The organism is Streptomyces sp. NPDC030245 (assembly GCF_055572995.1).
In genome coordinates, this window is sequence record NZ_JBVICF010000019.1 from 57,672 (window position 1) to 114,879 (window position 57,208).

Annotated in this window: 49 protein-coding genes and 1 pseudogene (2 of these 50 only partly in view); 38 read left to right on the plus strand and 12 right to left on the minus strand. The window is 71.6% G+C overall.

From position 1 onward, the window contains the following. The 6 genes from ACZ4Z4_RS37040 to ACZ4Z4_RS37065 form a co-directional block, all read left to right on the plus strand. Positions 1-1,338, plus strand: the 3' portion of a protein-coding gene (locus tag ACZ4Z4_RS37040; RefSeq protein ID WP_468337842.1) for an ABC transporter substrate-binding protein. Its footprint begins 417 nt before the window's first position; the window shows 1,338 of its 1,755 coding nt (coding positions 418-1,755); its start codon lies off the left edge, out of view; it ends in the stop codon at positions 1,336-1,338. A 132-nt stretch (positions 1,339-1,470) separates the two neighbouring features. Beyond that, positions 1,471-2,472 carry an ABC transporter permease gene (locus ACZ4Z4_RS37045; protein WP_468337845.1) on the plus strand — a complete coding sequence of 334 codons (1,002 nt, stop codon included), beginning with the start codon at positions 1,471-1,473 and terminating at the stop codon, positions 2,470-2,472. After that, positions 2,469-3,566, plus strand: a complete 1,098-nt coding sequence (locus ACZ4Z4_RS37050; protein ID WP_468337848.1) for an ABC transporter ATP-binding protein — start codon at positions 2,469-2,471, stop codon at positions 3,564-3,566. The genes ACZ4Z4_RS37045 and ACZ4Z4_RS37050 overlap by 4 nt, the downstream gene beginning before the upstream one ends. 23 nt (positions 3,567-3,589) lie before the next feature. Next, the gene (locus ACZ4Z4_RS37055; RefSeq protein ID WP_468337851.1) at positions 3,590-4,792 is read left to right on the plus strand and encodes an ABC transporter ATP-binding protein; all 1,203 of its coding nucleotides are present in this window, start codon (positions 3,590-3,592) and stop codon (positions 4,790-4,792) included. Between the two features lie 106 nt (positions 4,793-4,898). After that, positions 4,899-5,573, plus strand: a complete 675-nt coding sequence (locus ACZ4Z4_RS37060) for a trimeric intracellular cation channel family protein (RefSeq protein WP_468337854.1) — start codon at positions 4,899-4,901, stop codon at positions 5,571-5,573. 85 nt (positions 5,574-5,658) lie between these two features. Beyond that, positions 5,659-6,528: a thioesterase family protein gene (locus ACZ4Z4_RS37065; RefSeq protein WP_468337857.1), complete on the plus strand. Its 870-nt coding sequence runs from the start codon at positions 5,659-5,661 to the stop codon at positions 6,526-6,528. On the opposite strand, the gene ACZ4Z4_RS37070 is transcribed toward ACZ4Z4_RS37065, so the two are convergent. Together ACZ4Z4_RS37070 and ACZ4Z4_RS37075 are read right to left on the minus strand one after the other, a co-directional pair. Continuing rightward, positions 6,525-7,373 (minus strand): alpha/beta fold hydrolase, encoded by an 849-nt coding sequence (locus tag ACZ4Z4_RS37070; protein ID WP_468337859.1) that lies wholly within the window; start codon positions 7,371-7,373, stop codon positions 6,525-6,527. The two genes, ACZ4Z4_RS37065 and ACZ4Z4_RS37070, sit on opposite strands and share 4 nt — an antisense overlap. Before the next feature lie 21 nt (positions 7,374-7,394). Further along, positions 7,395-8,036: a TetR family transcriptional regulator gene (locus ACZ4Z4_RS37075; protein WP_468337862.1), complete on the minus strand. Its 642-nt coding sequence runs from the start codon at positions 8,034-8,036 to the stop codon at positions 7,395-7,397. Between the two features lie 111 nt (positions 8,037-8,147). Between ACZ4Z4_RS37075 and ACZ4Z4_RS37080 the strand changes: the two genes are divergently transcribed. The 3 genes from ACZ4Z4_RS37080 to ACZ4Z4_RS37090 all read left to right on the plus strand — a co-directional run bounded on the left by ACZ4Z4_RS37080 (position 8,148) and on the right by ACZ4Z4_RS37090 (position 9,901). Next, a complete protein-coding gene (locus tag ACZ4Z4_RS37080; RefSeq protein ID WP_468337865.1) occupies positions 8,148-8,300 on the plus strand; it encodes a hypothetical protein in 153 nt (50 codons plus the stop codon). A 44-nt stretch (positions 8,301-8,344) separates the two neighbouring features. Then, a complete protein-coding gene (locus ACZ4Z4_RS37085) occupies positions 8,345-8,656 on the plus strand; it encodes a hypothetical protein (protein ID WP_468337868.1) in 312 nt (103 codons plus the stop codon). Between the two features lie 75 nt (positions 8,657-8,731). Beyond that, the gene (locus ACZ4Z4_RS37090) at positions 8,732-9,901 is read left to right on the plus strand and encodes a cysteine desulfurase family protein (RefSeq protein ID WP_468337870.1); all 1,170 of its coding nucleotides are present in this window, start codon (positions 8,732-8,734) and stop codon (positions 9,899-9,901) included. A gap of 18 nt (positions 9,902-9,919) precedes the next feature. On the opposite strand, the gene ACZ4Z4_RS37095 is transcribed toward ACZ4Z4_RS37090, so the two are convergent. Beyond that, a complete protein-coding gene (locus ACZ4Z4_RS37095; RefSeq protein WP_468337873.1) occupies positions 9,920-10,609 on the minus strand; it encodes an N-acetylmuramoyl-L-alanine amidase in 690 nt (229 codons plus the stop codon). A 61-nt stretch (positions 10,610-10,670) separates the two neighbouring features. Between ACZ4Z4_RS37095 and mnmA the strand changes: the two genes are divergently transcribed. Continuing rightward, entirely contained in the window at positions 10,671-11,816 is a 1,146-nt protein-coding gene (gene mnmA / locus ACZ4Z4_RS37100; protein WP_468337876.1) for a tRNA 2-thiouridine(34) synthase MnmA, read from the plus strand. A 21-nt stretch (positions 11,817-11,837) separates the two neighbouring features. Here the strand turns inward: mnmA and ACZ4Z4_RS37105 are convergent, their stop codons facing one another. After that, positions 11,838-12,773: an NADP-dependent oxidoreductase gene (locus ACZ4Z4_RS37105; RefSeq protein WP_468338033.1), complete on the minus strand. Its 936-nt coding sequence runs from the start codon at positions 12,771-12,773 to the stop codon at positions 11,838-11,840. Positions 12,774-12,887: 114 nt separating this feature from the next. Here ACZ4Z4_RS37105 and ACZ4Z4_RS37110 point away from each other — a divergent pair, with 114 nt between their 5' ends. Then, positions 12,888-13,874: a GlxA family transcriptional regulator gene (locus tag ACZ4Z4_RS37110; protein WP_468337879.1), complete on the plus strand. Its 987-nt coding sequence runs from the start codon at positions 12,888-12,890 to the stop codon at positions 13,872-13,874. Here ACZ4Z4_RS37110 and ACZ4Z4_RS37115 read toward each other — a convergent pair. Beyond that, positions 13,858-14,190 (minus strand): DUF427 domain-containing protein, encoded by a 333-nt coding sequence (locus ACZ4Z4_RS37115; RefSeq protein ID WP_468337881.1) that lies wholly within the window; start codon positions 14,188-14,190, stop codon positions 13,858-13,860. The two genes, ACZ4Z4_RS37110 and ACZ4Z4_RS37115, sit on opposite strands and share 17 nt — an antisense overlap. A gap of 61 nt (positions 14,191-14,251) precedes the next feature. Here ACZ4Z4_RS37115 and ACZ4Z4_RS37120 point away from each other — a divergent pair, with 61 nt between their 5' ends. From ACZ4Z4_RS37120 to ACZ4Z4_RS37195, 16 genes and pseudogenes are all read left to right on the plus strand, one after another. Continuing rightward, on the plus strand, positions 14,252-14,797 hold the full coding sequence (locus tag ACZ4Z4_RS37120; protein ID WP_468337884.1) for an LOG family protein: 546 nt from the start codon (positions 14,252-14,254) through the stop codon (positions 14,795-14,797). Between the two features lie 16 nt (positions 14,798-14,813). Next, positions 14,814-15,503, plus strand: a complete 690-nt coding sequence (locus tag ACZ4Z4_RS37125) for an SDR family oxidoreductase (protein ID WP_468337887.1) — start codon at positions 14,814-14,816, stop codon at positions 15,501-15,503. Then, positions 15,500-16,513, plus strand: coding sequence for a methionine synthase (locus ACZ4Z4_RS37130; RefSeq protein ID WP_468337890.1), 1,014 nt, complete (start codon positions 15,500-15,502; stop codon positions 16,511-16,513). Before ACZ4Z4_RS37125 ends, ACZ4Z4_RS37130 begins: the two co-directional genes overlap by 4 nt. Before the next feature lie 30 nt (positions 16,514-16,543). Further along, the gene (ligA, locus tag ACZ4Z4_RS37135) at positions 16,544-18,727 is read left to right on the plus strand and encodes an NAD-dependent DNA ligase LigA (RefSeq protein WP_468337893.1); all 2,184 of its coding nucleotides are present in this window, start codon (positions 16,544-16,546) and stop codon (positions 18,725-18,727) included. A gap of 576 nt (positions 18,728-19,303) precedes the next feature. Continuing rightward, positions 19,304-21,358, plus strand: a pseudogene (locus ACZ4Z4_RS37140) (putative bifunctional diguanylate cyclase/phosphodiesterase); the annotation flags it as partial. Between the two features lie 100 nt (positions 21,359-21,458). Then, entirely contained in the window at positions 21,459-21,755 is a 297-nt protein-coding gene (gatC, locus tag ACZ4Z4_RS37145; RefSeq protein ID WP_362999093.1) for an Asp-tRNA(Asn)/Glu-tRNA(Gln) amidotransferase subunit GatC, read from the plus strand. A 5-nt stretch (positions 21,756-21,760) separates the two neighbouring features. Next, entirely contained in the window at positions 21,761-23,254 is a 1,494-nt protein-coding gene (gene gatA, locus ACZ4Z4_RS37150) for an Asp-tRNA(Asn)/Glu-tRNA(Gln) amidotransferase subunit GatA (protein ID WP_468337896.1), read from the plus strand. Continuing rightward, positions 23,251-23,490: a hypothetical protein gene (locus ACZ4Z4_RS37155; protein ID WP_468337899.1), complete on the plus strand. Its 240-nt coding sequence runs from the start codon at positions 23,251-23,253 to the stop codon at positions 23,488-23,490. The genes gatA and ACZ4Z4_RS37155 overlap by 4 nt, the downstream gene beginning before the upstream one ends. Before the next feature lie 16 nt (positions 23,491-23,506). Continuing rightward, positions 23,507-25,021, plus strand: a complete 1,515-nt coding sequence (gene gatB / locus ACZ4Z4_RS37160; RefSeq protein WP_468337902.1) for an Asp-tRNA(Asn)/Glu-tRNA(Gln) amidotransferase subunit GatB — start codon at positions 23,507-23,509, stop codon at positions 25,019-25,021. 207 nt (positions 25,022-25,228) lie between these two features. After that, positions 25,229-27,343 (plus strand): phosphocholine-specific phospholipase C, encoded by a 2,115-nt coding sequence (locus ACZ4Z4_RS37165; protein WP_468337905.1) that lies wholly within the window; start codon positions 25,229-25,231, stop codon positions 27,341-27,343. A gap of 220 nt (positions 27,344-27,563) precedes the next feature. Continuing rightward, positions 27,564-29,843 carry an MMPL family transporter gene (locus ACZ4Z4_RS37170; protein ID WP_468337908.1) on the plus strand — a complete coding sequence of 760 codons (2,280 nt, stop codon included), beginning with the start codon at positions 27,564-27,566 and terminating at the stop codon, positions 29,841-29,843. Next, positions 29,812-30,369 carry a GNAT family N-acetyltransferase gene (locus tag ACZ4Z4_RS37175; RefSeq protein ID WP_468337911.1) on the plus strand — a complete coding sequence of 186 codons (558 nt, stop codon included), beginning with the start codon at positions 29,812-29,814 and terminating at the stop codon, positions 30,367-30,369. Before ACZ4Z4_RS37170 ends, ACZ4Z4_RS37175 begins: the two co-directional genes overlap by 32 nt. Before the next feature lie 35 nt (positions 30,370-30,404). Next, the gene (locus tag ACZ4Z4_RS37180; protein WP_468337914.1) at positions 30,405-31,049 is read left to right on the plus strand and encodes a hypothetical protein; all 645 of its coding nucleotides are present in this window, start codon (positions 30,405-30,407) and stop codon (positions 31,047-31,049) included. A gap of 197 nt (positions 31,050-31,246) precedes the next feature. Further along, the gene (locus ACZ4Z4_RS37185) at positions 31,247-31,447 is read left to right on the plus strand and encodes a hypothetical protein (RefSeq protein WP_468337917.1); all 201 of its coding nucleotides are present in this window, start codon (positions 31,247-31,249) and stop codon (positions 31,445-31,447) included. A 67-nt stretch (positions 31,448-31,514) separates the two neighbouring features. After that, complete coding sequence (locus tag ACZ4Z4_RS37190; protein WP_468337920.1) at positions 31,515-34,679, plus strand: helix-turn-helix transcriptional regulator; 3,165 nt, start codon at positions 31,515-31,517, stop codon at positions 34,677-34,679. Between the two features lie 80 nt (positions 34,680-34,759). Further along, positions 34,760-34,987, plus strand: a complete 228-nt coding sequence (locus ACZ4Z4_RS37195) for a DUF6191 domain-containing protein (RefSeq protein ID WP_468337923.1) — start codon at positions 34,760-34,762, stop codon at positions 34,985-34,987. Position 34,988: 1 nt separating this feature from the next. Here the strand turns inward: ACZ4Z4_RS37195 and ACZ4Z4_RS37200 are convergent, their stop codons facing one another. Beyond that, the gene (locus ACZ4Z4_RS37200) at positions 34,989-36,146 is read right to left on the minus strand and encodes a PQQ-dependent sugar dehydrogenase (RefSeq protein ID WP_468337926.1); all 1,158 of its coding nucleotides are present in this window, start codon (positions 36,144-36,146) and stop codon (positions 34,989-34,991) included. 67 nt (positions 36,147-36,213) lie between these two features. After that, the gene (locus ACZ4Z4_RS37205; RefSeq protein ID WP_468338036.1) at positions 36,214-37,239 is read right to left on the minus strand and encodes an aldo/keto reductase; all 1,026 of its coding nucleotides are present in this window, start codon (positions 37,237-37,239) and stop codon (positions 36,214-36,216) included. A gap of 116 nt (positions 37,240-37,355) precedes the next feature. Here ACZ4Z4_RS37205 and ACZ4Z4_RS37210 point away from each other — a divergent pair, with 116 nt between their 5' ends. The 6 genes from ACZ4Z4_RS37210 to serA all read left to right on the plus strand — a co-directional run bounded on the left by ACZ4Z4_RS37210 (position 37,356) and on the right by serA (position 47,407). Beyond that, positions 37,356-38,309, plus strand: a complete 954-nt coding sequence (locus ACZ4Z4_RS37210; RefSeq protein ID WP_468337929.1) for a 2-hydroxyacid dehydrogenase — start codon at positions 37,356-37,358, stop codon at positions 38,307-38,309. A gap of 386 nt (positions 38,310-38,695) precedes the next feature. Further along, positions 38,696-41,779 carry a putative bifunctional diguanylate cyclase/phosphodiesterase gene (locus tag ACZ4Z4_RS37215; RefSeq protein WP_468338039.1) on the plus strand — a complete coding sequence of 1,028 codons (3,084 nt, stop codon included), beginning with the start codon at positions 38,696-38,698 and terminating at the stop codon, positions 41,777-41,779. Positions 41,780-42,012: 233 nt separating this feature from the next. Then, complete coding sequence (locus ACZ4Z4_RS37220) at positions 42,013-43,860, plus strand: acetolactate synthase large subunit (protein ID WP_468337932.1); 1,848 nt, start codon at positions 42,013-42,015, stop codon at positions 43,858-43,860. Between the two features lie 29 nt (positions 43,861-43,889). Beyond that, positions 43,890-44,417, plus strand: coding sequence for an acetolactate synthase small subunit (gene ilvN, locus ACZ4Z4_RS37225; protein WP_030785263.1), 528 nt, complete (start codon positions 43,890-43,892; stop codon positions 44,415-44,417). Between the two features lie 104 nt (positions 44,418-44,521). Further along, positions 44,522-45,520: a ketol-acid reductoisomerase gene (gene ilvC, locus ACZ4Z4_RS37230; RefSeq protein ID WP_468337935.1), complete on the plus strand. Its 999-nt coding sequence runs from the start codon at positions 44,522-44,524 to the stop codon at positions 45,518-45,520. Between the two features lie 282 nt (positions 45,521-45,802). Continuing rightward, positions 45,803-47,407: a phosphoglycerate dehydrogenase gene (gene serA, locus ACZ4Z4_RS37235; protein ID WP_468337938.1), complete on the plus strand. Its 1,605-nt coding sequence runs from the start codon at positions 45,803-45,805 to the stop codon at positions 47,405-47,407. A gap of 85 nt (positions 47,408-47,492) precedes the next feature. On the opposite strand, the gene ACZ4Z4_RS37240 is transcribed toward serA, so the two are convergent. Both ACZ4Z4_RS37240 and ACZ4Z4_RS37245 read right to left on the minus strand, forming a co-directional pair. Next, a complete protein-coding gene (locus ACZ4Z4_RS37240; protein WP_468337941.1) occupies positions 47,493-47,840 on the minus strand; it encodes a hypothetical protein in 348 nt (115 codons plus the stop codon). 92 nt (positions 47,841-47,932) lie between these two features. Beyond that, the gene (locus ACZ4Z4_RS37245) at positions 47,933-49,102 is read right to left on the minus strand and encodes a PucR family transcriptional regulator (RefSeq protein ID WP_468337944.1); all 1,170 of its coding nucleotides are present in this window, start codon (positions 49,100-49,102) and stop codon (positions 47,933-47,935) included. Between the two features lie 193 nt (positions 49,103-49,295). On the opposite strand from ACZ4Z4_RS37245, the gene ACZ4Z4_RS37250 reads away from it, so the two are divergent. Both ACZ4Z4_RS37250 and pruA read left to right on the plus strand, forming a co-directional pair. After that, on the plus strand, positions 49,296-50,222 hold the full coding sequence (locus ACZ4Z4_RS37250) for a proline dehydrogenase family protein (RefSeq protein WP_468337947.1): 927 nt from the start codon (positions 49,296-49,298) through the stop codon (positions 50,220-50,222). A 56-nt stretch (positions 50,223-50,278) separates the two neighbouring features. Further along, entirely contained in the window at positions 50,279-51,910 is a 1,632-nt protein-coding gene (pruA, locus tag ACZ4Z4_RS37255; RefSeq protein ID WP_468337949.1) for an L-glutamate gamma-semialdehyde dehydrogenase, read from the plus strand. A 91-nt stretch (positions 51,911-52,001) separates the two neighbouring features. Here pruA and bla read toward each other — a convergent pair whose 3' ends face one another. Further along, entirely contained in the window at positions 52,002-52,892 is an 891-nt protein-coding gene (bla, locus tag ACZ4Z4_RS37260; protein WP_468337952.1) for a class A beta-lactamase, read from the minus strand. Between the two features lie 120 nt (positions 52,893-53,012). Between bla and ACZ4Z4_RS37265 the strand changes: the two genes are divergently transcribed. Further along, positions 53,013-54,131 (plus strand): alkene reductase, encoded by a 1,119-nt coding sequence (locus ACZ4Z4_RS37265; RefSeq protein WP_468337955.1) that lies wholly within the window; start codon positions 53,013-53,015, stop codon positions 54,129-54,131. Here ACZ4Z4_RS37265 and ACZ4Z4_RS37270 read toward each other — a convergent pair. Together ACZ4Z4_RS37270 and ACZ4Z4_RS37275 are read right to left on the minus strand one after the other, a co-directional pair. After that, a complete protein-coding gene (locus tag ACZ4Z4_RS37270; RefSeq protein WP_468337958.1) occupies positions 54,110-54,817 on the minus strand; it encodes a nitroreductase family protein in 708 nt (235 codons plus the stop codon). The genes ACZ4Z4_RS37265 and ACZ4Z4_RS37270 overlap by 22 nt on opposite strands. Before the next feature lie 56 nt (positions 54,818-54,873). Beyond that, positions 54,874-55,866, minus strand: a complete 993-nt coding sequence (locus tag ACZ4Z4_RS37275) for an NADP-dependent oxidoreductase (RefSeq protein ID WP_468337961.1) — start codon at positions 55,864-55,866, stop codon at positions 54,874-54,876. Positions 55,867-55,964: 98 nt separating this feature from the next. On the opposite strand from ACZ4Z4_RS37275, the gene ACZ4Z4_RS37280 reads away from it, so the two are divergent. Both ACZ4Z4_RS37280 and ACZ4Z4_RS37285 read left to right on the plus strand, forming a co-directional pair. After that, complete coding sequence (locus ACZ4Z4_RS37280) at positions 55,965-56,897, plus strand: LysR family transcriptional regulator (protein ID WP_468338042.1); 933 nt, start codon at positions 55,965-55,967, stop codon at positions 56,895-56,897. A 205-nt stretch (positions 56,898-57,102) separates the two neighbouring features. Then, a protein-coding gene (locus ACZ4Z4_RS37285) for a hypothetical protein (RefSeq protein ID WP_468337965.1) crosses the window boundary here: on the plus strand, positions 57,103-57,208 show its 5' portion. It continues 23 nt past the right edge of the window; the window shows 106 of its 129 coding nt (coding positions 1-106); its start codon is at positions 57,103-57,105; the stop codon falls past the right edge of the window.

Sequence of the window (57,208 nt, forward strand, 5' to 3'; positions counted from 1 at the left end):
CTGACCTCCAAGGACGTCAAGTACGGCATCGAGCGCTCCTGGGCGACGGACACCATCACCGGTGGCCCGGGATACATCCGGCAGGCGCTCGACCCCGACAAGAAGTACAAGGGCCCCTACAAGGACAAGGGCGGCCTGAAGGCGATCGAGACGCCCGACGACCAGACCATCATCTTCAAACTGCCCAAGCGCAACGGTGACTTCGAGCAGTTCCTCGCCATGCCGAGCGGTTCGCCGGTGAAGGAGTCCAAGGACACCAAGGCGAAGTACACGGCGCGTCCGTTCTCCTCGGGCCCGTACAAGTTCGAGTCGTACAAGTCCGGCAAGAAGATCGTGCTGGTGCGCAACACGGCCTGGAAGAAGTCCTCGGACCCGATCCGCGCCGCGCTGCCCGACAAGATCGACGTGACGATCTCCGCCAACCTGGAGGAGAACGACAAGAAGCTGATGGCGGGCGACTACGACGTCGACCTCAACGGCACGGGCATGACCCAGTCCGGCCGCGTCACCGCCGTCTCGGACCACCGCGACAACGTCGACAACATGCACACGTCCTTCGTGCGCTACGTCGCGCTGATCCACACGGCGAAGCCCTTCGACAACGTCCACTGCCGCAAGGCCGTCTTCTACGGCACGGACTTCGCCAGCCTCCAGCAGACCCGCGGCGGCAAGGTCGCGGCCGGTGACATCGCCAACAGCACCTTCCCCAAGGCGATCCCCGGCCACAGCGACTACGACCCGTACGGCGTCCTGGCGCGCAAGGGCAAGCCGGACGCGGCCAAGGCCAAGGAAGAGCTGAAGAAGTGCGGCAAGCCGAACGGCTTCAAGGCCAAGCTCACCGCCCGCAACAACAACCCGGGTGAGGTCGACGCCGCCGAGGCGCTCCAGGCCCAGCTGAAGAAGGTCGGCATCGACGTCAGCGTCGAGTCCCTGGACGGCGCCGACTCCGCCAGCATCACCGGCTCGCCCTCCGTCGTGAAGAAGCGCGGCTACAGCATGCAGATGAGCGGCTGGGGCCCGGACTTCCCGTCCGGCCAGGGCTACGCGCAGCCGCTGTTCGACAGCCGCTTCCTGATCGAGAACGGCAACTACAACGAGTCGCAGATCAAGGACAAGAAGATCGACGCGCTCTTCGACAAGGCGATCGCGGAGACCGACCCGGCCAAGGCCGGTGAGATCTACAAGCAGCTCGACAAGCGGATCCTCGACCAGGCCGACTGGATGCCCTTCCTCTACGAGAAGAACATCACCTGGCGCGGATCGCGGCTGACCAACGCCTACATGTCCGACGCCTACAACGGCCGGTACGACTACGTCTCGCTCGGCGTCGTCAAGTAACAGGCGCCGCACGAACCGCAGTTGACCGTCCCACCGCCGCCGAATCCCGCCAGTCCGAAGGGCAGGTGATGGCCCCGGGCGGCGGCCGGGACCCCTCACAAGGGGGTCCCGGCCACCGCCGGGCCGCGCACAGTGCTTGCTTATCTCATCCGGCGCCTGATCGCCGTCATCATCATGGTGCTGGTCGTACTGCTCGCGACCTTCACCATCTTCTTCATGCTGCCCAAGTGGGCGGGACAGGACATCGCCGTCCTCTTCGCCGGCAAGGCGTCGGGTGCCGAGCAGCTCGAAGGCATCCGCGTCAAACTGGGCCTCGACGATCCCCTGCTGGTCCAGTTCTGGGACTTCATCAAGGGCATCCCGATGGGCCGCGACTACGTCAACGGCAGTGATGTCACGCACTGCCCGGCCCCCTGCTTCGGCTACTCCTTCCGCACCGAGGCGCCGGTGTGGGAGACCCTCAAGGACGCGCTGCCCGTCACCGGCGCGCTCGCCGCGGGCGCCTGCGTGCTCTGGCTGGCCGGCGGCGTCATCACCGGCGTCATCTCCGCGCTGCGCCGGGGCAGCATCTGGGACCGCGCCGCCATGACCACCGCCCTCGGCGGTGTCTCGCTCCCCGTCTTCTTCACCGGCATGATCGCGATGGGCATCTTCGTCCACGAACTGGGCTGGGTGAAGATCGCGGACAGCCTCAGCACCGACGACTCGATCGACGTCTGGCTCCAGACGATGATCCTGCCGTGGATCGTGCTGGCCTTCCTCAACGCCGCGATGTACGCCCGCCTCACCCGCGCCACCATGCTCGAAGTGCTCGGCGAGGACTACATCCGCACCGCCCGCGCCAAGGGCCTCGGTGAACCCACCGTCATCCGCAAGCACGCGCTGCGCTCCGCGATGACCCCGATCCTCACCGTCTTCGGACTCGACCTCGGCGTCCTGATGGGCGGCGCGGTGCTCACCGAGTCCACGTTCAACCTGCCGGGGCTCGGCCTCGAAGCGGTCAAGGCCATCAGCAGCAAGGACCTGCCCGTCATCCTGGGCGTCACCCTGTGCGCGGCGCTCGCGATCGCCGTGGCCAACCTCGTCGTCGACCTTCTGTACGCCGTCATCGACCCGCGAGTGAGGCTGGGATGACCGAACTGTCCAAGAGCGGAGCCGCGGTGGGCGAACCCGTCACCGGCTCGCCCGCTCCCTCCGCCTTCCTCGAGGTGCGCGACCTCAAGGTGCACTTCCCGACCGACGACGGCCTGGTCAGGTCCGTCGACGGGCTCAGCTTCCAGCTGGAGAAGGGCAAGACCCTCGGCATCGTGGGCGAGTCCGGCTCCGGCAAGTCGGTCACCTCGCTGGGCATCCTCGGCCTGCACACCGCCGGCCAGTACGGTGCCCGCCGGGCGCAGATCTCCGGCGAGATCTGGCTGGACGGCAAGGAGTTGCTCGGCGCCGACCCGGACGAGGTGCGCAAGCTGCGCGGCCGCGAGATGGCGATGATCTTCCAGGACCCGCTCTCCGCGCTGCACCCGTACTACTCCATCGGCAAGCAGATCACCGAGGCGTACCGGGTCCACAACGACGTCGACAAGAAGACCGCCCGCAAGCGGGCGATCGAGATGCTCGACCGGGTCGGCATCCCGCAGCCGGACAAGCGCGTCGACTCCTACCCGCACGAGTTCTCGGGCGGCATGCGCCAGCGCGCGATGATCGCGATGGCGCTGGTCAACAACCCCGAGCTGCTCATCGCCGACGAGCCGACGACCGCCCTCGACGTGACCGTCCAGGCGCAGATCCTCGACCTCATCCGGGACCTCCAGAAGGAGTTCGGCTCCGCCGTCATCATGATCACGCACGACCTGGGCGTGGTCGCCGAGATGGCGGACGAGCTCCTGGTCATGTACGGCGGCCGGTGCGTCGAGCGCGGCACCGCGGAGAAGGTCTTCTACGAACCCCAGCACCCCTACACCTGGGGCCTGCTGGGCTCGATGCCCCGCATCGACCGCGAGCAGACCGACCGGCTCATCCCGGTCAAGGGCTCCCCGCCCAGCCTGATCAACCTGCCGAGCGGCTGCGCCTTCAACCCGCGCTGCCCCTACGCGGACGTCCCCAAGGACCAGATCACCCGCCGCGAGCGCCCCGAACTGCGCGAGGTGGCCGCCGGGCACTACTCCGCCTGCCACATGTCGCAGGACGAGCGCACCAGGATCTGGACCGAAGAGATTGCGCCGAAGCTGTGAAAGACGACGTGAAGGGCCAGGAGATGACGACTTCGACGCAGCCGGAGGGTTCGTCCTCGGCCGAGCCGCTGCTCAAGGTCGACGGCCTGGTGAAGCACTTCCCGATCAAGAAGGGGCTGCTCCAGCGCCAGGTGGCGGCGGTGCAGGCGGTCGACGGGCTGACCTTCGACGTACGCCCCGGTGAAACGCTCGGCGTGGTCGGCGAGTCCGGCTGCGGCAAGTCGACGATGGGCCGGCTGATCACGCGGCTGCTCGAACCGACCGGCGGCCGCGTCGAGTTCGAGGGCACGGACATCACGCACCTGGGCACCGGCCGGATGCGTCCGCTCCGCCGCGACGTGCAGATGATCTTCCAGGATCCGTACTCGTCGCTGAACCCGCGGCACACCATCGGCACGATCGTCGGCGCGCCCTTCAAGCTCCAGGGCGTCAAGCCCGAGGGCGGGGTGAAGAAGACCGTGCAGGAGATGCTGGAGCGCGTGGGGCTCAACCCCGAGCACTACAACCGCTACCCGCACGAGTTCTCCGGCGGTCAGCGCCAGCGCATCGGCATCGCGCGGGCCCTCGCCCTGCGGCCGAAGCTGGTCGTGGCGGACGAGCCGGTCTCGGCCCTGGACGTCTCCATCCAGGCCCAGGTGGTCAACCTCCTGGACGACCTCCAGGAGGAGCTCGGCCTCACGTACGTGATCATCGCGCACGACCTGTCGGTCATCCGGCACGTCTCGGACCGCATCGCGGTGATGTACCTCGGCAAGATCGTGGAGCTGGCCGACCGGGGCGACCTCTACTCCACGCCGATGCACCCGTACACGAAGGCGCTGCTCTCCGCGGTGCCGGTGCCCGACCCCAAGCGGCGCGGCGTCAAGAGCGAGCGGATCCTGCTCCGCGGCGACGTCCCCTCGCCGATCGACCCGCCGAGCGGCTGCCGCTTCCACACGCGGTGCTGGAAGGCGACGGAGATCTGCAAGACGAAGGAGCCGCCGCTGACCGCGCTCGCCACCGGGCACCAGGTGGCGTGCCACCACCCGGAGAACGCGGAGGACCAGGCGCCGCAGGACACCGTGCTCCTCTCGGCGGCCAAGGAGGCGATCGAGGTGGTCTCGGTGGCGACCAAGGCGGACGAGACGGCGGCGGCGGAGAAGACCGACGCGGGCGACGCGGGCACCTCGGGCGACGCGGGCGCCTCGGGTTCCTCAAGCGACTCGGACGCCTCGGCCGACAAGTAGCCGTGAGCAAGGGAGGGCATGCGCGGTGGCGCGTGCCCTCCCCTCGTGCGTGGAGCAATCGCACAGGCGGCGCGGAGCCCCGGCCGGGCACGGGTAAGAATGGCGCGTGCTCCAGGATCTGTTCACGCCCTCCGTCCAGCACGCGCTCGACATCGTGGGGATCTTCGTCTTCGCGATCTCCGGCGCGCTGCTCGCCGTGCGCAAGAACTTCGACGTCTTCGGTATCGCCGTGCTCGCCGAGGTCACCGCGCTGGGCGGCGGCCTCTTCCGCGATCTGGTCATCGGGGCGGTCCCGCCGGCCGCCTTCACCGACCTCGGCTACTTCATCACCCCGCTCTTCGCGGCCGCGCTCGTCTTCTTCCTGCATCCGGAGGTCGAGCGCACCCAGCTCGCGGTGAACGTCTTCGACGCGGCGGGCCTCGGCCTGTTCTGTGTGGCGGGCACGACCAAGGCGTACGACTACGGCCTCGGGCTCACCGCGTCGGCGACCCTCGGCCTGATGACCGCGGTGGGCGGCGGCGTGCTGCGCGACATCGTCGCCAACGAAGTGCCCTCGCTGGTCCGCTGGGACCGCGACCTGTACGCGGTGCCCGCCATCGTGGGCGCCACGATGGTGGCCCTGTGCATCCACTTCGAGCAGCTGACGGCGTTCACCAGCGGCCTCGCCGCCGTGACGGCGTTCACCCTGCGGCTGCTGGCGATCCGGTACCACTGGCGGGCGCCACGCGCCTGGAACCGCCGCTCCACCGCGGTCGAGGCGGAGGTCCAGGAGACGCCGTAGCGGGCCACCGGTAGTGGCCCACCGGACCGGTAGTGGCTCACCAGAAAAGCTACCGCTCAGTAATTAGATGTTGTACGTTGCTGCCATGGCAACGGCAGCATCACTTCCCGCATCGGTGCCCGCGCGCATCGGCGACAGCGAGTTCGACCGCGACACGGCGGTCACCCGCCGGGAGCCCGGCGTCTACGACACGGAGCTCTCCGCGGGCTGGACGATCATCAGCGCCGTCAACGGCGGCTATCTCCTCGCCGTCGTCGGCCGCGCGCTCGCGGACGCCCTGCCGCACGCCGACCCGTTCACCGTCTCGGCGCACTACCTCACCGCCTCCAGCCCCGGCCCCGCCGTGATCCGCACGGACGTGGTGCGCGCCGGCCGGTCGCTCTCCACCGGCCAGGCCTCGCTCTTCCAGTACGACGAGGAGGGGCGCGAGGTCGAGCGGATCCGTGTCCTCGCCTCGTACGGCGACCTGGACGCGCTCCCCGACGACGTCCGCACGACGGCCGAGCCGCCCGCCATCCCGCCGCTCGACCAGTGCTTCGGCGCGCAGGACGCGCCCGACCACCGCCCGGTGCCCGGCAGCTCGGCCATCGCCGACCGCCTCTTCCTCAAGCTCGACCCCGCCACGCTCGGCTGGGCGCTCGGGCAGCCGTCCGGCAAGGGGGAGATGCGGGCCTGGTTCGGGCTCGCGGACGGCCGCGACGCGGACCCGCTCTCGCTGCTGCTCGCCGTCGACGCGCTGCCGCCGACCGCCTTCGAGATGGGCCTCACCGGCTGGGTCCCGACCGTCGAGCTGACGGTCCACGTCCGCCACCGCCCGGCCCCGGGCCCGCTGCGCGTCTCGATCACCACGCGGAACCTCGCGGGCGGCTTCCTGGAGGAGGACGCCGAGGTCTGGGACAGCGAGGACCGCCTGGTGGCACAGTCGCGCCAGCTCGCGCGGGCGCGGCTCGGCTAGCCTCCGGACAGGAACCGCGTCAGCTCGCCGGTGAGCTCGGCGGGCGCGTCCTCCTGGACGAGGTGCCCCGCGCCCTCGATCAGACGCAGCTCGGCGCCGGGGACGAGCCGCGCGAGCTCCTCGCCCTTGGCGGCGGGGATCCAGGTGTCCCGGGCGCCCCAGCAGATCAGCACGGGCAGCCGCAGCTCGCCGTACCGGCCCTGGATCTCGTCGGTGTAGCGCTGGTCGTTCTGCTCCATCTGCCGGTAGAAGGCGGCCTGCCCCTCGTCCGTGCACCAGGGCTCCACGAGCCGGTCGAGCACGGCGGGACGCAGCCCGCGCCCGCTGGCCGAGCCGACGTACTCGCGGACGAGCGCCCGGTGCAGCCCGAGCGGCAGCTGGGCGAACACGTCGGCGTGCGCGCCGAGGAGCCGGTAGGTGGGGGAGCCCCAGGGGGCGAGCGCCACCGGGTCGACGAGGGCGAGCCGTTCGTAGCGGGCGCCGTGCAGCAGGTGCGCCCGCAGGGCGACGCACCCGCCGAAGTCGTGCGCCACGACGGCGGGCCGGTCCAGGCCCCAGTGGCCGAGGAGTTCGGTGAGGACCCGGCCCTGCGCGGCGAGCGACACGTCCTGCCCGGCCCGCATCTCCGACGCGCCGTACCCGGGCAGGTCCCACACGTACACACGGTGGCCGCCGGCCAGCGCGCGGGCGACGTCGCGCCACACGTACGACGAGAACGGCGTGCCGTGGACGAGGACGACGGGCGGCGCGTCGGCGGGGCCGAGGGTCGCCCAGCGGACGGCGCCGCTGGAGCTGTCGAAGGTCCGGTCGAGCGTCCAGAGGTCGTGGTCCCGCGCAACTGTCATGAGCGTAAGGCTAGTTGCTCCTTACGAGTCGTGCCAGTGCCGGCGGCCGAGACCCACCAGCCGCAGCTGTCTGCGGGCGACGTCCGCCACCTCGGTCTCCGCCGCCGTGCCGGGCCCCGCGTCCAGGAACGCCGACGCGGTCATCACCATGTGGTCGACGTACATTCCGGCCAGCATCAGCAGATCGTCCTCGGTCCACCCCGCCGTCGGCTCCTCCTGGGCGAACTGCTCCGCCACCTCCCTGGCGAACAGGGCCAGTTGGGCGCCGATCGCGTCCCGCACCGCCCGCACGCCGCCGTGCCGCTCGCGGGCGATGAAGCGGACGTGCGCGGGGTGCGTGCGGACATACGCCGCTATCAACTCGACCGTGCCCGCGATGCGCTCCTCACCGTCGCCGGTCGCCGCCAGCATCGCGGTCAGCGTGGTGTGCAGGCTGCCGAGTGCCTCTTCGACCAGGGCCACGCCCAGGTCGGCGGTGTCGCGGAAGTGCCGGTAGAAGGCGGTGGGGGCTACGCCCACGGCGCGGGTGACCTCGCGCAGGCCCAGGCTGCTGAGGCTCTGCTCGTCCAGCAGCTGGAGCGCCGCGTCCAGGAGTGCCTGCCGGGTCTTCTGCTTCTGGGCCTGCCGGACGCCGAGGGTGGTGTGGCCGGGGGTGTGACTCATGCCATGCAGTTAACAACTGTTCTCCGAGTTTTGAAAGCCGGAGACGGAGTACTCTCCAAGTCAGTGAACAACTGTAACCACAAGCGTTCACCGAACGAGAGAGGGATCTCCGTGCTCTTCATCGTCGCCGCCCTGATGCTGCTGGGTGTCGCCATGGGTTCCGTGGCGCACGCCCCGCTCCCGGTCACCCTCGTCGCCGCCGCCGTCATCGGCGTGTGGCTCGCGGTCTTCGCCCTGCGCGAGCGCCACGCGCGGCACCGCTGAGCCCACCTCTCCGTACGACACCTCCACCTGTCAGGAGTCGCACCATGGGAAGCACCGCCACCCGCGCCCGTTCCGAGAGCACGGCCCCGGCCCCCACCGAGGAGCCCCGTCCCGTCGGACGCCGGGACACCGACGGCATGGCCGTCGCCTCCTTCGTCCTCGGCCTGCTCGGACTGCTCGTCCTGAACCTCTTCCTCGGGCCCATCGCGATCGTCCTCGCGAGCATCGCCCTGTGGCGCGGCACCGCCCGCAGGGGCCGCGCGCTGCTCGGACTCGGCCTCGGCGTGGCCGACCTCGTCGTGCTCGCCGCGCTCGTCGCCGCGGACGACACCGTGTCCTGGGGTCTCGCGGGCTGACAGTCGTCCCGGGGTCTCGCAGGCTGATACCGCCGGGGCGGAGGACGGCGCGCGGCTCGTAGAATCGTGCCCACCATGGCCTACCTCGACCACGCAGCGACCACTCCGATGCTCCCGGAGGCGATCGCGGCGATGACCGCGCAGATCGCCGTCACCGGCAACGCCTCCTCGCTGCACGCGGCGGGGCGCCGAGCGCGACGCACCGTCGAGGAGGCCCGCGAGACGCTCGCCGAGTCACTCGGCGCCCGGCCCAGCGAGACCGTCTTCACCTCCGGCGGCACCGAGGCCGACAACCTCGCCGTGAAGGGCCTGTACTGGGCCCGCCGCGACGCGGAACCGGCCCGCACCCGCATTCTGTCCAGCCCTGTCGAGCACCACGCCGTCCTCGACGCCGTGCACTGGCTCGGCGAGCACGAGGGCGCCACCGTCGAGTACCTGCCCGTCGACCGGCACGGCCGCGTGCACCCCGACGCGCTGCGCGAGGCCATCGAGCGCGACCCCGACGACGTCGCCCTGGCCACCGTCATGTGGGCCAACAACGAGATCGGCACCGTCCAGCCGATCCGCGAACTGGCCGACGTCGCCCACGAGTTCGGCATCCCGCTGCACGCCGACGCCGTCCAGGCCTACGGCCAGCTCCCCGTCGACTTCGCCGCGTCCGGCCTCGCCGCGATGACCGTGTCCAGCCACAAGATCGGCGGCCCCTACGGCATCGGCGCGCTGCTGCTCGGCCGCGAGTACAGCCCCGTGCCCGTCCTGCACGGCGGCGGCCAGGAGCGGCATGTGCGCTCCGGGACGCTGGACGTGCCCGCCATCGCCGCGTTCGCCGTCGCGGGCGAGCACGCCGCGGCGGGCCGCGAGCGGTTCGCCGCCGAGATCGGCGCGCTCCGCGACGACCTGGTGGCCGCCGTCCGCGCGCAGGTCCCCGAGGTGATCCTCGGCGGCGACCCGGCCCCCGGCGGCCGGCTCCCCGCCAACGCGCACTTCACCTTCCCCGGCTGCGAGGGCGACTCCCTCCTGCTGCTCCTGGACGCACAGGGCATCGAGTGCTCCACCGGCTCCGCGTGCACGGCGGGCATCGCGCAGCCCAGCCATGTCCTGCTCGCCACCGGCACCGACCCCGACCTGGCCCGCGGGACCCTGCGCTTCTCGCTCGGCCACACCTCCACGAAGGCGGACGTCGACGCGGTGGCGGCGGCGATCGGCCCGGCGGTGGAGCGGGCGCGGACGGCGGGCCTGAGCTAGGCCCTGCCCTCGGCCGGGCTAGGCCTTCTTCTCCGCCTTCGGTCTCTCCGGCCTGTCCCGCTCGGTCCGCACCAGGCGCAGATACCGGTCCCAGTCCCAGTGCGGCCCCGGGTCCGTGTGGTCCGTGCCCGGCACCTCCACGTGGCCCATGATGTGCTCGCGGTCCACCGGGATGTCGTACCGCCGGCAGATCCCGGCGGTGAGCCGCGCCGACGCCGCGTACATCGGCGCGGTGAACGACGACTTCTTGTCGACGAAGCCTTCGTGCTCGATGCCGATGCTGCGTTCGTTGTAGCTCCTGTTGCCCGCGTGGAACGCCACGTCCAGCTCGCGGATCATCTGCGCGATGTGCCCGTCCTTGCGCACCACATAGTGCGCGGCGGCGCCGTGGCCCGGGTCCTTGAAGACCCGCAGCGCCGTCTGGTACCCGCCCTGGACGACGTGGATGACGACGCGGTCGATCTCGTAGTCGTCGGGGCGGTCCGCGCGGCGCCAGTTGTAGTCCGATGCGGCTATCCACTGCGCGCCCGGGGTGTCGACCTCGCCCTCCTTGCGCTTCTTGACCACGCCGGGCAGCCGCCACCACAGCCGACCGAGCTCGTCCCCGGCGAGCACGGCGGTGCCGGCGGCCGCCGCGGCGCCGCCGATCAGCAGGGTGCGCCGGTCGATTCCCCGGCGCCCCGGCTTCTTCTGCTCCGCTTCCCCCATGTGATCGTCAACGCTTACTCGGGGGCGTCCGGTTCCCGTCGCCCCGTACTCTGTTAGGGCTATGACTTTGACCGAGACCCCGCAGACCCCGCAGCGTGCCCAGCGCCCCCTCCGTGTCCTGGCCGCCATGTCCGGCGGTGTGGACTCCGCCGTCGCCGCCGCCCGCGCCGCCGAAGCGGGGCACGACGTGACCGGAGTGCACCTCGCGCTCTCGGCGAATCCGCAGTCGTTCCGCACGGGCGCGCGGGGCTGCTGCACCATCGAGGACTCGCGCGACGCCCGCCGCGCCGCGGACGTCATCGGCATCCCGTTCTACGTGTGGGACCTCGCCGAGCGGTTCCGCGAGGACGTGGTCGAGGACTTCATCGCCGAGTACGAGGCGGGCCGCACCCCGAACCCGTGCCTGCGCTGCAACGAGAAGATCAAGTTCGCCGCGCTCCTCGACAAGGCGCTCGCCCTCGGCTTCGACGCGGTCGTCACCGGGCACTACGCCAAGGTGATCGTCCGCGAGGACGGCACGCGCGAGCTGCACCGGGCCTCGGACATGGCCAAGGACCAGAGCTACGTCCTCGGGGTCCTGGACGACAAGCAGCTCGCCCACGCGATGTTCCCCCTGGGTGACACGGTCACCACCAAGGAAGAGATCCGCGCGGAGGCCGAGGAGCGCGGCCTGGCCGTCGCCAAGAAGCCCGACAGCCACGACATCTGCTTCATCGCCGACGGCGACACCCAGGGCTTCCTCGCCTCCCGCCTCGGCAAGGCCGAGGGCGACATCGTGGACCAGGCCGGCCAGGTCCTCGGCACCCACGAGGGGGCGTACGGCTACACCATCGGCCAGCGCAAGGGCCTGCGCATCGGCACCCCAGCCCCCGACGGCAAGCCGCGCTACGTCCTGGACATCTCCCCGGTGAACAACACCGTGACGGTCGGCCCGGCCGCCGCCCTGGACGTCACGGCCCTGACGGCCATCAAGCCCCGCTGGTGCGGAGCGGCCCCCACCGGCCCCGGCACCTACACGGCACAGCTGCGGGCCCACGGCGACGAGACCCCCGTCACCGCCGAGCTGGTCGAAGGGGAGCTGCGCGTCTCCTTCGACGAGCCCGTACGCGGCGTCGCGCCCGGCCAGGCGATCGTGCTGTACGACGGCACGCGCGTGGTGGGCTCGGCGACGATCGCGACGACGGAGCGGGTGACGGCGGCCGCCTAGGCCCTGGGGCCTGTGGGTCCCTTACGCGACCTGGAGGACGATCTTGCCCTGGGTGCGGCCCTGTTCGCCGCGCGCGTGGGCCTTCGCCGCGTCCTCCAGGGGGACGACCGTGTCGATTTCCACGCGGAGCTTCCCCTCGTCGACCAGGCGAGCGATCTCCAGCAGGCCGTGGCGGTCCGGCTCGACGATCGTCCAGCCCGTGTGCACGCCGAGCTCCGCCGCCCGCGCCGGGTCCGGGAGGCCGCCCGGGTCGGGCAGCGTGACCAGGTGGCCGCCGGGGCGGATGATCTCCAGGGACCGCGCCCCGTACGCGCCGCCCACGCCGTCGAGGACGACGTCCACGTCGCGCACCGCCTCGGTGAAGTCCGCGCGCGCGTAGTCGACGACTTCGTCCGCGCCGAGGCCGCGCAGGAAGGCGTGCTTCTCCTCGCGCGCGGTGCCGATCACGTACGCGCCGTGCGCCTTGGCGATCTGTACGGCGAGGTGCCCCACGCCGCCGGCGGCCGCGTGGATCAGAACCCGCTGTCCGGCGCGCAGCCCGGCCGTCTCGATCAGGCCCTGCCAGGCGGTGAGCGCGGCGAGGGGCAGCGCGGCCGCCTCCACGTGGCCGATGCCCGCGGGCTTGGGCGCGAAGCGCCGGGCGGGCGCCGCGACGAACTCGGCGTAACCGCCCGTCTGTTCGGGGAAGCGGGGCATGCCGAAGACGGCGTCGCCGGGCTGGTAGAGGGTCACTCCGGGGCCCACTTCCTCCACGACGCCCGACACGTCGTAGCCGAGGATCGGGGTGTCGCCCCAGGTGCCGAAGGCGCCCTCGGCGCGGGTCTTCCAGTCGATCGGGTTGACGCCCGCCGCGTGCACCCGGACCAGGATCTCGGTCAGTCCCGGCTCGGGGCGGTCGACCTCCACGGGGACGAGGTTCTCGGGGGCGCCCCAGGCGCGGGGGCTGACAGCACGCATCTTCATGGTCTTCCGCTTTCTTCCTTCTTCAAGAAGGGCTTGCGGGACCCAGCGTGCGGCGGTGCGGCCGCGGACAGTGCTGGCAGTTTGGTCATCATGTGACAGGATTCGGCCATGGAGCTAAACGGCACAAGGGGTGCACATCGCGTGGCCGTCCTCGCCCTGGACGGCGTGTACGCCTTCGAGCTGGGCATTCCGTCCCGGGTCTTCGGCGTCGCCGAGGGCCCCGGGCGCACACCGCTCTACGACGTCGTGGTCTGCACGGTGGACGGCGCCCCGGTGCGCACCGACTCCGGGTTCACGGTGGCGGCCGAGCACGGCCCCGAGGCCCTGGAGCGGGCCGACACCGTGGTGATCACGCCGACCCGCCGCTTCGACCACGGGATGGACGGCGAGGCCCTGCCGGAGCCGGTGGCCGCCGCCCTGCGGCGGATCAGGCCGGGCACCCGCATCGTGTCCTTCTGCAACGCCTCGTACGTCCTCGCCGCCGTCGGCCTCCTCGACGGGCGGCCCGCGACGACGCACTGGCACGTCGCCCGCGACTTCCAGCGCTCCTTCCCGAGGATCAAGGTCGACGCGGACGTGCTCTTCGTGGACGACGGCGACGTGCTCACCGCGGCGGGCGTCGCGGCCGGCATCGACCTCTGCCTCCACCTCGTGCGCCGCGACCACGGCGCCGCCGTCGCCAACCATGTCGCCCGCGTCTGCGTCGTACCGCCCTGGCGCGACGGCGGGCAGGCGCAGTACATCGAGCGGCCCGTCCCGGAGCCCACGCTCGCCACGACGGCCGCCACGCGTGCGTGGGCCCTCGAACGGCTCCAGGAGCCGCTGCCCCTGGGTGAACTCGCCGCCCACGCGCGCATGAGCCTGCGGACCTTCACGCGCCGCTTCCAGGAGGAGACCGGCATGCCCCCCGGCCGCTGGCTGACCGCCCAGCGCATCGAACTCGCCCGGCAGCTCCTGGAGTCCAGCGACCTGCCCGTGGACGTGGTGGCCCACCGGTCCGGGTTCGGCACCGGCAACTCCCTGCGCCAGCACATGCGTTCCGTGCTCGGTGTCTCGCCGGCCGCCTACCGGCGGACGTTCACGGCTGCTTCGTGACCTCCGCCTCGTAGAAGCAGAAGTGGTCTTTGATCTGCGCCACGGCCTCCTTCGGCTCTCGGTACGCCCACACCGTGTCCGGCGCGCCCGGCAGCGACCAGTAGGCGGCCGTGCCCTTGAACGGGCAGTACGTGGTGGTCTCCGACGGGGTCAGCAGGTCCGTGCGCACGTCCTCCGGAGGGAGGTAGTGGCGCACGGGGCAGCCCGTCTCGCGCAGCAGCAGGGGGCGGCTGCTCTCCGCCACGACCTGCCCGTCACGCACCACGCGCACGTGGTCCGTGCCCTGCTCGACGGTGATCCGGTGTCCGTTGGTCACGACGTGCCTCCTCGAGGGATGCTCTGCGGATGCCTTCAGGGACGGAACGTACCGTGGGCGCATGAACATCTGCGTCTTCCTCTCCGCCGCCGACCTCGACGACCGCTACACCCGCCCGGCCCGCGCCTTCGCCGAACTGCTCGGCAAGGGCGGCCACACGCTGGTGTGGGGCGGCTCCGAGAGCGGCCTGATGAAGGTCGTGGCGGACGGCGTGCACGAGGCGGGCGGGCGGCTCGTCGGCGTCTCCGTCGACTTCCTCGCGGCCAAGGCCCGGCAGGTCGTCGAGCCCCACGAGATGGTCATCGCGCGCGACCTCGCCGAGCGCAAGGCGCTCCTCCTGGAGAAGGCCGACGCGATCGTGATCATGGTGGGCGGCACCGGCACGCTCGACGAGGCCACCGAGATCCTGGAGCTGAAGAAGCACGGCAAGCACACCAAGCCGGTGGTGCTGCTGAACTCCGCCGGGTTCTACGACGGCCTCAAGGAGCAGTTCCGCCGCATGGAGGACGAGGGCTTCCTGCCCCTCCCGCTGACCGACCTCGTCTTCTTCGCGGAGGAGCCCGTCGGTGCCCTGGCCTACCTGGAGGAATCCTTCGGCACCCAGTGATGCGAGCATGGCGGGTATGGCTACACATGTGATCACCGGGGCGGGCTCCGGCATCGGCGCGGCCGTCGCCCGCCGCCTCCACGCACGCGGCGACGACCTCGTCCTGCACGCACGCGACGCGGGCCGCGCCAAGGAGCTCGCCGCCGAGTTTCCCGGCGCGAGCACGCTCGTCGGAGACCTCTCCGACCCCGACAAGCTGTCCTGGGCCTTCGGCCACCAGTCGCTGCCCTCCCGTGTCGACTCCCTGCTGCACATCGCGGGCGTCGTCGACCTCGGCCCGGTCGGCGAGCTCACTCCCAAGACGTGGCGCCACCAGCTCAACGTCAACCTCATCGCCCCCGCCGAATTGACCCGCCACTTCCTGCCCCAGCTCCGGCTCGCCCAGGGACACGTGGTCTTCGTCAACTCGGGCGCCGGGCTCAACGCCCACGCCGACTGGTCCGCGTACGCGGCGTCCAAGCACGGCCTGAAGGCCCTCGCGGACTCCCTGCGCCAGGAGGAGCACGGCAACGGCGTCCGGGTCACCTCCGTCTACCCCGGCCGCACGGCGAGCGCCATGCAGGTCAAGGTCCACCAGCAGGAGGGCAAGGAGTACGACCCGTCGCGCTTCATCGACCCCGAGTCGGTCGCCACGACGATCCTCATGGCCCTGGACCTGCCGCGCGACGCGGAGGTCAACGACCTGACGGTGCGGCCGGGACGATGAGCGACACCTTCACCTGGGGCCCCGCCACCGGCATCGGATCAATGCCCGGCGGGGACGCCCGCGAGGCGGCGAAGACCGTCACCGGCAGCTTCGAGGGCCCCGAACAGGGCATCCCGTACCTTCCCGAGCTGCCCGCGCGCGGCCCCGGCGCCGACATGATCGGCCGCACCGCCGGGCTCCTCGTCGACCTGTACGCGCGCGTGGAGCCCAGCGGCTGGCGCGTCGGCGACCGCCCCGGCCGGGACACCCGCCGCGCCAGGGCCTGGCTCGGCGAGGACCTCGACGCCCTGGAGGAGTTCACCCAGGGGTACCAGGGCCCGCTGAAGGTCCAGGCCGTCGGCCCGTGGACGCTCGCCGCCGCCCTGGAGCTCAGGAACGGCGAGGCCGCGCTCTCCGACCCCGGCGCCTGCCGCGACCTCGCCGGATCCCTCGCCGAAGGCCTGCGCGGGCACCTCGCGGACGTGCGCCGCAGGGTGCCCGGCGCACAGGTCGTCCTCCAGCTCGACGAGCCCTCGCTCATCGCCGTGCTGCGCGGGCAGGTCAAGACCGCCAGCGAGTACCGCACGCACCGCGCCGTGGACCGGCAGGTCGTCGAGAGCACGCTGCGGGACGTCCTCGCCGTCCGGGGCGAAGGCGCCGCGGTCGTCCACTCCTGCGCGCCCGACGTGCCCTTCGCGCTGCTCCGCCGCGCCGGGGCCGACGCGATCTCGTTCGATTTCTCCTTGCTCACCGAGCGTGACGACGAGGCGATCGGCGAGGCGGTCGAGGGCGGCACGAAGCTCTTCGCCGGTGTCGTGCCGGGCGTGGACGGCCGATTGTCGGACCCTGCCGGTAGCGTCATGGGTGTCAGGACGTTCTGGCGCAGGCTGGGGCTGAATCCGGGATCGCTCGCGGAGTCGGTCGTGGTCACTCCGTCGTGCGGACTCGCGGGTGCGTCTCCCGCGTACGCACGCGAGGTGCTCGCCCACTGCGCCAGAGCGGCGCGATCGCTCGCGGACAACCCTGAGTAATTGGGTATGACGTAACGGGAGGACGAAACGGTGGCTGTCGAACAGCAAGGCTCTGTGCCCGCCGAGGCACGGGATCAGCATGCCCAGCTGGCCGAGCAGATCGAGGAGCACCGCTTCCGGTATTACGTGAAGGACCAACCGGTCATCAGCGATGCCGAGTTCGACAAGCTCCTGCGCTCCCTCGAAGCACTGGAGGAGGAGCATCCCGAGCTGCGCACGCCGGACTCGCCCACCCAGAAGGTCTCCGGTTCGTACGAGACGGAGTTCACCGCCGTAGAGCACCGCGAGCGCATGCTCTCCCTGGACAACGCCTTCGACGACGAGGAGCTGGCCGCCTGGGCCGACCGCGTCGCCAAGGAGGTCGGCTCCCCGGACCACCACTTCCTGTGCGAGCTGAAGGTCGACGGCCTCGCGGTCAACCTCACGTACGAGGACGGCAGGCTGACCCGCGCCGCCACCCGGGGCGACGGCCGCACCGGCGAGGACATCACGCCGAACGTCCGCACGATCGCCGACATCCCCCAGCGCCTCAAGGGTGACCGCGTCCCCGCCCTGGTGGAGATCCGCGGCGAGGTCTTCTTCCCCATGGAGAAGTTCGAGGAGCTCAACGCCCGTCTGGTGGAGGCCGGCGACAAGCCCTTCGCCAACCCGCGCAACGCCGCGGCGGGTTCGCTGCGCCAGAAGGACCCGCGCGTCACCGCCACCCGCCCGCTGCACATGGTGGTGCACGGCATCGGCGCGCGTGAGGGCTTCGACATCGACTGCCTCAGCCACGCCTATGACCTGCTCAAGGAGTGGGGCCTGCCGACCGCCAAGCACAACAAGGTCGTGGACGGCCTCGACGGCGTCCGCGACTTCATCGCGTACTTCGGAGAGCACCGGCACTCCGTGGAGCACGAGATCGACGGCGTCGTCGTCAAGCTCGACGAGATCCCGCTCCAGGGCCGCCTCGGCTCCACCTCGCGCGCCCCCCGCTGGGCCATCGCCTGGAAGTACGCGCCGGAGGAGGTCAACACCAAGCTGATCAACATCCGCGTCGGCGTCGGCCGCACCGGCCGCGTCACGCCGTACGCCCAGGTGGAGCCCGTCACCGTCGCGGGCTCCGAGGTCGAGTTCGCGACCCTGCACAACCAGGAAGTGGTGAAGAAGAAGGGCGTCCTCATCGGCGACACCGTCGTGATCCGCAAGGCGGGCGATGTCATCCCGGAGATCCTCGGCCCCGTCGTGGACCTGCGGGACGGCAGCGAGCGGGAGTTCGTGATGCCCGCCGAGTGCCCCGAGTGCGGCACGGCGCTGCGGCCCATGAAGGAGGGCGACATCGACCTCCGCTGTCCCAACGCCCAGTCGTGCCCCGCCCAGTTGCGGGAGCGCCTGTTCTACCTGGCGGGCCGCAAGAGCCTCGACATCGAGAACTTCGGGTACGTCGCGGCGGCCGCCCTCACCAGGCCCCTGGAGCCCGCCGAGCCCCCGATCCTCGACGAGGGCGACATCTTCGACCTGAAGGTCGAGGAGCTCCTTCCCATCAAGTCGTACGTTCTCGACCAGGACTCCGGCCTGCCCAAGCGCGACCCCAAGACCGGCGAGGAGAAGGTCGTCACCTTCTTCGCCAACCAGAAGGGCGAGGCGAAGAAGAACACCCTCGCCATGCTGGAGAACATCGCGGCGGCCAAGGAGCGCCCGCTCGCCCGCGTCCTCACCGGCCTCTCGATCCGGCACGTCGGCCCGGTGGCCGCGGAGGCGCTGGCCCGCGAGTTCCGCTCCATCGACCGCATCGAACAGGCCACCGAGGAGGAGCTCGCCACGACGGAGGGCGTCGGTCCGATCATCGCCGCCTCCCTCAAGCAGTGGTTCGCCGAGGAGTGGCACCGGGAGATCCTGCGCAAGTGGCGGGCCGCCGGCGTGCGCATGGAGGAGGAGTCGGGCGGCGAGGACGAGGGGCCGCGCCCGCTCGCGGGCCTCACCGTGGTCGTCACCGGCACCCTCGAACACCACACCCGGGATGGCGCGAAAGAGGCGTTGCAGAGCCGGGGCGCCAAGGTGACCGGTTCCGTTTCGAAGAAGACCTCCTTCGTCGTCGTCGGCGACAACCCCGGCTCGAAGTACGACAAGGCCATGCAGGTGAAGGTTCCGGTTCTCAACGAGGAAGGCTTCGCTGTGCTGCTCGAACAAGGACCGGACGCGGCGCGGGAAGTCGCGCTTCCGACCGAGGAGTAGCGGTTGAAGGCCACCCGTTCGGCGCATACCAGAGGCATACGGGTGGCCGGGTCGCATTCGGGCAACCGTAGCCGACCGCTGCCCGTGGAAGCCTTCTGCGGCCTACTGTTGAGGTGTGCGCCTGCCGTGCCCCGCTGCGAACGGGGTATCACCTGCTCATCAAGAGCCTGGAAGGGGGCATCCCCTGCGCGGCAAGGGTTCGGGAGACCTGCGTCTCCCTGCTCCTGCGGAGCATGGGGACGGTTTTACGGACGCGGTCGACTCCTGGGCCGAGTCCGCGTGGCGTGGGCACCGCCGGCTGTGAGAGGGACGGGAATGGAACCGACCGAGAGCGCCGCCCCGGACTCACGGCTGCGCGCGCGCCTGTGGCGCGCGCCGGGAGCCTGGCTGCGGGGCCGCCGGGCCGTGCCGGCCACCGACCAGGGAGCCGCGGTCGGTGCGGCCGCCCGCTCCGGATCCGCGGCGCTGAGCACCGCGGTGGAACCACGCGAACGGGCCTGGACCGCCGCACCGGACCGCACCGACACCTCCGTCACCTGCACGGCCGACCCGGCCGCGCAGGACTCCCGCGGGCCCTGGCCCCTGCTGCCCGTCCTGGTCGTCGCCGCGGCCGCCGTGTTCCTCGGGGCCGGCTTCTTCCAGGCCGTCACCGGCAGGCACGCGCTGTTCCCCACCGGCGCGGCCGGCTGGTCCCTCGCCGTCCTCACCGGCCTCATCGTCGCCCACCTCGTCGCCCTCGGCCGCGACCGCTGGTGGGGCGGCACCGGCTCCGGCGGCGCGCTCACCGTCGCCGTCCTCCTGCTCTACGGCTGGGTGCCCGCCGGCATGGTCAGCCTCACCGTCGTCGTCCTGGTCGGCGTCGCCCGCAGACACCGCTGGCGGCAGGGCCTGCTGCACGGCGCGGTCGACACCCTCGGCATCGGCGCGGGCGCGCTCGCCCTGGCCGCCTTCGGCACGGCGCCGAGCGCCGAAGCCCCCTGGCTGCCCGACACCTGGGACCTGTACACCGCCCCCCAGGTGGCCCTGGTCGCCGTCGCGTACCTCGTCGTCACCCGCGTCCTGCTCTGGTACGTCCACGCGCCCCGCACCGGCGCCCTGCCCACCGTCACCCGCACCGCCCTCGTCAGGCAGGGCCTCCTCAGCGTCGCGCTCCTCGGCATCGCCCCGCTGATCTGCGTGGTGGCGGTCTCCCTGCCCATCCTGCTGCCGCTCTTCGCCATCCCGCTGGTCGCGCTCGACTCCACCCTCTGGATCGCCCGCGCCCGCGCGGAGGAGCAGCTGCGCGACCCGCTCACCGGACTGCCCAACCGGCAGTGGCTGCTCGAACGGACCTGGACGGCCCTCGACGACGCCGAGCGGCTCGGCGCCCGATCCGCGTTAATGCTCATCGACATGGACCGCTTCCGGTCGGTCAACGACACCCTCGGCCACCTCGCCGGCGACCGGCTGCTGCTTCAGATAGCGGACCGGCTGCGGCTCGCGCTGCCGCGCGGCGCGGAGGCCGCACGGCTCGGCGGCGACGAGTTCGCCGTCCTGCTGCCGGTCGCCGACTCCACGACCTCGGCCACGCGCGTGGCGCGCCAGCTGGTCGCCGCGCTCGGCTCACCGCTCGACCTGGACGGCCTGACCCTCGTCCTGGAGGCCAGCGCGGGCCTCGCCGTCTTCCCCGACCACGCGCTCGACGCGGAGGGCCTCCTGCGCCGGGCCGACGTCGCGATGTACCAGGCGAAGCGCGACCGCACCGGCGTCGAGGTGTACGAGTCCAAGCGCGACTCCAACACCCCCGACCGGCTCGGCCTGTTGGGCGACCTGCGCCGCGCGCTCGACGCCGGCGACGTCGAACTGCACTACCAGCCCAAGGTCCGCTTCGACGGCAAGGTCGCGGGCCTGGAGGCGCTGGTCCGCTGGGTGCACCCCGAGCGCGGCCGGGTGCCGCCCGACGAGTTCATCGCCATCGCCGAGTCGTCCGGCCTCATGCCGCACCTGACGGAGTACGTCCTGGAGACGGCGCTCGGCCAGGTCGCGCAGTGGCAGGCGATGGGACTCAAGGTCCCCGTCGCGGTGAACGTGTCACCGCGCGACGTCCACACCCCCGGCTTCGCGGGCGCGGTCGCGGCGCGCCTCGCCCGGCACGGGGTCCCGCCGGGGGCGCTCCAGCTGGAGATAACCGAGCACGTCCTCCTGGAGGACCCGCAGCGCGCCGCGGACACGCTGGCCGGGCTCACCGGCCACGGGGTCAAGATGTCCCTCGACGACTTCGGCACGGGGTACTCCTCCCTGGTCCACCTGCGCCGCCTCCCGGTCAGCGAACTGAAGATCGACCGCTCCTTCGTGGCCCGCCTCGCCATCGACGACGAGGACGCCTCGATCGTCCGCTGCACGGTCGACCTCGCCCACTCGCTCGGCCTGCTCGTCGTCGCGGAGGGCGTCGAGGACGACGAGACGTGGGAGCGGCTGCGGGACCTCGGGTGCGACGCGGTGCAGGGCTGGCTCGTCGCCGCGGCGATGCCCGCCGAGGAGGCGACGGCGTGGCTCCGCGCGCGCGGCTCCCGCGGCTGGCGCCGCCCGGCGGACGTCGCCGCGGAGGCCGCCTCCGCGGCGGAACAGTCCTCGGGCCGGGTGGTCCAGTAGCCGCCGCCGGGCGGCGGGGAGTAAACCGTTTAACGGGCACCCCGGAGCGACCCATAGGATTGGGGCCACAACCCGCACACTCACCCCTGAGGATCGCCGCATGCCTGGCATCACGCGCGAGGAGGTCGCCCACCTCGCCCGCCTTGCACGTCTGGAGCTGAAGGCCGAGGAGCTCGACCACTTCGCCGGACAGCTCGACGACATCATCGGCGCGGTCGCCCGCGTCTCGGAGGTCGCCGACCAAGACGTACCGCCGACCTCGCACCCGCTGCCGCTGACGAACGTCATGCGCGCGGACGAGGTCCGTCCGTCGCTCACCACCGAGCAGGCGCTCTCCGGCGCCCCGGCCCAGGAGCAGCAGCGTTTCAAGGTGCCGCAGATCCTGGGGGAGGACTGAAGACCATGACGGACATCATCAAGCTCACCGCCGCCGAGATCGCGTCGAGGATCGCCTCCGGCGAGCTCACCGCGGTCGAGGTCACCGAGGCCCACCTGGCCCGCATCGAGGCCGTCGACGAGAAGGTCAACGCCTTCCTGCACGTCGACCGCGAGGGCGCCCTCGCGCAGGCCCGCGCCGTCGACGAGAAGCGCGCGCGGGGGGAGAAGCTCGGCCCCCTGGCCGGCGTCCCGATCGCGCTGAAGGACATCTTCACCACCGAGGGCGTGCCGACCACGGTGGGCTCGAAGATCCTCGAAGGCTGGATCCCGCCGTACGACGCGACCGTCACCAAGCGCCTCAAGGCCGCCGACGTCGTCATCCTCGGCAAGACCAACATGGACGAGTTCGCCATGGGGTCCTCCACCGAGAACAGCGCGTACGGCCCCACCGGCAACCCCTGGGACCTCACCCGCATCCCGGGCGGCTCCGGCGGCGGCTCCTCCGCGGCCCTCGCCGCGTACGAGAGCCCCCTCGCCATGGGCACCGACACCGGCGGCTCGATCCGCCAGCCCGCGGCCGTCACCGGCACGGTCGGCGTCAAGCCGACGTACGGCGGCGTCTCGCGCTACGGCATGGTCGCCTTCAGCTCCAGCCTCGACCAGGGCGGCCCCTGTGCCCGCACCGTCCTCGACGCCGCGCTGCTGCACGAGGTCATCGCCGGTCACGACGAGCTCGACTCGACGTCCATCGACGCCCCGGTCCCGCCGGTCGTCGAGGCCGCGCGCAACGGCTCCGTCCAGGGCATGCGGGTCGGCGTCGTCAAGCAGTTCCGCGGCGAGGGCTACCAGGCCGGTGTCGTCCAGCGCTTCGACGAGTCCGTGGAGCTCCTCAAGGAGCTCGGCGCCGAGATCGTCGAGCTGGACTGCCCGACGTTCGACCTGGCGCTCTCCGCGTACTACCTGATCGCGCCCTCGGAGTGCTCCTCGAACCTCGCCCGCTTCGACGCCATGCGCTACGGCCTGCGCGTCGGCGACGACGGCACGAAGTCCGCCGAGGACGTCACCGCGCTGACCCGTGAGGCCGGCTTCGGCGACGAGGTCAAGCGCCGCATCATCCTCGGTACGTACGCGCTCAGCTCCGGCTACTACGACGCGTACTACGGCAGCGCCCAGAAGGTCCGCACGCTCATCACCCGCGAGTTCGAGGCGGCCTTCGAGCAGGTCGACGTGATCGTCTCGCCGACGACGCCGACCACCGCGTTCCCGATCGGCGAGCGCGCCGACGACCCGATGGCGATGTACCTCGCGGACCTGTGCACCATCCCGACCAACCTGGCGGGCAACGCCGCCATGTCACTGCCCTGCGGTCTCGCGCCGGAGGACGACCTGCCCGTCGGACTGCAGATCATCGCCCCCGCCATGAAGGACGACCGGCTGTACAAGGTCGGTGCTGCCGTCGAGGCCGCCTTCGTGGAAAAGTGGGGGCACCCGCTGCTTGAGGAGGCACCGTCGCTGTGAGTGCACTGAACAAGGCCAAGGGCTTCAAGAAGTCCAAGACCGGCACGTACCTGTCGATCGGCACCACCGCCTTCGGCGCGGTGAGCGTGATCAAGCAGGCCAAGAAGGCCCGCCTCGACCACGACACGCTCCGCCTCGTGGACGCCGTCGTCTCCGCTGCCGCCATCGCCACCGGCGTCGCCCTGCTCGTGCGCGAGCTGAAGCGCCTCGGCGACGACGACGTCCTGCTGGGCTGAGAGGGAAAGTTTCACCGTGACTGTCACGACTGACCTGGTGTCGTACGAGGAAGCCCTCGCGACGTACGACCCCGTCATGGGCCTTGAGGTCCATGTCGAGCTCGGCACCAGGACCAAGATGTTCTGCGGCTGCTCGACCGCGCTCAAGCAGGACGCGAACAGCCAGACCTGCCCCACCTGCCTCGGCCTGCCCGGCGCCCTGCCGGTCGTCAACGAGGTCGGCGTCGAGTCCGCGATCAAGATCGGCCTCGCGCTGAACTGCGAGATCGCCGAGTGGTGCCGCTTCGCCCGGAAGAACTACTTCTATCCGGACATGCCGAAGAACTTCCAGACCTCGCAGTACGACGAGCCGATCGCCTTCAACGGCTATCTGGACGTCCAGCTGGAGGACGGCGAGATCTTCCGCGTGGAGATCGAGCGCGCCCACATGGAGGAGGACACCGGCAAGTCCACGCACGTCGGTGGCGCGACGGGCCGTATCCACGGCGCCTCGCACTCCCTCCTGGACTACAACCGCGCCGGCATCCCGCTCATCGAGATCGTCACCAAGCCGATCGAGGGCGCGGGCGAGCGTGCCCCCGAGGTCGCCAAGGCGTACGTCGCCGAGCTGCGCGAGCTCATCAAGGCGCTCGGCGTCTCCGAGGCCCGGATGGACAAGGGGCAGATGCGCTGCGACGTGAACCTCTCGCTGCGCCCCAAGGGGCAGCAGGAGTTCGGCACCCGCAGCGAGACGAAGAACGTCAACTCGCTGCGGTCCGTGGAGCGCGCGGCACGCTTCGAGATCCAGCGCCACGCGGCGGTCCTGAGCTCCGGCGGCACCATCGTGCAGGAGACCCGGCACTTCCACGAGGACGACGGCTCCACCACCTCCGGGCGCATCAAGGACAACGCCGAGGACTACCGGTACTTCCCGGAGCCCGACCTCGTCCCCGTCGCCCCGTCCCGCGAGTGGGTCGAGAAGCTGCGGGCGGGCCTGCCCGAGATGCCGCGCGTGCGCCGCAACCGCCTCCGCGAGGAGTGGGGCATCACCGAGCACGACATGCAGTCGATCCTCAACGCGGGCGCGGTCGAGCCGATCGTCGCCACCGTCGAGGCGGGCGCCGACGCGGCGTCGGCCCGCAAGTGGTGGATGGGCGAACTGGCCCGCAACGCCAACGAGTCGGGTGTCGCCCTTGAGGAGCTCCCCATCACCCCGGCGGACGTCGCCCGGGTGACCGAGCTCGTCGCCTCCGGTGACCTGAACGACAAGCTGGCCCGTCAGGTCATCGAGGGCGTCCTGAAGGGCGAGGGCACCCCGGACGAGGTCGTGGAGAAGCGCGGCCTGAAGGTCGTCTCGGACGAGGGCGCGCTGACGGCCGCCGTCGACGAGGCCATCGCAGGCAACCCCGGCGTCGCGGACAAGATCCGTGGCGGCAAGGTCGCGGCCGCCGGCGCGCTGGTCGGCGCGGTCATGAAGGCCACCCGCGGCCAGGCCGACGCGGCCCGCGTCAAGGAGCTCATCCTGGAGAAGCTGGGCGTCAGCGAGGGCTGACGGTCTCTTTCCCGCCACGAAGAGGGCGGCGCACCCGAAAGGGAGCGCCGCCCTCTGGCGTACGCGTGGTGAACTCTCGGACGTTCACTCCGACTTCGTCCCGCAGCCTTCACAAGGAAACCGGACGTCACTAGCGTCCCCGCCGAACAGGTCAATGGATCAGCAGAGAACCATTGGATGTTGGCCAGGACAACTGGGAGGTCGCACGTGACTCCGGAGATTTCGCGCAGACGCCTGATGGCGATCGGCGGCGGCGCGCTCGGCGCCGCCACCGTCGGCTCCTTCCTGCCGCCTTCGTTGCAGGAGGCGCTCGCGCAGGAGCCGCCGAGGGACGGCGGTCTCGACAAGATCGAGCACGTGGTGATCCTCATGCAGGAGAACCGGTCCTTCGACCACTACTTCGGGTCCCTGCGCGGCGTCCGCGGCTTCGGCGACCGCAACGCCATCCGGCTGCCCAGCGGCAAGACGGTGTTCGAGCAGCCCGGCGCCCTGCGCACGATCCTGCCCTTCCCCGTCCGCGAGGCCGCCGAGGCGCAGAAGAAGGACCTCCAGTACATCGGCGACCTGGACCACTCCTGGAGCGGCGGCGCCAAGGCCTGGCACGACGGCTGGATGGACGGCTGGATCACCGCCAAGACGGCGGCCACGATGGCGTACTACACGCGCGAGGACATCCCGCTGCACTACGAACTCGCCGACACCTTCACCATCTGCGACGCCTACCACTCGTCCATCCACACCTCCACCAGCCCCAACCGCAACCACCTGTGGAGCGGCAAGACGGGCTACGAGGCGAACGGCAAGCGGGCCGTCGGCAACGACGCCTACGCCGAGGGGACACACCCCGGCTACGGCTGGGGGACGTACGCCGAGCGCCTGGAGAAGGCCGGCGTGAGCTGGCGGACATACACCGAGTGGGAGAACTTCACCGACAACCAGATCGAGTTCTTCACCACCTTCAAGGCCATCGCCCGCAAGGCCCTGACCGCGGCGGGCACCGGCCTGACCTACTTGGAGGCCTTCTACGCCAAGGTGCGCGACACCAAGGACGAGACGGAGCGCGCGAAGCTGCTCGCCGCCCTGGACAAGGGGGTCGCGACCCTCACCAGGAGCGAGCGGTCGCTGTTCGAGCGCGGTCTGCGGCGGGTGCCGACCGGCAAGCTCGCCGAGGAGTTCGCGAAGGACGTCGCGGGCGGCAGGCTCGCGAAAGTCACCTATCTGGTGCCTTCCGCGGTCGACTCCGAGCACCCCAGCGTCTCCTCGCCGATCCACAGCGCGACCATCGTCTACAAGGTGCTCGACGCCCTCGCCTCCCACCCGGATGTCTGGCGCCGCACCGCCGTCTTCATCAACTACGACGAGAACGACGGCTTCTTCGACCACGTCCCGCCGCCCGTGCCCGGCGGCGACTCCGCCGAGGAGAAGGAAGAGCGCTGGGACGGCAAGCCGACCGGTCTCGGCGCGCGCGTGCCGATGCTGGTCATCTCACCGTGGACCGTCGGCGGCTACGTCTGCTCCGAGGTCTTCGACCACACCTCCGTCGTGCGCTTCCTGGAGAAGTGGACCGGGGTGCGCGAGCCCAACATCAGCGCCTGGCGCCGCAAGGTCACCGGCGACCTCACCGGCGCCTTCGACTTCCGGCGCGGCCACCGCAGGCCCGAGATCGACCGGCCCGGCGCCATCCCGCCGTTCAGCGGCCGCTGGACCCCGCAGCCGCCCCAGCAGCAGTCGATGCCGGTCCAGGAGCCCGGCACCCGCCGCGCCCGCCCGCTGCCCTACCAGCCCGACGCCGACGTGACGCCCGGCGAGGACGGCACGCTCACGGTGCGGCTGCGCAACGGCGGCAGCTCCAGCGCGCACTTCGCGCTCTACCCGTACGCCGGTGAGGCCACGGTCCCGCTCCATCAGGACGTCGTGCGCAAGGGCTCCTGGACCGTGCCGGTGCCCAGGGACGCGTACGCCTTCACCGTCACCGGGCCGAACGGCTTCCGCCGCGAGTTCGCGGGGGCCAAGGGGGACAAGGACGGCGGCGCGCGGCTCGCCTCGGCGATCACCCGCCGCGAGATACACCTCACCCTGGCCAACCGCGGCCGCCACGACCTGGTCTTCACGGTCAAGCCCCTCGGCTATGTGGACGAGGACGACATCAGGCGCCGCACACGGACCGTCCGGGTCAAGGCGCGCAGCAGCCGCACCGTCGCCTGGCACACCGCCGGCGAGCACGGCTGGTACGACGTCGAGGTGACCACCGACCGCGACCCCGCCTTCCGCCGCCGTCTCATGGGCCACATCGAGAACGGGCGCGTGAGCGTCTCGGGCTGACCCCCGGCACACCGGGTGCGCGGAGATACCCGCGGTACCTCCGCGCACACCGTGTGCTCTTGTGAGTAAGGCCACGAAACGGACCAACGATCACCAAGGGCTGTCAAAGTGACTGTGGCGCTCATGTCGCCACTCATGCGTTCTTTGCGGGTCGCGGGCCGTCCAGTTGCTTGACTGTTGCTCCCGATGAAGATCCACGAACCATCCAGGGAGCCAGTCCGTGGCAGCACTCGCCCGGTGGTGCGTCAGGCACCGACTCGTCGTCGTCCTGTTGTGGCTTCTCGCTCTCGGCGGCGCCGCCTCGGCCGCCGCGGTCGCGGGATCCGCGTATTCGAACGACTACGAGGTGCCGGGCACCGAGTCCGGCCGGGCGACCCAGCTCCTGAACGAGAACTTCCACGGCCTCGGCGGCGACAGCGACACCGTCGTCTGGCACACCGGACCCGGCACCTCCGTGCGCGCCGCCGATGTCGAGCAGACGATGTCCGACGCCCTCGACAAGATCGCCGAACTGCCCGCCGTGGCCTCCGTGACGGGCCCCTACGAGGGCGGGGGAGACGGGCAGGGCGCGAGCGCGGGCCGGGTCAGCGCGGACGGCCGCACCGCGTACGCCACCGTCACCTTCCGCGAGCAGGCCGACGACATGGACAAGGCCGACGCGCAGGCCGTCGTCGACACCGCGAAGGCCGCCGCGTCCGACCGCCTCCAAGTGGAGCTCGGCGGCACCGCCATCGGCCTCACCGAGTCCAAGAGCGCCCAGGTCGCCGAGGTCGTCGGGGTGGCCGTCGCCGCCGTCGTGCTCTTCGTCGCCTTCGGCTCGCTCGCCGCGGCCGCCCTGCCCATAGCCACCGCACTGGTCTCCGTCGGCACCGCGTACGCGGGCATCGTGCTGCTCGGCCACGTGATGACCGTCGCGGACTTCGCGCCGATGCTCGGCACCCTGATCGGGCTCGGCGTCGGCATCGACTACGCCCTCTTCATCGTCACCAGACACCGCAAGGGCCTCAAGCGCGGCCTTCCCGTGGCCGTCGCCGCCGAACGCGCGGTCGCCACCACCGGACGCGCCGTCGTCTTCGCGGGCGCCACCGTCTGCATCGCCCTGCTCGGCATGCTCATCCTGCGGCTCGGCTTCCTCAACGGCGTCGCCATCGCCGCGTCGCTGACCGTCGTCCTCACCGTCGCCGCCTCGGTGACCCTGCTGCCCGCGCTCCTCACCTGGATCGGCCCGCGCGCCCTCAGCCGCCGCGAGCGCCGCCGGATGGCCGAGCACGGCCCCGAACCGGAGCTGCCGACCGGGCTCGCCGCCCGCTGGGCCGCCTTCGTGGAGCGCCACCCCCGGCTGCTCGGCGCCGTCGCGGTCCTCGTCATGGCCGTGCTCGCGCTGCCCGCCCTCGGCCTGCACCTGGGCACGTCCGACCAGGGCAACAACCCGGCGAAGGCCACCACCCGGCAGGCGTACGACCTCCTCGCCGACGGTTTCGGGCCCGGCGTGAACGGCCCCCTGACCCTCGTGAGCGAGGTCTACGGAGCAGGCGACCGGGTGGCCTTCGACGACCTCGCCACGGCGCTGAGGTCGACCGAGGGCGTCGCCTCCGTGTCCCCGGCGACGTACGGGGACAACGGCCGCGCCGCCTTCCTCACCGTCGTCCCCGACTCCGCACCCCAGTCCGAGAGGACCAGCGCACTCGTCGACCGGCTGCGCGACGACGTCCTCCCCGAGTCGCAGGCGGAGAGCTCCCTGGAGGTGTCCGTCGGCGGCGTCACCGCGAGCTACGACGACTTCGCGGAGGTCATCGTCGGCAAGCTGCCGCTCTTCGTGGGCGTCGTCATCGGGCTCGGCTGCGTGCTGCTCCTGCTGGCCTTCCGGTCCATCGGGATCCCGCTCAAGGCCGCCGCGATGAACGTGGCCGCGGTCGCCTCCGCGTTCGGCGTCGTCGTCGCGATCTTCCAGTGGGGCTGGGGGAGCGAGCTGCTCGGGCTCGGCAGGGCCGGGCCGATCGAGCCCTTCCTGCCGGTGATCATGGTGTCCGTCCTCTTCGGGCTCTCCATGGACTACCAGGTCTTCCTGGTCAGCCGGATGTACGAGGAGTGGCTGGAGACCGGCGACAACCGGCGGGCCGTGCGCGTGGGCCTCGCCGAGACCAGCCGCGTGATCAACTCCGCGGCCGTGATCATGATCGCGGTCTTCCTCGCCTTCGTCCTCAGCGGCGACCGGGTCGTCGCGATGTTCGGCATCGCGCTCGCGGCGGCCGTCGCCCTCGACGCCTTCGTGCTGCGCACGCTGCTCGTGCCCGCCCTGATGCACATGCTCGGCGGCGCCAACTGGTGGCTGCCGAGCCGTCTGGACCGCCTTCTGCCGCGCATCAGCATCGAGCCCCCCGAATCTCGCTCGAACCCGCGCGACGTACGTGCGAAGATCCCCGGAAACCGGGACGTCGCCGACGACGTGAGTGCGCTGAAGGAGCAGGATGTTCGCGATATCGCTGGCCGAGGACGCTGAGCTGCGGCCGCTGGAGCCCTGGCAGGCACAGGAGTTCCTCGACCACGTCGAGCGGGCGCGGGAGTACGCGGCGCCGTGGGTGCCCTTCACCGCGACCGTGCAGGATCTGGAGACCGCGCGCAAGCACCTCCAGACGTACGCCGACAAGCAGGCCTCCGACACCGGACGCTTCTACGGCATCTGGCTGGACGGCACCCTCGTCGGCGGGGTGCTCTTCCGGATCTTCGACACCGGCTCCGACAGCTGTGAGATCGGTGTGTGGCTGGAGCCGTCGGCCACCGGGCGCGGCCTGGTCAACAAGGCCTCGCGGGTGCTCATCGACTGGGCCGTGGACCAGCGCGGGATGCACCGCGTGGAGTGGCTCGTCTCCTCGCGCAACGACCGCAGCAAGGCGACCGCCGAGCGGCTCGGCTTCACCAGGGACGGCGTCCTGCGGGAGAGCTTCCCCTGGCAGGGCGTGCGGCACGACATGGAGGTCTGGTCCGTCCTCGCCCCGGAGTGGCGGGCGGCGCGGGCCGCGCGTTAAGGGAGCTCTCAGACTCCGTCCGTACGGTGCGGGGCATGGGTACTAAGACAGATGACGCGGCCGGTGCCAAGGGTGCGGCCGGGACCGAGGCCGAGGCCGACGAAGTGACCGGGGCCGGGAAGCCGGAGACGGTCGACGTCACGAAGTCCGACGCGGCCGACGCCGCCGGGCCCGAGGGCGCCACCTCCGAGGCGGACGACGCGGAGGCGGACGCCGAGCACGACGAGGACCTCGACGCGGACGCCGACGCGGATGTCGACGTGGCCGACCGGTCCGCCGGGTCCGCCGGTGTCGGCCAGGGCGCCGCGGCCGTCGTGTCCGCGGCGCTCGGCGTGATCGGCCTCTCCGGAGGCTGGCTCGGCACGATCGCCGGGGCGCGCTCGAACATCATGGGGCAGCTGGAGACCAAGCAGTCCGCCAGCGTCTCCGACCAGCTCCAGGCCATGTACGGCGACTCCTGGCAGGCCACCGCGCTCGTCGCCGGCCTCTTCGCGGCCGCCGCGCTGGTCGTCGGCTTCCTGGTCCTTGTCAGGCCCGCGTTCGGCGCCCCCGGCAAGGAGCAGGCGCCGTGGATCAAGTCCGTGGCGTGGGCGGGTGTCGCGCTCGGCGTGATCGGGCTGATCCTCGCCGTCGCCAAGTACTCCGACCTGCTGCTCGGGCTGCCGTCCGCACCTTCCTGAGCCGGCGGTACCGCGCGCGTAAGGCAGGGGCGGGGCAGGGGCTAAGGCCCCCGCCCCGCCCTTCGTCGTACCTAAGGCCCCACGCCCCCACGAGATGCGGCACCCGCCCGATGTGGGCGACCCCCCTGGGAGACCAGAGTGAAGACATCGCGGAGAACGACACCGGCGATACCACTGACAACCCGAGGGGACACGACATGTTCGAGTACGAGATGCACCAGATGCGCGCCGCCGAGCTGAGCCGCGAGGCCGACCGCCGGCGGCTGCTCGGCGAAGTCCGCAAGGCCCGTGCCGCCGCCCGCGGTTCGGCCCGTAAGGAAGCCGAGGGGCGGGTGAGTACGACGCTCTGGAGGAGCCGCCTCACGCGCGGCAAGGCACGCTTCACGCGGGCCGCCTGAGATGACGCGGCCCGTGCCGGTGACCGCTCCGCGGACATCGGGTGCCGCGCCGGCCGCCCTCTGTGCGATGCTCGCGGCTGTGGAGACCAGGTCCGTGAGCCCGGTGTTCGTCGGCCGAACCGATGAACTCGGCGTACTGAACGAAGCGCTCGCCCGCGCCACGGGGACCCCGCTCGAAGGAGCCGGGGGCCCCGGGCCGGGCGAGCCGCAGGCGTTGCTGCTCGGCGGTGAGGCGGGGGTCGGCAAGACCCGCCTCGTCGAGGAGTTCGCCGCGGCGGCCGAGAGACAGGGCGCCGTCGTCGCGCTCGGCGGCTGCGTGGAGATCGGCGCCGACGGCCTGCCGTTCGCCCCCTTCTCCACCGCGCTGCGCTCGCTGCGCCGACAGCTCCCCGACGAACTGGCCGCCGCCGCCGAGGGCCAGGAGGAGGAACTCGCCAGGCTGCTGCCCGAACTGGCCGCGCCCGCGCACGGAACCATCGCGCACCGGCCCACCGCGCACGGGCCCACCACACACGGACCCACCGCGCACGGGCCCGCCTGGCAAGGACGCACCCCCGGAGGCAGATCCGACGAGGCGACGGCCCGCCTCTTCGAACTCACCGCACGCCTCCTGGAGCGCCTCTCCCGCGACCGCACCGTCGTCGTCGCCCTGGAGGACCTGCACTGGGCCGACGCCTCCACCCGCCACCTCCTCGCCTACCTCTTCCGCACCCTGCGCGGCGGCCGCCTCGTCCTCCTCGCCACCTACCGCGCCGACGACGTCCACCGCCGCCACCCGCTGCGCCCCCTCCTCGCCGAACTGGACCGGCTGCGCACCGTGCGCCGCGTCGAGCTGGGCCGCTTCAGCAAGGACGAAGTCGCCCGCCAGATGGCCGGGATACTCGCCACCGAACCCGAACAGGCCCTGGTCGACGACATATTCGACCGCTCCGACGGCAACGCCTTCTTCGTCGAGGAACTCGCCGTCGCCTCCCACGGCCGCAGCTGCGCGAGCCTCACGGACTCCCTGCGCGACCTGCTCCTCGTCCGCGTCGAGGAGTTGCCGGAGGACACCCAGCGGGTGGCGCGGATCGTCGCCGAGGGCGGCTCCACCGTCGAGTACGAACTGCTCGCCGAAGTCGCCGGGCTCGACGAGGACGACCTCATCGAAGCGCTGCGAGCGGCCGTCGGCGCCAACATCCTGCTCGCCTCGCCGGACGGCGACGGCTACCGCTTCCGCCACTCCCTGGTCCGCGAGGCCGTCAGCGACGACCTGCTCCCCGGCGAGCGCTCCCGCATCAACCGCCGCTTCGCCCAGGCCCTGGAGGCCGACCCCACACTCGTCGCCGCCGACCAGCGCGCCGCCCGCCTCGCCACCTACTGGTACCACGCGCACGACGCGGCCAAGGCCCTGCCCGCCGTCCTCGTCGCCTCCGTCGAGGCCCGCCGCCGATACGCCTACGCCGAACAACTCCGCCTGCTCGAACGGGCCATGGAGCTGTGGGACGACGCCCCGGAATCCGTCCGCGCGGACCTCCGCCCCGCCGACTACGTGGAGGGCTACCCCGCCTGCGGCTGCGACCCCGCCACCGCCGCCCTGCGCTATCTGGACCTGATGGCCGAGGCCACGGTCGCCGGCCGGCTCTGCGGCGAACGCGACCGCGCCCTCAAGATCACCAAGCGCGCCCTGCGCCTCCTCGACGGCGAGAACGACCCCCACCGCGCCGCCTGGTTCTGGGTCGCCCGCTCCCGCCTCGTCTCCACCCTCGGCCGCGGCAACGGCTGGGCGGAGATCGCCAGGGCCGAGGAGCTGATGCGCGGCCTGCCGCCCTCCGAGGTGCACGCCGACGTCCTCGTCCACCGCGCCTCCTGGGGCATGCTGCACGACCCGGGCCCCGAGACCCTGGCCGCCGCCGAACGCGCCGTCGAGTACGCCCGCATGGTCAAGGCCGACACCATCGAGCTGAACGCCCGTCTCACCCGCGGCGCCCTCCTCGTCGAGGCCGGCGACCCCGAGGCGGGCCTCGCCGAGATGTACGAGGTCAGGGACCGCGTCGTCCGGGACGCCCTGGTCACCAACCTCAGCCGGGTCCACATCAACCTTCCCTCCTCACTCGAAGGCGTCGGCCGCTCCGCCGAAGCCGTCGAGGTCGCGATGGAGGGCATCGAGTTCTGCCGGAAGTACGGCCTGGTGGACACCGAGGGCTGGGTCTGGGCCAACGTCGCCGAATCGCTCATCTCCCTCGGCCGCTGGGACGAGGCGGCCCACGCCGTCGCGGAGACCCAGCGCTGCGTGCAGAGTTCGAAGCCCCGCGTCTCGGCCTCCGAACGGTCCGCGCGCATGGCGCTCTACCGCGGTGAGTACGCCGCGGCCGCCCGCCACATGCACACCGCCCACCAGCACCTCGGCACCCACGACCCGCAGCCCCAGTACGTCCTCGTCCTCATCCGCATCGCCCTCGGCCTCGCCGCCGCCGAGGGCCGCGTCCTCGACGGCCGCGCCGAACTCGAACGCGGCCTCGCCACCGGCCTCCCCGTCGGCACCTACAAATACGGGTGGCCCCTGCTCCTCGCCGCCGCCACGATGGAGGCGGACGCCCGCGGCCTGCCCGCCGCCGAACCGGGCCGCCCCGCCGTCCTCGAACGGATCCGCGGCGTCACCAAGTCCCTCGCCACCCCCACCCCGCTCTCCCTGGCCTACGACGACTGGACCCGCACCGAACTCCTGCGCGCCGAGGGCCGCGACCGCCCCGCCGACTGGGCCGCCGTCGTCACCGCCCTCGAACCCCTCGACCGCCCCTACGACCTCGCCCAGGCCCGCCTGCGCCTGGCCGAGTCCCTCCTCGCCCCGGACACCACCGACCGCGACCGCGCCGCCCGGCTGCTGCGCCAGGCCGGCGAGGTGGCCGACCGGCTCGGTGCCCGGCCGCTCTCCGAGGCGATCACCGGACTCGCCCGGCGCGCCCGCCTCTCCCTGCACCCCACCGAGGCCCCCCGCGCCCCCGCCGCCCCGGCCCACCCCGCCGAGGCGCTGGGCCTGACCAGCCGGGAACGGGACGTCCTGCGGCTGGTCGCGGCGGGCCGCAGCAACCGGCAGATCGCCGAGGAGCTCTTCATCTCCCCGAAGACGGCGAGCGTCCACGTCTCCAACATCCTCGCCAAGCTCTCCGTCACCGGCCGCGGCGAGGCCGCCGCGCTCGCCCACCGGCTCCGGCTCTTCCCCACCGCTGAGGAACAGCCCGCCCACCGCTGACCTGCGCTTTCCCGTCCCGAGCCGGTTTCCGGGCGCCTCGCTTACGCTTGACGGCAGGATCTCGGCTCCTGGGAGGCGCAGTGTTCAACGCGATCGAGGCGCTGTTCGCGCCGGGGCGCAAGCACACCGACGACGAGCAGAAGCGTCTGGAGATGACCCGCGTCGACCTCGCCGACGGCGACCCGGGGCGCGGGCCGATCGACCTGACCTCGGGCAAGGTGGTCGTACGCCCACCCGTCCCGGCGCCACGCCCCGACGGGACGCCGAGCGGCGAGGAGATACCCCCGCCCGACCAACCGGACAGCTGACCTACTCCACCCGCACTTCCAGGATCTTGTCGTCCCCCTTCTCGGGGGTGCCCCGCGAGTCCGTCTCGTTCGTCACCAGCCACAGCTTGTCGCCGCCCGCCGCGACCACCGTGCGCAGACGGCCGTGCTCGCCCTTCAGGAACGCCTGCGGCTCGGGCTCGCCCGTCATGCCCCGCACCGGGACGCGCCACAGCCGCTCGCCCCGCAGCCCCGCCATCCACACCGAACCCTCGGCGTAGGCGACACCGCTCGGCGAGGCCTCCGACGTCTTCCACTGGGCGACCGGGTCCCGGAACCCCTCCTTGCCCTCCTTGCCCTCGGCCTCGGGCCAGCCGTAGTTCCCGCCGGCCTCGATGCCGTTCAGCTCGTCCCAGGTGTCCTGGCCGAACTCCGAGGCCCACAGCCGCTTCTGCTCGTCCCAGGCCAAGCCCTGCACGTTCCGGTGCCCGTACGAGTAGACGGCCGAGTCGCCGAAGGGATTGCCGGGGGCCGGCTCGCCCTCCGGGGTGAGGCGGAGGATCTTGCCGCCCAGGGACTTCTTGTCCTGCGCCAGATCCGTCTCACCCGTTTCCCCCGCGCCCGCGTACAGCATCTTGTCCGGGCCGAAGGCGATCCGGCCGCCGTTGTGGATCATGCCTTTCGGGATGCCCTTGAAGACCGTGTCGGGTGCGCCGAGCTGCTTGCCCGAGGGCTTCTTCTCGTCGTACAGCATGCGGGCGATGCGGTTGTCGGACTCCGTCGTGAAGTACGCGTACACCAAGTGGTCCGACGCGTACGACGGGGAGAGCGCGAGGCCCATCAGGCCGCCCTCGCCGCCGGGGGAGACGCCCGGGACGGCGCCGAGCTCCGTCTTCTCGCCCGTCTTCCCGTCGACCCGGGTGATGGTCCCCTCGTCGCGCGAGGACACCAGCAGGTCACCGCCGGGCAGCGGCGCGAGGCCCCAGGGGGACTTGAGGCCCGTGGCGACGGTCCGGACGACCTTCGCGGAGCCCTTCTCCGGCGGGGCCTCGCCGCCCGCCTTCCCGGTGGGGGACCGGCTCGACGAGTCCCGCTGCGGCGGGCTCTCGCGGCGGTCCGGTTCGTCGTCGCCGGACGAGCACCCCACCGCGAACACGAGGGAGGCAGCGGCCAGCATGGCCGTGACAGCAGGTCGTCGCACGATCAGATCCCTTCGACGCAGCGCTTCCCCTGTTCATACACCGCTCGCGCCCCTCAGATCCCCGAACTCAGTCCCACGACCCCAGCGCGGCCGGCAGCGCCGCGATCTCCGCCAGGTCCTGCTCCGTCAGCCGCACCGAGGCCGCCCCCGCGTTCTCCACCGCCCAGCGCTCCCGCTTGGCCCCCGGAATCGGGACCACATGCCGGCCCTGCGCGAGCACCCACGCCAGCGCGACCTGCGCGGGCGTCGCCCCGTGCCGCTCCGCCACCCGGCGCAACCCCACCACCAGTGGCTGGTTGGCCGCCATCATCTCGGCGGTGAAGCGCGGGTGCCGGGCCCGCAGGTCGTCCGGTTCGAAGCCCTGGCCGGGCTTGAGCGTGCCCGTGAGGAAACCGTTCCCCAGCGGCATCGCGGCGAGCAGCCCTATCCCGCGGTCCACACACCACGGCAGCAGCGCGTCCAGCGCCTCCGGCGACCACACCGAGAGCTCGGCCTGCACCGCGCTCACCGGAAAGACCTGCTGTACCCGCTCCAGCTGCCGGATCGTCGCGTCGTGCAGCCCCTGCCCCGGACGCCCCGGCGCCACGCGCCGCTGAGCGCGCGCCCCCACCGCGCACAGACCCAGCGCCCGCACCTTCCCCGCGGCCACCAGCTCGGCCATCGCGCCCCACGTCTCCTCGATGGGCACCTCGGGGTCGGCGCGATGCAGCTGATAGAGGTCGATGGTCTCCGTCTGGAGCCGCCGCAGCGACGCGTCGCAGGCCCGTTTCACATAGCCGGGGCGGCCGTTGGCGACGATGTGCTGCTCGCCCACGAGCAGCCCGCACTTCGTCGACACGAATGCCTCCGCGCGCCGCTCCCTCAGCACCCTGCCGAGCAGCAGCTCATTGGTGAACGGCCCGTACATGTCCGCCGTGTCCAGCAGCAGCCCCCCGCCACCGGCCGCGCCGACCGCGTCCAACGCCGCGTGCACAGTGCGCAACGACGCGTCGCCGCGCTGCCGCGAGCCGGTGTACGCCCAGCTCATCGGCATGCAGCCGAGTCCGACGGCGCCCACTTCGAGCGCCCCCGCGCCGATCGTCCTGCGCTCCACCTGGACGTACCCTCCCACTCCTCGTTCGGAGATCATCAAAACTAACCGCTGCCGCCGCGGCCCCGACCGCTGCCCTCCCGAGGGCGGCGCCCACCGGCGCGCACTAGCCTCTGGCCATGACGACAGACGTATGGCTTCCGTTTGCACCGCACGAGATACAAGGGCTGCCCGAGGCCTCCGAGGCGGGGCTCGCCTACCGGTTCTGGGACGGCGGCCCGGAGTTCCCCGCGGACCCGGCCGACTGCGCCTTCTACGTGGTGCCCTACATGAAGGGCACCGAGACCGCCGTACGCCCCCTGTCCGCGATGACGTCCCTGCGCGTCGTACAGACACTTACCGCGGGCATCGACCACGTGGAGCCGGGCATCCCGTCCCTCGCGCCCGGCGTGCGCCTGTGCAACGCCCGCGGTGTGCACGAGGCCAGCACCGCCGAGCTCGCCCTCGCCCTGACGCTCGCCTCGCTGCGGGGCATCCCGCGCTTCGTGGCGGGGCAGCGGCAGGAGGAGTGGTGGTCCGGGTTCTATCCGGCGCTCGCCGACAGGTCCGTGCTCATCGTGGGCTACGGAGCGATCGGTTCCGCCATCGAGGACAGGCTCGTCCCCTTCGAATGCGCGCGGGTGGCGCGCGTCGCGCGCTCTGCCCGTGCCACGGAGCGCGGCCCCGTGCACCCGCTCGCCGACCTGCCCTCCCTGCTGCCCGACGCGGACGTCGTCATCCTCTCGACGCCGCTCTCCGAAACCACGCGAGGGCTGGTCGGAGCCGACTTCCTGGCCCGCATGAAGGACGGCGCGCTGCTCGTGAACGTCGCCCGCGGACCTGTGGTCGACACCAAGGCGCTCCTCGCGGAGCTGGAGTCCGGCCGCATCACCGCCGCCCTCGACGTGACCGATCCGGAACCCCTGCCCGCAGGTCACCCCCTGTGGCACGCTCCAGGAGCACTCATCAGTCCGCACGTGGGCGGCTCCACGTCGGCGTTCGGGCCCCGCGCCCGGCGGCTCCTCGCCGCGCAACTGACCAAGTACGTCGCCGGACAGCCGCTCGACAACGTGGTCCTGACAACGGGCAGTTGATCGCCGGGGAGCGCTTCGTGCACGCTCCGCGCCCGTCCGCGTGCGCCCCGTGTCCACTCCTCCGCCGACAGTCACGGAGCGTAGAGGAGCTATGTCCCTGAGTGACGAGTCTGGTGTATCGTCCCGACAGGGGATGCGCCGTGGACCGTTCGGCGCCGGGGACGAGACATCAGACTGCGAGGGGGGCGACGGGCGATGCACGGCCTATGGGCGAACGATCCGACGCGGCGGGACCGCAGCCGGCGACTCTGCCGCACACCGGCCCGCAGACGCAGGCGAGCCGGGAGCCGCACGAGCGGCCGTCGCCGCACGCACCAGCGCCCCTGTCGGCCCGGCCGACGCGCGCGCCGGGCGGGCACGGGGGCGGCGCGGACCAGGGCGGCCCGGTGAGTGCCCGCCCGACCCCGACCCCCGTCCTCGACGGGGGCGTGGCGGCGCTGCCGCACAGGGTGCCGCTGGTCAGGCGCCCGCTTCCCGGGGGCCGCGGGCTCTTCTCCCAGCTGGTGCTCCTGCTGCTCTGCGGGGCGTACGCCGCGGGCTCGGCGCTCGGCTGGGGATCGGAGCGACTCGCCCTGATCATGGGCGACTTCGGGCTGAGCATCGCGGCGGCGGCGGCCGCGATCTCCTGCTTCCGCTACTCCCGCACGCGTCGCAGCCGCTTTCGACCCGCATGGCTGCTCTTCGCGCTCTCCTCCGCGATGGCAGCCCTCGGCAACGGCGTCTGGGGCTGGTACGAGGTCGTACTGGAGCGGCCCGTGCCCAGTCCGGGCCTCGCCGACCTGTTCTTCCTCTGCTTCGCCCCGCCCGCCATCATCGGACTGCTCGTGCTCGCCAAGCGCCCGGTGACCAAGGCGGGTTGGGGCTGCCTGGCCCTCGACTCCTGGCTGATCGGGGGCTCGCTCCTCACCCTGTCCTGGAGCCTGGCCCTCGCGCACACCGCGCAGTTCGAGGGCCGCAGCGTCGCGTACGCCGCGCTCTCCCTCGCCTACCCACTCCTCGACATCGCGCTGGTCAGCATGGTGCTGGCCCTGCACTTCAGACGGTCGTCGGCCAACCGCACAGCGGTGAACACCGCGATCGGCGCGCTCGCCCTGACCGTGATGTGCGACGCGCTCTTCACCTCGCCGCTGCTGCACGCCAGTTACCGCTCCGGCCAGATGCTGGACGCCGGATGGTTCGCGGGCTCGCTGCTCCTCGCCTACGCCCCGTGGGCCGCCCCGTGGCACGTGCGCGGCGCCCGCGGGACGGGCCACGCGGGGACGGGCCACGCGCGCGTGCCCTACGACAGCGCACCCGAGGAGCCGAGGGCCGCCGCCACCCGTCCGATCGCCGGATCGCTGGCCGCCCTCACGCCCTATCTGGCCGCCGCCGTCTGCACGTTGGGAATCCTGTACAACGTCCTGAACGGCCGCAGTGTCGACCGCGTCGTGCTCCTCACCGCCGGCACCGTGGTGCTCGCGCTCGTGGTCCGCCAGGGCATCATGCTCCTCGACAACATCACGCTCACCCAGGAACTGGCCCAGAAGGAGAACCACTTCAGGTCCCTGGTCCAGGGCTCCAGCGACGTCATCATGATCGCCGCGCCGAACGGCATCCTGCGGTACGTGAGCCCGGCCGCCGCCGGGGTCTACGGCCGCCACGCCGAAGAGCTCGTCGGTTCCGAGCTGGCCTCGCTCATGCACCCCGAGGACCTGGGCCGGGTGGTCCACGAGGTCCGCAGATTCCTCGCCGCCAACCCCGTCGAGGAGCCCACCACCCGCATCGAGTGCCGCTTCAAGTCCGGCGACGGCGACTGGCTGAACGTGGAGTCCACCGTCAACCGCCACCAGGGCGGCCTCATCTTCAACAGCAGAGACGTCACCGAACGGGTCAGACTCCAGGCCCAGTTGCAGCACAACGCCGAACACGACCCGCTCACCGACCTGCCCAACCGCGCCCTGTTCACCCGCCGCGTGGGCCAGGCACTGGCCGGCCGCAGAGTGACCGACCGCGGCACGGCCGTGCTCTTCATCGACCTCGACGGCTTCAAGGCCGTCAACGACACCATCGGACACCAGGCCGGGGACGAGCTCCTCATCCAGGCCGCGCGCAGACTTCAGGAGGCGGTGCGTTCGGGCGACACCGCCTCCCGGCTCGGCGGCGATGAGTTCGCGGCCCTCATCGTCGGCGACGGGACCAGAGACCAGGCCGCCAGAGAACGGCACATCTACGAGCTCGCCGACCGGCTGAGAATCACCCTGTCCCAGCCCTACGCCATCGACGGAAACGACGTGCGCGTGGCGGCCTCCATCGGCGTGGCCTTCGCCGAACCGGGCATCGGCGCGGGAGAGCTCCTGCGCAACGCCGACCTCGCGATGTACCGCGCCAAGGCCGGCGGCAAGAACCGCGTCGAGCTGTACGCGCCCCAGATGCAGGCCGACGTCGTGCGCAAGGCACAGCTCGCCACACGCCTGCGCGCCGCGCTGCACGAGGGCGAGTTCGCGCTGCTGCACCAGCCCGTGGTCCGGCTCGACGACGGCCGGATCACATCGGTCGCCGCCCAGGCCCGGTGGCGCTCGGCGCAGGGCATCCTCTTCACGCCCGCCGAATTCCTCCGCGTCTCCGAGAAGAAGGGCGAGGACGGCGGCCGGGCGGCCGAGCTGGGCCGCTGGCTGCTCGAAGAGGCCGTCGAGCAGGCCGCCGAGCGCGGCCGGAGCGGCCACGCCGTGCCCGTCGCCGTCCGGATGAGCGCGCGCCGCCTGCTGGACCGGTCCATGCCCATGGGCTCCATCGAGGCGCTCCTGACCCGGCACGGCCTGCCCTCGGGCGCCCTCGTCATCGAGCTCGCCGAGAGCGACCCGCGGGTCTCGCTCGACGACCTGGAGCGCCGCCTCGCGGCCCTGCGCAGGCTCGGCGTACGCATCGCGCTCGACGGCTTCGGCAGCGGCTACGCGGCGATCACCGCGCTGCGCCGGCTCCCCATCGACGTACTGAAGCTGGACCGCGGCCTGATCGAGGGCGTCGTCGAGTCCGCGCGGCTGTACAAGATCACCTCCGGCCTGCTGCGCATCGCCAACGACCTGGGGCTCGCCTCCGTGGCCGACGGCGTCGACCTGCCCGAGCAGGTGGTGGCGCTGCGCGCGATGGGGTGCACGCACGGGCAGGGGATGGCGTTCTCCGGGCCCCTCGACGAGTACCGGCTGCGCCGGGCGCTGGCCATCGGCGAGTATCCGGTGCCGCACGGCCCGGCCGAGCCGGTGCTCGCGGGCGGCCGTCCGGCGACGTTCGGCGCCGTGCCCTCGGCGAGCTACGCGGGCGGACCCGCGGGAGCGTATGCGGGCGGTTCCTCCGGGCCGTTCGCGGGCGGGCCCACGGGGACGTATGCGGGCGGCCCGGCGGGGACGTTCGCGGGCGGCTCCCCGGGGGCGTACGCGAGCGGTCCCTCGCCCTATGCCCGTTCACATGATGAGACCCCCGTCCCACCTACTTGACACACCGGGCGTGCCGGGGGGAGGGTCAATGCCATGCGCACCCGAATTCTCGTACTTGGAAAGCGCGTCGGCTGAAGCTGGGACTGACCGGTCCGAACACCGGAATCCAGCGACCGCACCCGGCGCGCTCCCCTCGCTTGCCTCACGGCACGAGGGGTTTTTTGTTGCACTGGCACCTGCCAAACCCCCGCAAACACCCCGCAAAAACCCTCAGCTTCGAGAAGAGAATGCCGATGACCGAGCAGGCCACCGGGGCCCACCATCCGCAGCCGCGGCCCCGATCCTCAGGACAGCAGTCCGCCCCCGTCGAACACGTCACGGGTGCGCAGTCCCTGATTCGTTCTCTTGAGGAAGTCGGGGCCGACACGGTGTTCGGCATCCCCGGCGGAGCCATCCTCCCGGCCTACGACCCGATGATGGACTCCACCCGGGTGCGCCACGTCCTGGTGCGGCACGAGCAGGGCGCGGGCCACGCGGCCACCGGATACGCGCAGGCCACCGGCAAGGTCGGCGTCTGCATGGCGACGAGCGGCCCCGGCGCCACCAACCTGGTCACCCCGATCGCCGACGCCCACATGGACTCCGTCCCGATGGTCGCGATCACCGGCCAGGTGGCCTCCAAGGCGATTGGCACGGACGCCTTCCAGGAGGCGGACATCGTCGGCATCACGATGCCGATCACCAAGCACAACTTCCTGGTCACCAAGGCCGAGGACATCCCGCGCACCATCGCCGAGGCCTTCCACATCGCCTCCACCGGGCGGCCGGGCCCCGTCCTCGTGGACATCGCGAAGGACGCGCTCCAGGCGCAGACGACGTTCTCCTGGCCGCCGCAGCAGGACCTGCCCGGCTACCGCCCGGTGACCAAGCCGCACGCCAAGCAGATCCGCGAGGCCGCCAAGCTGATCACCAGCGCCAAGCGACCCGTCCTCTACGTCGGCGGCGGCGTCATCAAGGCGCGGGCCACCGCGGAGCTGAAGGTCCTGGCAGAGCTCACCGGAGCGCCCGTCACCACCACACTGATGGCGCTCGGCGCGTTCCCCGACAGCCACCCGCTGCACGTGGGGATGCCGGGCATGCACGGTGCGGTCACCGCCGTCACCGCGCTCCAGAAGGCCGACCTGATCGTCGCCCTCGGAGCCCGCTTCGACGACCGCGTCACCGGCAAGCTGGACAGCTTCGCCCCGTTCGCGAAGATCGTCCACGCCGACATCGACCCGGCCGAGATCGGCAAGAACCGCGCCGCCGACGTGCCGATCGTCGGCGACGCCCGCGAGGTCATCGCCGACCTCGTCCAGGCCGTCCAGACCGAGCACACCGAGGGCCACCCGGGTGACTACACCGCCTGGTGGAGCGACCTGAACCGCTGGCGGGACACCTACCCCCTCGGCTACACCCAGCCCGAGGACGGCTCGCTCTCCCCGCAGCACGTCATCGAGCGCGTCGGGCAACTGGCCCCCGAGGGCACGATCTTCGCGGCGGGCGTCGGCCAGCACCAGATGTGGGCCGCCCACTTCATCCAGTACGAGAAGCCCGCCACCTGGCTGAACTCCGGCGGCGCGGGGACGATGGGGTACGCGGTCCCGGCCGCGATGGGCGCGAAGGCCGGCCGGCCCGACCGCACGGTCTGGGCGATCGACGGCGACGGCTGCTTCCAGATGACCAATCAGGAGCTCACCACCTGCGCCCTGAACAACATCCCGATCAAGGTCGCCATCATCAACAACGGCGCCCTCGGGATGGTCCGCCAGTGGCAGACCCTGTTCTACAACCAGCGCTACTCCAACACCGTCCTGCACAGCGGCCCCGAGGACATCGGCCCCAACAAGGGCACCCGCGTCCCCGACTTCGTGAAGCTGTCGGAGGCCATGGGCTGCGTGGCGCTGCGCTGCGAGCGTCCCGAGGACCTGGACAAGGTCATCGCCGAGGCCAACGCCATCAACGACCGGCCCGTCGTCGTCGACTTCATCGTCCACGAGGACGCCCAGGTCTGGCCGATGGTCGCCGCCGGCACCTCGAACGATGAGGTCATGGCCGCCCGCGGGGTCCGCCCCGACTTCGGCGACAACGAAGACGACTGAGACCGAGAGCGAAAGAGAGACCACGCGCCATGTCCACCAAGCACACGCTCTCCGTCCTGGTCGAGAACAAGCCCGGCGTCCTCGCCCGGATCACCGCCCTGTTCTCGCGCCGCGGCTTCAACATCGACTCGCTCGCCGTGGGCGTCACCGAGCACCCCGACATCTCCCGCATCACCATCGTGGTGAACGTCGAGGACCTGCCGCTCGAACAGGTGACCAAGCAGCTCAACAAGCTGGTCAACGTCCTGAAGATCGTCGAGCTGGAGCCGGGCGCCGCGGTGGCCCGCGAGCTCGTCCTGGCGAAGGTCCGCGCCGACAACGAGACCCGCTCCCAGATCGTCGAGATCGTCCAGCTCTTCCGCGCCAAGACCGTGGACGTCTCCCCGGAGGCCGTCACCATCGAGGCCACCGGCAGCAGCGACAAGCTGGAGGCCATGCTCAAGATGCTGGAGCCCTTCGGCATCAAGGAGCTCGTCCAGTCCGGCACCATCGCGATCGGCCGCGGCTCCCGCTCCATCACCGACCGCAGCCTGCGGGCGCTCGACCGCAGCGCCTGACCCGGGCCCCTCGGTGCCCCTCTCGGATACCGAGACCCGTGAACTTCCCTTCCCGAACCCGCCGTACGGTGGGACGCAACACCAGCACACATAGGAGATTCCCAGTGGCCGAGCTGTTCTACGACGCCGACGCCGACCTGTCCATCATCCAGGGCCGCAAGGTCGCGGTCATCGGTTACGGCAGCCAGGGCCACGCCCACGCGCTGTCGCTCCGTGACTCGGGTGTCGACGTCCGCGTCGGTCTGCACGAGGGCTCCAAGTCGAAGACGAAGGCCGAGGAGCAGGGCCTGCGCGTCGTCACCCCCGCCGAGGCGGCGGCCGAGGCCGACGTCATCATGATCCTGGTGCCGGACCCGATCCAGGCCAAGGTCTACGAGGAGTCCATCAAGGACAACCTCAAGGACGGCGACGCCCTGTTCTTCGGCCACGGCCTGAACATCCGCTACGGCTTCATCAAGGCCCCCGAGGGCGTCGACGTCTGCATGGTCGCCCCCAAGGGCCCGGGCCACCTGGTCCGTCGCCAGTACGAGGAGGGCCGCGGCGTCCCGTGCATCGCGGCCGTCGAGCAGGACGCCACCGGCAAGGGCTTCGAGCTGGCGCTGTCGTACGCCAAGGGCATCGGCGGCACGCGTGCGGGCGTCATCAAGACGACCTTCACCGAGGAGACCGAGACCGACCTGTTCGGCGAGCAGGCCGTGCTCTGCGGCGGCACCGCCGCGCTGGTCAAGGCGGGCTTCGAGACCCTGACCGAGGCGGGCTACCAGCCGGAGATCGCGTACTTCGAGTGCCTCCACGAGCTGAAGCTGATCGTGGACCTCATGTACGAGGGCGGCCTGGAGAAGATGCGCTGGTCCGTCTCCGAGACCGCCGAGTGGGGCGACTACATCACCGGCCCGCGGATCATCACGGACGCCACCAAGGCCGAGATGAAGAAGGTCCTCGCCGAGATCCAGGACGGCACGTTCGCCAAGAACTGGATGGACGAATACCACGGCGGTCTGAAGAAGTACAACGAGTACAAGACCCAGGACGAGAACCACCTCCTGGAGACCACGGGCAAGGAGCTGCGCAAGCTGATGTCTTGGGTCAACGACGAGGAGTAGGGGGTGCTCGGGTCCGGGGCTCCGCCTCGGGGCTCTGCCCCGGACCCCGCTCCTCAATCGCCGGAGGGGCTTTTTCCCTCCGGCCTCCGTCGTTGTCCACCTCGTCCAGCCACGGACGGGTGATCCTTCCGTAGAGGCGCATGCTGATCCGTCCGGCGCCACTATGCTTCTGTTCAACATTCGCGTCGGGCCCACAGCGTCGTGCGTCTTCCACGCGGCAAGCACCCTCCACCGCCTGCGGCCGTCGGGACGGCCGTCCGCAATGGACCTGTGAGGACTCACGTGAGCACTGCTGCCACCGGCAAACCCGTCGTACTCATCGCTGAAGAGCTGTCGCCCGCCACCGTCGACGCGCTGGGCCCGGACTTCGAGATCCGCCAGTGCAACGGCGCGGACCGCGCCGAGCTGCTGCCCGCCATCGCCGACGTCGACGCGATCCTGGTCCGCTCCGCGACCAAGGTCGACGCCGAGGCCATCGCCGCGGCCAAGAAGCTGAAGGTCGTCGCCCGCGCCGGCGTCGGCCTGGACAACGTGGACGTGTCCGCCGCCACCAAGGCCGGCGTGATGGTCGTCAACGCCCCGACGTCCAACATCGTCACCGCCGCCGAGCTCGCCTGCGGCCTGCTCCTCGCCACCGCGCGCAACATCCCCCAGGCCAACGCCGCCCTCAAGAACGGCGAGTGGAAGCGCTCCAAGTACACGGGCGTCGAGCTCGCCGAGAAGACCCTCGGCGTCGTCGGCCTCGGCCGCATCGGCGCCCTCGTCGCCCAGCGCATGAGCGCCTTCGGCATGAAGGTCGTGGCCTACGACCCGTATGTGCAGCCCGCGCGCGCCGCCCAGATGGGCGTCAAGGTGCTCTCCCTGGACGAGCTTCTCGAAGTCTCCGACTTCATCACCGTGCACCTGCCCAAGACGCCCGAGACCCTCGGTCTCATCGGTGACGAGGCGCTGCACAAGGTCAAGCCGACCGTCCGCATCGTCAACGCCGCGCGCGGCGGCATCGTCGACGAGGAGGCGCTGCACTCCGCCCTCAAGGAGGGCCGCGTCGCCGGCGCCGGCCTCGATGTGTACGCGAAGGAGCCCTGCACGGACTCCCCGCTCTTCCAGTTCGACCAGGTCGTCTGCACCCCGCACCTCGGTGCCTCCACGGACGAGGCGCAGGAGAAGGCCGGCATCGCCGTCGCCAAGTCGGTGCGCCTCGCCCTCGCCGGTGAGCTCGTGCCCGACGCGGTGAACGTGCAGGGCGGCGTCATCGCCGAGGACGTGCGCCCCGGCCTGCCGCTCGCCGAGAAGCTCGGCCGGATCTTCACCGCCCTCGCGGGCGAGGTCGCGGCCCGCCTCGACGTCGAGGTGTACGGCGAGATCACCCAGCACGACGTCAAGGTGCTCGAACTCTCCGCGCTCAAGGGCGTGTTCGAGGACGTCGTCGACGAGACGGTGAGCTATGTGAACGCGCCGCTGTTCGCCCAGGAGCGCGGCGTCGAGGTCCGCCTCACCACCAGCTCCGAGTCTCCCGACCACCGCAACGTGGTCACGGTGCGCGGCACGCTCTCCGGCGGCGAGGAGATCGCGGTCTCCGGCACGCTCGCCGGTCCCAAGCACCTCCAGAAGATCGTCGCCATCGGTGAGTACGACGTGGACCTGGCGCTCGCCGACCACATGGTCGTCCTGCGGTACGCCGACCGCCCCGGTGTCGTCGGCACCGTCGGCCGCGTCCTCGGTGAGGCGGGCATCAACATCGCGGGCATGCAGGTCGCCCGCGCCGCCGTCGGTGGCGAGGCCCTCGCCGTCCTCACCGTCGACGACACGGTGCCGCAGCCGGTGCTGAACGAGCTGGCGGAGGAAATCGGCGCAGAGTCCGCCCGCGCGGTGAACCTCACGGACTAGGCATCGCGGCGGACTGGAACGCGAAACGCCGGACGGGCTGGAGAGACAGGGCTCCAGCCCGTCCGGCGTTCACTCGGTGCCGGGGTTACCAGTCGATGCAGGTGGCCGGAACGTAACCCTTGATGTTGTAGTCGTTCGGCATGACGTACAGCCACTTGTTGCTGCTCTTGCCGCAGAGGCGGTACGACTGGCCGGTGAAGGACTGGCCGTCGTTGCAGAGGAACGCCTTGCGGCCCTTGTTCAGCTGACCCACCGCGTGGCCGTTCACCTTCGGCGTGGTGCGGACCTTCACCGTCTCCTTGGCGGGGACGTTGGTGAGGCCGCGGGAGCAGTCCGGCTTCGTGGCGGCCGCGGCGGTACCCGTGGTGAGGACGGTGCCGGAGAGCGCGATGGCGGAGACGGCGACGGCGGAGGCCAACAGCCTGAGCTTCATGAGGTGTTCGTTCTCCCGTGTGGAGGGTGATTTTCGGACGGGGAAACCGTACCCCTCCAAGATCACGGAATCGGGCGTTCGTTACCTGCCGCTTACAGCCGTGACGACTTCAGGACCATGTGCAGCAGCAGGCGGTCCTCGCCGTCGTCCAGGTCGAGGCCGGTGAGCTGCTCCACGCGCGACAGACGGTAGTAGAGCGTCTGGCGGTGGATGCCCAACTCGGCCGCCGCGCGCCCCGCTTGGCCCGCGCAGTCGAGGAACACCTCGGCGGTACGGGCCAGTTCGCGGTGGGTGGGGGAGAGGAGCCGGCGGCCCACCGGGTCGTGCGCCGCCTCCGGGGGCAGGGCGGTCAGCAGGCGGTAGGGGCCCACGTCCGACCACTGCGAGACCGGGCCGAAGCGCCGCTCGGCCAGCGCCGCGCGCGCCGCCCCCGACGCCTCCCACCAGGCGGCACCCAGATCTTCCAGACCGTGCCGGGCCCCCGCGATGCCGGCCGCCGCACCCGGCGCCGCGTCAAGGAGACGCGACGCCGCCGTGTGCGCGGGCGACAGCGCGTCGGCCGAGCGCAGCCGCACCAGCGCCGCCAGGGACTGCGCGGTCGTGCCCCACGGCACCGTGCACACCGCCGCCGCGCCCGGCACCGTACGGGCGGCGGGGGCGTCGTCCGGGTCCGCGGAGCGCCACGGGGCGACGCACACCACCGCGTGCAGGCCGTCGCCGCGCGAGCCGAGCGCCGTCCGCAGCGACGCCACCGCCATGTCGCGCTGCCAGCCCCGCTCGGCCGTCAGGACCGCCCGGAACTCCCGGGTGAGGTCGGCGCCCGCCTGCGCCTCGTCGGCGAGCAGCGCACCGATCCTGGCGGCCACCTCCATCGCGGCGGCCAGCTGCTGCTCGCTCGGGCCCGGCTCGTCGTCGAGCAGCCACACGTATCCCAGAGCGAAGCCCCGGTGTCGTACGGGCAGGCAGATGCGGCCCCGGTGGACGCCGGCCGCCGGGGTGGGCGGGATGCGGACCGGGGCCGTGGCGCGGGTGATGCCGAACCCCTCGAACCAGGAGCGGACCTCGGCCGTGGAGCGGCGGGTCAGGATCGACCGGGTCCTGACCGGGTCGAGGACGGACGCGTCGAAGCCGCTGTCGCCGCCGCCGTCGTGCGCGCCGAAGGCGATCAGCTCGAAATCGCGGTTCTCCAGGGTCGCGGGAGCGCCGAGCAGCGTCGAGATCTCGTCGACCAGTTCTTGGTAGTCGCCCTTCACACGGTCCATTCTCGCGCAGACCGCCGCGTTCTTCAGACATCTGTCTGAGATCCAGGGCACGGATGCGTGACAGCTGTCGATGGTTCACGATCCGGTGTATCCCTAAATTTCACGGTGGTTCTCCGTGCCGTACCGCCGCATTCCCTCCATGGAGGGGTTTGTCGGTATGGCCCTCGATTTCGTACACCCGTGGAGGTGCCCCGTGCTGGGTCCCGTGATCCTCGCCGCGTCGCGCAGCGACAAGATGCGCCGTTTCGTATCGGCGGCCCCCGGCACCAAGCAGGTCGTCTCCCGGTTCATCGCCGGTGAGACCGTCGACCAGGTCGTGCCGATCGTCGCCGACGCCGCCGACAAGGGCCTCGAGGTCACCCTCGACGTGGTGGGCGAGGACATCACCACCGTCGAGCAGTCCCACGCCGCGCGCGACGCCTACCTGGAGCTGATCGGCCGCCTGAAGGACCTGGGCCTCGGCACCAAGGCCGAGATGTCCGTGAAGCTGTCGATGTTCGGCCAGGCGCTTGAGGGCGGCCACGAGCTGGCCCTCGCCAATGTGCGCCCCGTCGTCGAGGCCGCCGCCGCGATCGGCACCACGGTCACCCTGGACGCCGAGGACCACACCACCCTCGACTCGATGTTCGCCATCCACGACGAGCTGCGCAAGGACTTCCCGCAGACCGGCTGCGTCATCCAGGCCTACCTGTTCCGCACCGAGGCCGACGCCCGCCGCCTCGCCGAGAACGGCAGCCGCGTCCGCATCGTGAAGGGCGCCTACAAGGAGCCCGCCGAGGTCGCGTACCAGGACAAGGCGGAGACCGACAAGGCCTACGTCCGCATCCTGCGTACCCTGATGGAGGGCGAGGGGTACCCGATGATCGGGTCCCACGACCCGCGCCTGATCTCGATCGCGCAGGAGCTCGCGCGGCGCGCCGGGCGCAAACTGGATGAGTACGAATTCCAGATGCTGTACGGAATCCGCAGCGACGAGCACCTGCGGCTCGCCGCCGAAGGCCACCGGATGCGTGTGTACACCGCATACGGCACCGACTGGTACGGCTACTTCATGCGCCGTCTCGCGGAGAAGCCGGCGAACCTCCTCTTCTTCGGCCGCTCCATCCTCACCAAGGGCTGAGCCGCCCCCAGTACAGAGCCCTCGCAGAGCCCTCGCACAAAGGAGCTAAGGAACTCATGGACGCTGTGACCCAGGTCCCCGCCCCGGTCAACGAGCCGGTACACGGCTACGCGCCCGGCTCCCCGGAGCGCGCCCGTCTGGAGGCCAAGCTCAAGGAGCTGGCCGACAACCCGATCGAGCTGCCGATGACCATCGGCGGCGTGAAGCGCCTCGGCGGCGGCGAGCCCTTCCAGGTCGTGCAGCCGCACAACCACAAGTCCGTCATCGGCACCGGCCGCGGCGCCACCCAGCAGGACGCCCAGGACGCGATCGACGCCGCCCTGGCCGCCGCCCCGGCGTGGCGCGCGATGTCCTTCGACGACCGTGCCGCGATCATCCTGCGCGCCGCCGAGCTGCTGTCCGGTCCGTGGCGCGAGACCCTGGCCGCCTCCACGATGCTCGGCCAGTCGAAGACCGCCCAGCAGGCCGAGATCGACACCCCGTGCGAGCTCGTCGACTTCTGGCGCTTCAACGTGAAGTACGCCCGTGACCTGCTCGCCGAGCAGCCCCCGGCCAACGCCCCCGGCGTCTGGAACCGCCTGGACCACCGCCCGCTGGAGGGCTTCGTCTACGCGATCACGCCGTTCAACTTCACGGCCATCGCGGGCAACCTGCCGACCGCCCCGGCCCTGATGGGCAACGTGGTCGTGTGGAAGCCGTCCCCGACGCAGACGCACGCCGCCGTGCTGCTCATGCAGCTCCTGGAGGAGGCGGGCCTGCCCAAGGGCGTCATCAACCTCGTCACCGGTGACGGCATCGCGGTCTCCGAGGTCGCCCTGAACCACCGCGACCTGGCCGGCATCCACTTCACCGGCTCGACCCCGACCTTCCAGTACCTGTGGAAGACGGTCGGCGAGAACATCGCGAAGTACCGCACGTACCCGCGTCTGGTCGGCGAGACCGGCGGCAAGGACTTCGTCGTCGCGCACCCGAGCGCCGACCGCGCGATCCTCAAGACGGCGCTGACCCGCGGTGCCTTCGAGTACCAGGGCCAGAAGTGCTCCGCCACCTCGCGCGCCTACATCCCGGCCTCCATCTGGAACGACGGGTTCAAGGAGGAGTTCGCGGCCGAGGTCGACGGCATCAAGATGGGTGACGTCACCGACCTGTCGAACTTCATCGGCGCCGTCATCGACGAGCGCGCGTTCGCCAAGAACAAGGCGGCCATCGACCGCGCCAAGGCGGACGCCACCTGCACGATCGTCGCGGGCGGCACCTACGACGACTCCGTCGGCTACTTCGTGCGCCCGACCGTCGTCGAGTGCACGGACCCGGCCAACGAGGTCTTCACGACCGAGTACTTCGGCCCGTTCCTCGCCGTCCACGTCTACGAGGACGAGAAGTACGACGAGATGCTGGCCCAGATGGAGTCGGTCTCGGACTACGCGCTCACCGGCTCGGTCATCGCGGGCGACCGCGCGGCGGCCGCGCACACGATGGAGAAGCTCCGCTACGCCGCGGGCAACTTCTACATCAACGACAAGTCGACCGGCGCCGTCGTCGGCCAGCAGCCCTTCGGCGGCGGCCGCGCCTCCGGCACCAACGACAAGGCCGGCGCCCCGCAGAACCTCCAGCGGTGGACGCTGACCCGCGCCATCAAGGAGACGCTGGTCCCGCCGACCGAGTACGGCTACCCGCACATGGGCTGACGCCCGCCGCGGGCCCCTGCGGCCCGCCCCTGAACCCCGCCTCCGACCTGGGCCCCACCCCGGTCGGAGGCGGTGTGTTTTCCCGGCTCCGTCAGGTGAGGGCGTCGACGGCGATCCGGGTCATGTCGGCGGCGATGCGGTCCTCGCCGGGGGTGTCCGGGTCCAGGCGCGTCGTGTAGACGGAGATGATCAGCGGGGCGCCGCCCTTCGGGGGCCAGGCCACGGCGACGTCGTTGACTCCGCCGTACGCGGGGGAGCCGGTCTTGTCGCCGACCCGCCAGCCCTCGGGGAGCCCGGCGCGGATCCGCTTGTCGCCGGTGGTGTTCTCCACGAGCCACCGGACGAGCTGGTCGCGGTCGAGCGGGTCGAGGACGTCGCCGAGGACGAGCTTGCGCAGGTTCGCGGTCATGGCCGCCGGGGTCGTCGTGTCGCGCGGGTCGCCCGGGATGTTGGTGTTGAGGTCGGGCTCCCAGCGGTCGAGGCGGGTGCGGGAGTCGCCGAGGGAGCGGCAGAAGCGGGTGAGGCCGGACGGGCCGCCCAGCCGCTGAAGCAGGAAGTTGCCCGCTCCGTTGTCGCTGTACGTGACGGTCGCGTCGCACAGCTCCCGGACCGTCATGCCCGTCGCGAGGTGCATCTCGCACCGCGGCGAGTAGGTGACCAGGTCCTCACGGTCGTACCGGACCACTTCGTCGAGCAGGCCGGGCTGCACCTCGCGCGCCTTGCGCAGGATCGCCGCGGCGGCCAGCACCTTGAACGTCGAGGCGATCGCGAAGCGCTCGTCGGCGCGGTAGCCGAGGGTGGCGCCGGTTCCGGTGTTCAGGGCGTGCAGGCCTATGCGGCCCGGGTAGCCCTTCTCGAGCTCGCGCAGCTGCCGTCGGGCGCCGGCGGAGGGCGCCGCGTGCGCGGTGCCGGGGACGGAGAGGAAGACGGGGGCCGCGGCGGCGGCGCCGAGGACGGTTCTGCGGGACGGAGTCACGTTCATGATCCAGAAGGTACCGGGCCGGTGCGGCACCGGGCCAGCAACCGCGGACCGGCCCGCCGCCCCGTCCGGCGGGCCTCCGCACTTGAACCTCACACCGGTGTCAACTCCTACCGTTCCGGCATGACGAACACCGAACTCCTCGCGCCCCACTCCGCCGGCACCCTCGGCCTCCTCCCCAACCGCATGGTCATGGCCCCCATGACACGCCTTCGCGCCACGGCCGACGGCACCCCGCTGCCCGTCGTCGCCGACTACTACGCCCAGCGCGCGAGCGCCGGCCTGATCGTCACCGAGGGCATCTGGCCCAGCAGCCGGGGCCAGAGCGGTTGGCGCTACCCGGGTCTGGAGACGGCCGCGCACATCGCGGCGTGGCGGCGCGTCACCGACGCCGTGCACGCCGAAGGCGGCCGCATCTACGCCCAGTTGATGCACGGCGGCCGCCACGGCCACCCCCTGTCCCGCGTCGACGGGGACGCGCCCGCCGCGCCGTCCGCCGTGCTGGTGGACCCGGACCGCGTGCACGTGCCCGGCGGCAAGGCCGACCCCGTCACCCCGCGAGAGATGACCCTGGACGACATCCGCACCGCCGTCCGCGACTTCGCGGACGCCGCCCGCAACGCCATCGAGGCGGGCTTCGACGGCGTCGAACTGCACGGCGCCAACAGCTACCTGATCCACCAGTTCCTCGCGGACAACACCAACCTCCGTGACGACGCGTACGGCAGGGGCTCGATCGCGGACCGCATCCGCTTCGCCGTCGAGGTGGTGCGCGCCGTCGCCGACGCCATCGGCGCCGAACGCCTCGGCCTGCGGCTCTCGCCGGGCAACCCGCAGTTCGGCATGGCGGAGGCCGACCCCGGGCCCGTCTACCGCGCGCTGCTCGACGAGCTCGACGGCCTGGGCCTCGCCTACCTCCACCTCACCGACAACGACCGCTACCCGGCCCTCGCGGACCTGCGCCCCCGCTGGCACGGCACGCTGATCGCCAACGTCGGCGAGAACGGCGACCCGACCACGCGCGAGGCGGGCGAGGCCCTCCTCGCCTCGGGCCTCGCCGACCTCGTGTCGTACGGCCGCGGGTTCATCTCCAACCCCGACCTGCCGGAGCGGTTCGCGACCGGCGCGCCCCTCCAGGAGATCGACAAGGCCACCCTCTACGGGCCGGGCGCCGAGGGCTACACCGACTACCCCGCCCTGGCGGACCGGCCGCTGTCCGCTCAGACCTCCACGAGCACCTGATCCAGCGACTTGCGCACGAGATCGGGGACCCGGCAGTCCGGCGCCGGATAGCCCACGGGGATCACCGCGAACGCCTTCTCGTTCTCCGGGCGGCCGAGCACCTCCCGCAGGAACCGCATCGGGCTCGGCGTGTGGACCAGCGCGGCGAGGCCCGACAGGTGGAGCGCGGACAGCAGCATCCCGACCGCGATGCCGACCGATTCGTCGACGTAGTAGTGCTTGTGCTTGGTGCCGTCCTCGCCCAGCCAGTACCGCTGCTGGAAGACGACGATCAGGGCGGGCGCGTCCGTCAGGTGCGGCTTCACCTCGTCGGTGCCGAGGGGGCGCAGGGCCGCGAGCCACTCCTCGCCGAGTCGGCCGTCGTAGGAGACCTGCTCCTCGTGCTCGGCGGCCTCGCGGATGCGGCGGCGGACCTCCGGGTCCTGGACGAGGACGAACGTCCACGGCTGCTGGTGCGCGCCGGACGGCGCCGTCGCCGCGCACGCGATGGCGTCCCGCACGACCTGCGTCGGCACGGGGTCCGGAGCGAACTGCCGCACGGTCCGCCGCTCCCGCATCCGCTCCCTCAACTCGGCGGCCTGCGCCAGGGATCGCGACGCGGGCATGCGCTCGGGCCGATAGGGCACGGAGCGGTAGGGCTCGCCGTGGATCGGGGTCCACGCTTGCTTCTGCTCGGTCTCAGGCATGGTTCCGATTCTGCGTCGCGGGGCACCCTCCGCGCCATGGTGCAGACCAATCGCGATCAGCTCGCGCGGACGATCATCTTTCCCCGGTTCTCGCCCCGCAGCATCCCGAGGAACGCGTCCACGATCCGGTCGAACCCCTCCACCACCGTCTCGTCGAGCCCCACCCGCCCGCTCTGAAGGTGCGGCACCACGCGGTCGTACAACTCCTCCTGGAGATGCGGGTAGTCGCGGACGAGGAAGCCCTCCATGCGCAGGCTCTTCTCGACGATGTCGGGGAGGTTGCGCAGCGTGTACGGCGCGCCCGTCGCGTTGTACTGCGCGATCGTGCCGATCCGTACGATCCGGCCGTACGGGCGCAGCGAGGAGATCGCCGCCTCCAGGTGTTCGCCGCCCACGTTGTCGAGGTACAGGTCGACGCCGTCGGGCGCCGCCTTCGCGAGGAGGTCGGCGATCGGCCCCGCGTGGTGGTCGAAGACCTCGTCGTAGCCGACGTGTTCGGTCAGGTACGCCGCCTTCGCCGCGGTGCCCGCGCTGCCGACGATCCGTCCGGCGCCCATGAGCCGGGCGAGGCGCCCGGCCGCCGTGCCCACGCCGCCCGCCGCCGCGGAGACGAACAGGTCCTGCCCTTCGCGGAGTTCGGCGATGCGGGTCAGCCCGACGTACGCGGTCAGGCCCGTGCCGCCGAGGATGCCGAGGTGCGCGGAGAGCGGCACGCCCTCGAAGGCGGGCAGTCGGCGTATTTCGTCCGGGGTCACCACGGCGTGCGTGCGCCAGCCCTGCCGGTGCAGGACGATCTCGCCCTCGGCGAGGGCGGGGTCGCGGGACTCGACGACGCGGCCGATGGTGCGGCCCTCCAGCGGGGCGTGGAGCGCGAAGTCGCCGTCCATCATCTCGCGGTGGTACGGGTCGACGGACCAGTAGAGGTTCTCGACCAGGGCGGTGCCGGGGGCGGGCCGGGGGAGCGCGGACTCCACGAAGGCGAAGTGGGCGGCGGTGGGGAAGCCGTGGGGGCGGGCGGTCTGGTGCACGGTGAGCGCGGTGTCGGTCATGTGGATGACCGTAGGAAGGAATGCGGGGCCGGGGCAGTGGGTTGCGCTCATGGAACGGCCCGGACCATGAGGGGCCCTCATAGAAGCAGGTGAGCCCCCTGACAGCGCCCGCCATCCGGCCCCCCGCGAATGCCCGCGCCTCCGCCGCCCTGCCCGCCGACCTCGCCCCGCACGAGCTCCGCATTCTCGTCGCCGTCGACAGGACGCGCGGGTTCTCGGCGGCGGCGCAGGAGCTGGGGCTCACCCAGTCCGCGGTGTCGCACTCCATACGTGGGACGGAACGGAAGGTCGGGGTCGTGCTCTTCGAGCGAGGCAGGAAGGGGGCCACGCCGACGCCCGCGGGAGCCGCCGCGGCCGCGCACGCCCGGCGGGTGCTGCGGCTGTTGGACACGCTCGTCGCGGAGGCGCGGGGTGCCGCGCGGGGAGCGGACGGAGCGGTGGAGGGGACGCTGCGGATCGCCGCGTTCCGTAGCGCGGCCCTGCATCTCCTTTCGGCGGCCCTGGAGCGGCTCGCCGCCGCGCACCCCGGGATCAGGCCGGAGGTCCGGGTGGTGCGGGAGCTGGGCGCGGGCACGGCGGGCGAGGTCGCCGAGGGGCGTGCGGACGTGGGGATCGCGACGCTGGGGGGTACGTCGCCGATACCCGCCGGGCTCGTCGGCGACGTACTTCTCGAAGAGCCCTACGCGTTCGTGCATCCGGCGGGGCACCCCGACCCGCGCTCGCTGCCGCTGGTGGACTGGCACGAGAACTGCGGCTCGTACACGAGGGAGTGGTGGGGGCGGCAGGACTGGATTCCCGCGGCGACCGTCCTGACCGAGGACGACGGAGCGGTGCTCTCAATGGTGAGCAATGGTCACGGCATGGCGATCATGCCGGCCCTCTCCCTGACCGGAGCACCGGACACGGTGCGGATCACCGATCTCGGAACGGAGCGCCCGACGCGCTCGGTCGGCTACGTCACCACCCCTGAGCTGGCCTCTTCCCTCACCGTGCGGGCGCTGATCCGCGAGCTGAGGGCGGTGCGCGGGTGAACCCGTCTCAAATAGTAGGAAGTCCGAGTAGTTGTGGAGACAGACGCTCCGTCCTCGCTTAGCTTTGTAGGAGCCGAACGTCTCGCTCGATCAAGCGAATGCGGTAGCGAGCCGGAGCCGCACGCAGGCGAACCCTGCCGCTCCAGCGCTCCCCGCCCCGGCGTCTCGTAATGCATGCACCCTTCCCTCAAGGAGTGGATCTCCCATGGCCGAGACGACCGCCCGCCGAGTCCGTCACACCTCCCGCTCGAACGACTCCGAGCGCAAGAACGCCGCAGCGGCCCTCCAGCGGGCCCTCGACCGCAGGGACA

What these genes read in the sequence shown, in the direction of transcription:
- ACZ4Z4_RS37050 (WP_468337848.1), top strand. Translation starts at nt 2,469, where the DNA reads ATGACCGAACTGTCCAAGAGCGGAGCCGCGGTGGGCGAACCCGTCACC.
- ACZ4Z4_RS37055 (WP_468337851.1), top strand. Translation starts at nt 3,590, where the DNA reads ATGACGACTTCGACGCAGCCGGAGGGTTCGTCCTCGGCCGAGCCGCTG.
- ACZ4Z4_RS37065 (WP_468337857.1), top strand. Translation starts at nt 5,659, where the DNA reads ATGGCAACGGCAGCATCACTTCCCGCATCGGTGCCCGCGCGCATCGGC.
- ACZ4Z4_RS37070 (WP_468337859.1), bottom strand. Translation starts at nt 7,373, where the DNA reads ATGACAGTTGCGCGGGACCACGACCTCTGGACGCTCGACCGGACCTTC.
- ACZ4Z4_RS37075 (WP_468337862.1), bottom strand. Translation starts at nt 8,036, where the DNA reads ATGAGTCACACCCCCGGCCACACCACCCTCGGCGTCCGGCAGGCCCAG.
- ACZ4Z4_RS37085 (WP_468337868.1), top strand. Translation starts at nt 8,345, where the DNA reads ATGGGAAGCACCGCCACCCGCGCCCGTTCCGAGAGCACGGCCCCGGCC.
- ACZ4Z4_RS37090 (WP_468337870.1), top strand. Translation starts at nt 8,732, where the DNA reads ATGGCCTACCTCGACCACGCAGCGACCACTCCGATGCTCCCGGAGGCG.
- ACZ4Z4_RS37095 (WP_468337873.1), bottom strand. Translation starts at nt 10,609, where the DNA reads ATGGGGGAAGCGGAGCAGAAGAAGCCGGGGCGCCGGGGAATCGACCGG.
- mnmA (WP_468337876.1), top strand. Translation starts at nt 10,671, where the DNA reads ATGACTTTGACCGAGACCCCGCAGACCCCGCAGCGTGCCCAGCGCCCC.
- ACZ4Z4_RS37105 (WP_468338033.1), bottom strand. Translation starts at nt 12,773, where the DNA reads ATGCGTGCTGTCAGCCCCCGCGCCTGGGGCGCCCCCGAGAACCTCGTC.
- ACZ4Z4_RS37110 (WP_468337879.1), top strand. Translation starts at nt 12,888, where the DNA reads ATGGAGCTAAACGGCACAAGGGGTGCACATCGCGTGGCCGTCCTCGCC.
- ACZ4Z4_RS37120 (WP_468337884.1), top strand. Translation starts at nt 14,252, where the DNA reads ATGAACATCTGCGTCTTCCTCTCCGCCGCCGACCTCGACGACCGCTAC.
- ACZ4Z4_RS37125 (WP_468337887.1), top strand. Translation starts at nt 14,814, where the DNA reads ATGGCTACACATGTGATCACCGGGGCGGGCTCCGGCATCGGCGCGGCC.
- ACZ4Z4_RS37130 (WP_468337890.1), top strand. Translation starts at nt 15,500, where the DNA reads ATGAGCGACACCTTCACCTGGGGCCCCGCCACCGGCATCGGATCAATG.
- gatC (WP_362999093.1), top strand. Translation starts at nt 21,459, where the DNA reads ATGCCTGGCATCACGCGCGAGGAGGTCGCCCACCTCGCCCGCCTTGCA.
- gatA (WP_468337896.1), top strand. Translation starts at nt 21,761, where the DNA reads ATGACGGACATCATCAAGCTCACCGCCGCCGAGATCGCGTCGAGGATC.
- ACZ4Z4_RS37175 (WP_468337911.1), top strand. Translation starts at nt 29,812, where the DNA reads ATGTTCGCGATATCGCTGGCCGAGGACGCTGAGCTGCGGCCGCTGGAG.
- ACZ4Z4_RS37180 (WP_468337914.1), top strand. Translation starts at nt 30,405, where the DNA reads ATGGGTACTAAGACAGATGACGCGGCCGGTGCCAAGGGTGCGGCCGGG.
- ACZ4Z4_RS37185 (WP_468337917.1), top strand. Translation starts at nt 31,247, where the DNA reads ATGTTCGAGTACGAGATGCACCAGATGCGCGCCGCCGAGCTGAGCCGC.
- ACZ4Z4_RS37190 (WP_468337920.1), top strand. Translation starts at nt 31,515, where the DNA reads ATGCTCGCGGCTGTGGAGACCAGGTCCGTGAGCCCGGTGTTCGTCGGC.
- ACZ4Z4_RS37210 (WP_468337929.1), top strand. Translation starts at nt 37,356, where the DNA reads ATGACGACAGACGTATGGCTTCCGTTTGCACCGCACGAGATACAAGGG.
- ACZ4Z4_RS37220 (WP_468337932.1), top strand. Translation starts at nt 42,013, where the DNA reads ATGACCGAGCAGGCCACCGGGGCCCACCATCCGCAGCCGCGGCCCCGA.
- ilvN (WP_030785263.1), top strand. Translation starts at nt 43,890, where the DNA reads ATGTCCACCAAGCACACGCTCTCCGTCCTGGTCGAGAACAAGCCCGGC.
- ACZ4Z4_RS37240 (WP_468337941.1), bottom strand. Translation starts at nt 47,840, where the DNA reads ATGAAGCTCAGGCTGTTGGCCTCCGCCGTCGCCGTCTCCGCCATCGCG.
- ACZ4Z4_RS37245 (WP_468337944.1), bottom strand. Translation starts at nt 49,102, where the DNA reads ATGGACCGTGTGAAGGGCGACTACCAAGAACTGGTCGACGAGATCTCG.
- pruA (WP_468337949.1), top strand. Translation starts at nt 50,279, where the DNA reads ATGGACGCTGTGACCCAGGTCCCCGCCCCGGTCAACGAGCCGGTACAC.
- bla (WP_468337952.1), bottom strand. Translation starts at nt 52,892, where the DNA reads ATGAACGTGACTCCGTCCCGCAGAACCGTCCTCGGCGCCGCCGCCGCG.
- ACZ4Z4_RS37265 (WP_468337955.1), top strand. Translation starts at nt 53,013, where the DNA reads ATGACGAACACCGAACTCCTCGCGCCCCACTCCGCCGGCACCCTCGGC.
- ACZ4Z4_RS37270 (WP_468337958.1), bottom strand. Translation starts at nt 54,817, where the DNA reads ATGCCTGAGACCGAGCAGAAGCAAGCGTGGACCCCGATCCACGGCGAG.
- ACZ4Z4_RS37275 (WP_468337961.1), bottom strand. Translation starts at nt 55,866, where the DNA reads ATGACCGACACCGCGCTCACCGTGCACCAGACCGCCCGCCCCCACGGC.